The organism is Streptomyces sp. NPDC090077, from assembly GCF_044747545.1.
Lineage (GTDB): Bacteria > Actinomycetota > Actinomycetes > Streptomycetales > Streptomycetaceae > Streptomyces.
This window is the reverse complement of the sequence record NZ_JBIVEG010000011.1, coordinates 57672-113333: the sequence shown is the minus strand read 5'-3', so window position 1 is coordinate 113333 and position 55662 is coordinate 57672. Positions and strand designations below refer to the sequence as shown.

59 protein-coding genes and 1 riboswitch (2 of these 60 running past the window's edge) are annotated in these 55662 nt (G+C 72.1%); of the genes, 39 read left to right on the top strand and 20 right to left on the bottom strand.

Annotation, left to right across the window (positions count from 1 at the left end; all coding sequences use genetic code 11):
• The 17 genes from ACIPW5_RS20020 to ACIPW5_RS19940 all read left to right on the top strand — a co-directional run.
• Positions 1-90, top strand: partial view of a hypothetical protein gene (locus ACIPW5_RS20020; protein WP_401246462.1) — the 3' end only. The gene continues 507 nt to the left of window position 1, outside the view; 90 of the gene's 597 nt are visible here — the last part of the coding sequence; its start codon lies beyond the left edge, outside the window; it ends in the stop codon at positions 88-90.
• A gap of 299 nt (positions 91-389) precedes the next feature.
• Positions 390-827 (top strand): 30S ribosomal protein S16, encoded by a 438-nt coding sequence (gene rpsP, locus ACIPW5_RS20015; protein ID WP_125817063.1) that lies wholly within the window; start codon positions 390-392, stop codon positions 825-827.
• 2 nt (positions 828-829) lie between these two features.
• Positions 830-1069 carry an RNA-binding protein gene (locus ACIPW5_RS20010; protein ID WP_007266827.1) on the top strand — a complete coding sequence of 80 codons (240 nt, stop codon included), beginning with the start codon at positions 830-832 and terminating at the stop codon, positions 1067-1069.
• 80 nt (positions 1070-1149) lie between these two features.
• A complete protein-coding gene (rimM, locus tag ACIPW5_RS20005) occupies positions 1150-1755 on the top strand; it encodes a ribosome maturation factor RimM (RefSeq protein WP_401246459.1) in 606 nt (201 codons plus the stop codon).
• Positions 1755-2576, top strand: coding sequence for a tRNA (guanosine(37)-N1)-methyltransferase TrmD (gene trmD, locus ACIPW5_RS20000; RefSeq protein ID WP_401246457.1), 822 nt, complete (start codon positions 1755-1757; stop codon positions 2574-2576). Before rimM ends, trmD begins: the two co-directional genes overlap by 1 nt.
• A 132-nt stretch (positions 2577-2708) precedes the next feature.
• Positions 2709-3059, top strand: coding sequence for a 50S ribosomal protein L19 (rplS, locus tag ACIPW5_RS19995; RefSeq protein WP_030227407.1), 351 nt, complete (start codon positions 2709-2711; stop codon positions 3057-3059).
• Positions 3060-3103: 44 nt separating this feature from the next.
• Positions 3104-3889 carry a signal peptidase I gene (lepB, locus tag ACIPW5_RS19990; protein WP_401246455.1) on the top strand — a complete coding sequence of 262 codons (786 nt, stop codon included), beginning with the start codon at positions 3104-3106 and terminating at the stop codon, positions 3887-3889.
• A 139-nt stretch (positions 3890-4028) separates the two neighbouring features.
• Entirely contained in the window at positions 4029-4823 is a 795-nt protein-coding gene (lepB, locus tag ACIPW5_RS19985; protein WP_401246452.1) for a signal peptidase I, read from the top strand.
• A 114-nt stretch (positions 4824-4937) separates the two neighbouring features.
• On the top strand, positions 4938-5834 hold the full coding sequence (gene lepB / locus ACIPW5_RS19980) for a signal peptidase I (RefSeq protein ID WP_401246449.1): 897 nt from the start codon (positions 4938-4940) through the stop codon (positions 5832-5834).
• A 44-nt stretch (positions 5835-5878) separates the two neighbouring features.
• Entirely contained in the window at positions 5879-6640 is a 762-nt protein-coding gene (gene lepB, locus ACIPW5_RS19975; RefSeq protein ID WP_401246446.1) for a signal peptidase I, read from the top strand.
• Entirely contained in the window at positions 6630-7130 is a 501-nt protein-coding gene (locus ACIPW5_RS19970; RefSeq protein ID WP_401246443.1) for an NUDIX hydrolase, read from the top strand. Before lepB (ACIPW5_RS19975) ends, ACIPW5_RS19970 begins: the two co-directional genes overlap by 11 nt.
• A 55-nt stretch (positions 7131-7185) precedes the next feature.
• The gene (locus ACIPW5_RS19965) at positions 7186-7506 is read left to right on the top strand and encodes a DUF2469 domain-containing protein (protein ID WP_007266836.1); all 321 of its coding nucleotides are present in this window, start codon (positions 7186-7188) and stop codon (positions 7504-7506) included.
• Between the two features lie 151 nt (positions 7507-7657).
• Positions 7658-8029 carry a YraN family protein gene (locus tag ACIPW5_RS19960; protein ID WP_401246440.1) on the top strand — a complete coding sequence of 124 codons (372 nt, stop codon included), beginning with the start codon at positions 7658-7660 and terminating at the stop codon, positions 8027-8029.
• A complete protein-coding gene (locus ACIPW5_RS19955) occupies positions 8029-9651 on the top strand; it encodes a YifB family Mg chelatase-like AAA ATPase (protein WP_401246438.1) in 1623 nt (540 codons plus the stop codon). Before ACIPW5_RS19960 ends, ACIPW5_RS19955 begins: the two co-directional genes overlap by 1 nt.
• Positions 9648-10829 carry a DNA-processing protein DprA gene (dprA, locus tag ACIPW5_RS19950; RefSeq protein WP_401246435.1) on the top strand — a complete coding sequence of 394 codons (1182 nt, stop codon included), beginning with the start codon at positions 9648-9650 and terminating at the stop codon, positions 10827-10829. Before ACIPW5_RS19955 ends, dprA begins: the two co-directional genes overlap by 4 nt.
• Positions 10830-11038: 209 nt before the next feature.
• On the top strand, positions 11039-11875 hold the full coding sequence (gene whiG / locus ACIPW5_RS19945) for an RNA polymerase sigma factor WhiG (RefSeq protein WP_401246432.1): 837 nt from the start codon (positions 11039-11041) through the stop codon (positions 11873-11875).
• Between the two features lie 94 nt (positions 11876-11969).
• Entirely contained in the window at positions 11970-12527 is a 558-nt protein-coding gene (locus tag ACIPW5_RS19940) for a TetR/AcrR family transcriptional regulator (RefSeq protein WP_401246715.1), read from the top strand.
• Here the strand turns inward: ACIPW5_RS19940 and ACIPW5_RS19935 are convergent.
• On the bottom strand, positions 12517-13110 hold the full coding sequence (locus ACIPW5_RS19935; protein ID WP_401246429.1) for a M23 family metallopeptidase: 594 nt from the start codon (positions 13108-13110) through the stop codon (positions 12517-12519). The genes ACIPW5_RS19940 and ACIPW5_RS19935 overlap by 11 nt on opposite strands.
• 251 nt (positions 13111-13361) lie before the next feature.
• Between ACIPW5_RS19935 and rpsB the strand changes: the two genes are divergently transcribed.
• From rpsB to ACIPW5_RS19890, 9 genes are all read left to right on the top strand, one after another.
• The gene (gene rpsB, locus ACIPW5_RS19930; RefSeq protein WP_401246426.1) at positions 13362-14228 is read left to right on the top strand and encodes a 30S ribosomal protein S2; all 867 of its coding nucleotides are present in this window, start codon (positions 13362-13364) and stop codon (positions 14226-14228) included.
• A gap of 134 nt (positions 14229-14362) precedes the next feature.
• Positions 14363-15199: a translation elongation factor Ts gene (gene tsf / locus ACIPW5_RS19925; RefSeq protein WP_401246423.1), complete on the top strand. Its 837-nt coding sequence runs from the start codon at positions 14363-14365 to the stop codon at positions 15197-15199.
• Positions 15200-15362: 163 nt separating this feature from the next.
• Positions 15363-16142: a UMP kinase gene (gene pyrH / locus ACIPW5_RS19920; protein WP_249768016.1), complete on the top strand. Its 780-nt coding sequence runs from the start codon at positions 15363-15365 to the stop codon at positions 16140-16142.
• Positions 16143-16236: 94 nt separating this feature from the next.
• The gene (frr, locus tag ACIPW5_RS19915) at positions 16237-16794 is read left to right on the top strand and encodes a ribosome recycling factor (protein ID WP_401246419.1); all 558 of its coding nucleotides are present in this window, start codon (positions 16237-16239) and stop codon (positions 16792-16794) included.
• The gene (locus ACIPW5_RS19910) at positions 16794-17870 is read left to right on the top strand and encodes a phosphatidate cytidylyltransferase (RefSeq protein WP_401246417.1); all 1077 of its coding nucleotides are present in this window, start codon (positions 16794-16796) and stop codon (positions 17868-17870) included. Before frr ends, ACIPW5_RS19910 begins: the two co-directional genes overlap by 1 nt.
• 136 nt (positions 17871-18006) lie before the next feature.
• Positions 18007-19122, top strand: coding sequence for a 23S rRNA (adenine(2503)-C(2))-methyltransferase RlmN (gene rlmN, locus ACIPW5_RS19905; RefSeq protein ID WP_401246414.1), 1116 nt, complete (start codon positions 18007-18009; stop codon positions 19120-19122).
• Positions 19123-19181: 59 nt separating this feature from the next.
• A riboswitch (TPP riboswitch) is annotated at positions 19182-19291 on the top strand.
• An 84-nt stretch (positions 19292-19375) separates the two neighbouring features.
• Positions 19376-20476, top strand: a complete 1101-nt coding sequence (locus tag ACIPW5_RS19900; RefSeq protein WP_401246411.1) for a thiamine ABC transporter substrate binding subunit — start codon at positions 19376-19378, stop codon at positions 20474-20476.
• Between the two features lie 50 nt (positions 20477-20526).
• Positions 20527-22143, top strand: coding sequence for an ABC transporter permease (locus tag ACIPW5_RS19895; RefSeq protein WP_401246408.1), 1617 nt, complete (start codon positions 20527-20529; stop codon positions 22141-22143).
• The gene (locus ACIPW5_RS19890) at positions 22143-23171 is read left to right on the top strand and encodes an ABC transporter ATP-binding protein (RefSeq protein WP_401246405.1); all 1029 of its coding nucleotides are present in this window, start codon (positions 22143-22145) and stop codon (positions 23169-23171) included. The genes ACIPW5_RS19895 and ACIPW5_RS19890 overlap by 1 nt, the downstream gene beginning before the upstream one ends.
• Here the strand turns inward: ACIPW5_RS19890 and ACIPW5_RS19885 are convergent.
• From ACIPW5_RS19885 to ACIPW5_RS19840, 10 genes are all read right to left on the bottom strand, one after another.
• Entirely contained in the window at positions 23168-24418 is a 1251-nt protein-coding gene (locus tag ACIPW5_RS19885) for a cytochrome P450 (protein WP_401246402.1), read from the bottom strand. The two genes, ACIPW5_RS19890 and ACIPW5_RS19885, sit on opposite strands and share 4 nt — an antisense overlap.
• Positions 24419-24433: 15 nt before the next feature.
• A complete protein-coding gene (locus tag ACIPW5_RS19880; protein WP_401246399.1) occupies positions 24434-25828 on the bottom strand; it encodes an NAD(P)/FAD-dependent oxidoreductase in 1395 nt (464 codons plus the stop codon).
• A complete protein-coding gene (locus ACIPW5_RS19875; protein ID WP_401246396.1) occupies positions 25818-26048 on the bottom strand; it encodes a ferredoxin in 231 nt (76 codons plus the stop codon). Before ACIPW5_RS19875 ends, ACIPW5_RS19880 begins: the two co-directional genes overlap by 11 nt.
• 113 nt (positions 26049-26161) lie before the next feature.
• Positions 26162-26779, bottom strand: coding sequence for a hypothetical protein (locus ACIPW5_RS19870; protein WP_401246394.1), 618 nt, complete (start codon positions 26777-26779; stop codon positions 26162-26164).
• A gap of 93 nt (positions 26780-26872) precedes the next feature.
• The gene (locus ACIPW5_RS19865; RefSeq protein ID WP_401246391.1) at positions 26873-27778 is read right to left on the bottom strand and encodes a hypothetical protein; all 906 of its coding nucleotides are present in this window, start codon (positions 27776-27778) and stop codon (positions 26873-26875) included.
• Positions 27779-27894: 116 nt separating this feature from the next.
• Positions 27895-28986, bottom strand: a complete 1092-nt coding sequence (locus ACIPW5_RS19860; RefSeq protein WP_401246388.1) for an LOG family protein — start codon at positions 28984-28986, stop codon at positions 27895-27897.
• Positions 28987-29012: 26 nt separating this feature from the next.
• Positions 29013-30095 (bottom strand): hypothetical protein, encoded by a 1083-nt coding sequence (locus ACIPW5_RS19855; RefSeq protein ID WP_401246385.1) that lies wholly within the window; start codon positions 30093-30095, stop codon positions 29013-29015.
• Positions 30077-30853 carry an ABC transporter ATP-binding protein gene (locus tag ACIPW5_RS19850; RefSeq protein ID WP_401246382.1) on the bottom strand — a complete coding sequence of 259 codons (777 nt, stop codon included), beginning with the start codon at positions 30851-30853 and terminating at the stop codon, positions 30077-30079. The genes ACIPW5_RS19855 and ACIPW5_RS19850 overlap by 19 nt, the downstream gene beginning before the upstream one ends.
• A gap of 163 nt (positions 30854-31016) precedes the next feature.
• A complete protein-coding gene (locus tag ACIPW5_RS19845) occupies positions 31017-32378 on the bottom strand; it encodes an aspartate aminotransferase family protein (RefSeq protein WP_007266858.1) in 1362 nt (453 codons plus the stop codon).
• Positions 32379-32381: 3 nt separating this feature from the next.
• Positions 32382-32885: an Lrp/AsnC family transcriptional regulator gene (locus ACIPW5_RS19840; protein WP_266605461.1), complete on the bottom strand. Its 504-nt coding sequence runs from the start codon at positions 32883-32885 to the stop codon at positions 32382-32384.
• 170 nt (positions 32886-33055) lie between these two features.
• Here ACIPW5_RS19840 and ACIPW5_RS19835 point away from each other — a divergent pair, with 170 nt between their 5' ends.
• From ACIPW5_RS19835 to ACIPW5_RS19825, 3 genes are all read left to right on the top strand, one after another.
• A complete protein-coding gene (locus ACIPW5_RS19835) occupies positions 33056-34495 on the top strand; it encodes a gamma-aminobutyraldehyde dehydrogenase (protein ID WP_401246377.1) in 1440 nt (479 codons plus the stop codon).
• Between the two features lie 112 nt (positions 34496-34607).
• Entirely contained in the window at positions 34608-35783 is a 1176-nt protein-coding gene (locus tag ACIPW5_RS19830) for a spermidine/putrescine ABC transporter substrate-binding protein (RefSeq protein ID WP_401246374.1), read from the top strand.
• Positions 35784-35861: 78 nt separating this feature from the next.
• Positions 35862-36380, top strand: a complete 519-nt coding sequence (locus ACIPW5_RS19825; RefSeq protein ID WP_401246372.1) for a hypothetical protein — start codon at positions 35862-35864, stop codon at positions 36378-36380.
• Here the strand turns inward: ACIPW5_RS19825 and ACIPW5_RS19820 are convergent.
• The 5 genes from ACIPW5_RS19820 to ACIPW5_RS19800 form a co-directional block, all read right to left on the bottom strand.
• Entirely contained in the window at positions 36347-37543 is a 1197-nt protein-coding gene (locus ACIPW5_RS19820; RefSeq protein WP_401246369.1) for a serine hydrolase domain-containing protein, read from the bottom strand. The genes ACIPW5_RS19825 and ACIPW5_RS19820 overlap by 34 nt on opposite strands.
• Before the next feature lie 149 nt (positions 37544-37692).
• Positions 37693-38394 (bottom strand): response regulator, encoded by a 702-nt coding sequence (locus ACIPW5_RS19815; protein ID WP_401246366.1) that lies wholly within the window; start codon positions 38392-38394, stop codon positions 37693-37695.
• The gene (locus ACIPW5_RS19810) at positions 38391-39560 is read right to left on the bottom strand and encodes a sensor histidine kinase (protein WP_401246713.1); all 1170 of its coding nucleotides are present in this window, start codon (positions 39558-39560) and stop codon (positions 38391-38393) included. Before ACIPW5_RS19810 ends, ACIPW5_RS19815 begins: the two co-directional genes overlap by 4 nt.
• Positions 39560-40258 (bottom strand): glycerophosphodiester phosphodiesterase, encoded by a 699-nt coding sequence (locus ACIPW5_RS19805; protein ID WP_401246363.1) that lies wholly within the window; start codon positions 40256-40258, stop codon positions 39560-39562. Before ACIPW5_RS19805 ends, ACIPW5_RS19810 begins: the two co-directional genes overlap by 1 nt.
• 28 nt (positions 40259-40286) lie before the next feature.
• Entirely contained in the window at positions 40287-41312 is a 1026-nt protein-coding gene (locus tag ACIPW5_RS19800) for an adenosine deaminase (protein WP_401246360.1), read from the bottom strand.
• 110 nt (positions 41313-41422) lie between these two features.
• Here ACIPW5_RS19800 and ACIPW5_RS19795 point away from each other — a divergent pair, with 110 nt between their 5' ends.
• Entirely contained in the window at positions 41423-42154 is a 732-nt protein-coding gene (locus ACIPW5_RS19795) for a DUF4190 domain-containing protein (RefSeq protein ID WP_401246357.1), read from the top strand.
• Positions 42155-42179: 25 nt separating this feature from the next.
• Here ACIPW5_RS19795 and ACIPW5_RS19790 read toward each other — a convergent pair whose 3' ends face one another.
• Positions 42180-42593 (bottom strand): NUDIX domain-containing protein, encoded by a 414-nt coding sequence (locus ACIPW5_RS19790; RefSeq protein ID WP_401246354.1) that lies wholly within the window; start codon positions 42591-42593, stop codon positions 42180-42182.
• Positions 42590-43144 carry an NADAR family protein gene (locus ACIPW5_RS19785; protein WP_401246352.1) on the bottom strand — a complete coding sequence of 185 codons (555 nt, stop codon included), beginning with the start codon at positions 43142-43144 and terminating at the stop codon, positions 42590-42592. The genes ACIPW5_RS19790 and ACIPW5_RS19785 overlap by 4 nt, the downstream gene beginning before the upstream one ends.
• Before the next feature lie 180 nt (positions 43145-43324).
• Between ACIPW5_RS19785 and ACIPW5_RS19780 the strand changes: the two genes are divergently transcribed.
• From ACIPW5_RS19780 to ACIPW5_RS19745, 8 genes are all read left to right on the top strand, one after another.
• The gene (locus ACIPW5_RS19780) at positions 43325-44839 is read left to right on the top strand and encodes a gamma-aminobutyraldehyde dehydrogenase (protein ID WP_401246349.1); all 1515 of its coding nucleotides are present in this window, start codon (positions 43325-43327) and stop codon (positions 44837-44839) included.
• Between the two features lie 46 nt (positions 44840-44885).
• On the top strand, positions 44886-46133 hold the full coding sequence (locus tag ACIPW5_RS19775; protein ID WP_401246346.1) for a spermidine/putrescine ABC transporter substrate-binding protein: 1248 nt from the start codon (positions 44886-44888) through the stop codon (positions 46131-46133).
• Positions 46134-46207: 74 nt separating this feature from the next.
• The gene (locus ACIPW5_RS19770; RefSeq protein ID WP_401246343.1) at positions 46208-47356 is read left to right on the top strand and encodes an ABC transporter ATP-binding protein; all 1149 of its coding nucleotides are present in this window, start codon (positions 46208-46210) and stop codon (positions 47354-47356) included.
• Positions 47353-48282 (top strand): ABC transporter permease, encoded by a 930-nt coding sequence (locus ACIPW5_RS19765; protein ID WP_401246340.1) that lies wholly within the window; start codon positions 47353-47355, stop codon positions 48280-48282. Before ACIPW5_RS19770 ends, ACIPW5_RS19765 begins: the two co-directional genes overlap by 4 nt.
• The gene (locus ACIPW5_RS19760) at positions 48282-49076 is read left to right on the top strand and encodes an ABC transporter permease (protein WP_401246337.1); all 795 of its coding nucleotides are present in this window, start codon (positions 48282-48284) and stop codon (positions 49074-49076) included. Before ACIPW5_RS19765 ends, ACIPW5_RS19760 begins: the two co-directional genes overlap by 1 nt.
• Before the next feature lie 22 nt (positions 49077-49098).
• Positions 49099-50517: an NAD(P)/FAD-dependent oxidoreductase gene (locus ACIPW5_RS19755; protein WP_401246335.1), complete on the top strand. Its 1419-nt coding sequence runs from the start codon at positions 49099-49101 to the stop codon at positions 50515-50517.
• Positions 50518-50673: 156 nt separating this feature from the next.
• Complete coding sequence (locus ACIPW5_RS19750) at positions 50674-51150, top strand: hypothetical protein (protein WP_401246332.1); 477 nt, start codon at positions 50674-50676, stop codon at positions 51148-51150.
• Between the two features lie 64 nt (positions 51151-51214).
• The gene (locus ACIPW5_RS19745; RefSeq protein ID WP_401246329.1) at positions 51215-53020 is read left to right on the top strand and encodes a chitinase; all 1806 of its coding nucleotides are present in this window, start codon (positions 51215-51217) and stop codon (positions 53018-53020) included.
• Here ACIPW5_RS19745 and ACIPW5_RS19740 read toward each other — a convergent pair.
• Positions 53005-53532, bottom strand: a complete 528-nt coding sequence (locus tag ACIPW5_RS19740; protein ID WP_401246326.1) for a phosphatase PAP2 family protein — start codon at positions 53530-53532, stop codon at positions 53005-53007. The genes ACIPW5_RS19745 and ACIPW5_RS19740 overlap by 16 nt on opposite strands.
• 413 nt (positions 53533-53945) lie before the next feature.
• Positions 53946-55280 carry a 4-aminobutyrate--2-oxoglutarate transaminase gene (gene gabT / locus ACIPW5_RS19735; protein WP_401246323.1) on the bottom strand — a complete coding sequence of 445 codons (1335 nt, stop codon included), beginning with the start codon at positions 55278-55280 and terminating at the stop codon, positions 53946-53948.
• A 217-nt stretch (positions 55281-55497) separates the two neighbouring features.
• Between gabT and ACIPW5_RS19730 the strand changes: the two genes are divergently transcribed.
• Positions 55498-55662: the 5' end (the start) of an ATP/GTP-binding protein gene (locus tag ACIPW5_RS19730; RefSeq protein ID WP_401246320.1), read on the top strand. 2181 nt of this gene lie beyond the right edge of the window; only the first 165 of its 2346 coding nucleotides appear in the window; its start codon is at positions 55498-55500; its stop codon lies off the right edge, out of view.

The window sequence follows — 55662 nt, the reverse complement described above, 5'->3', positions numbered from 1 at the left end:
CCCTCCGTGCTGGCGCAGGCCCCGATCGTCTGCGGCGGCTGCATGAAGCCCTTCCGGATCCCCGAGGTCGCCACCGCGGCCGCCTCCTGACCGCGACCGCCCGGTGCGCGGTGCGCGGGCGTGGTCCGACGGGGCCGGTGCGGGCCGCCGGGGCGTGGCCGGTCCCGCCCGTGCGGCGGCCCGCGCCGCGAGCCGGGGTGCGGGCCGCCGGGGGCGGTCCCTCCCGCTCGGAAGCGCCGCAGGCGTGTGGCACAATGGGCAGCTGTACTCGACAGCCGCATAGGACCCCTCTCTCCTCCGGCTGACGCGTCCATCGGGCACCCGAGTACCGCAACCCCACGTGGCATCTCAAGTGCCCAACCACGTCAAGTTCAGGAGACACCACTCCAGTGGCAGTCAAGATCAAGCTCAAGCGCCTCGGTAAGATCCGCTCCCCGCACTACCGCATCGTCGTCGCCGACGCTCGCACCCGCCGGGACGGTCGCGCGATCGAGGAGATCGGCATCTACCAGCCGACCTACAACCCCTCGCGCATCGAGGTCAACGCCGAGCGCGCGCAGTACTGGCTGTCCGTGGGCGCCCAGCCCACCGAGGCCGTTCTCGCCATCCTCAAGCTGACCGGTGACTGGCAGGCGCACAAGGGCCTCCCGGCCCCCGCGCCGCTGCTGCAGCCGGCGACGAAGGAAGACAAGCGTCGCTCCTTCGACGAGTTCGCCAAGGCCCTCGAGGGCATCGGCGAGGGCAAGGGCGAGGCCATCACGCAGAAGAAGAAGGCCGACAAGAAGGCGGACGAGGCCGAGGCCGCCGCCGAGTCGACCGAGGCCTGAGCATGCTCGAGGAGGCTCTTGAGCACCTCGTAAAGGGCATTGTGGACAACCCCGACGACGTGCAGGTCGCCTCGCGCAACCTGCGCCGCGGGCAGGTGCTGGAGGTCCGGGTGCACCCCGACGACCTCGGCAAGGTGATCGGCCGCAACGGCCGCACCGCTCGTGCCCTGCGTACCGTCGTGGGCGCCATCGGCGGCCGGGGGATCCGCGTCGACCTCGTCGACGTGGACCAGGTCCGCTGAGCAGTTGAACACCGGCACGGGCCGGGGAGGGCATACGTGCCCGCCCCGGCCCGTCGTCGTCTGAACAGGAGACTTACAAGGTGGAGCTGGTAGTCGCGCGGGTCGGCCGCGCCCACGGGATCAAGGGTGAGGTCACCGTCGAGGTGCGGACCGACGAGCCGGAGCTGCGGCTCTCGCCCGGCGCCGTGCTGCGCACCGACCCGGCGTCGGCAGGTCCGCTGACCATCGAGACGGGCCGGGTGCACAGCAGCCGGCTGCTGCTCCGCTTCGAGGGCGTCAAGGACCGCACCGCCGCCGAGGCGCTGCGCAACACCCTCCTGATCGCGGACGTCGATCCGGCGGAGCTGCCCGAGGAGGAGGACGAGTACTACGACCACCAGCTCATGGACCTGGACGTGGTGCTGGAGGACGGCACCGAGATCGGCCGGATCACCGAGATCTCGCACCTGCCCTCGCAGGACCTCTTCATCGTCGAGCGCCCGGACGGCACCGAGGTCATGATCCCCTTCGTCGAGGAGATCGTCGCCGAGATCGACCTGGAGGAGCAGCGGTGCGTCATCACCCCGCCGCCCGGGCTGATCGACGACCGCGCCGAGGTCGCCTCCGCGCGTGACGCCGAGGCCGCGGAGGCCGCCGGCGCCGGCGCCGACGCCGCCGACGCCGAGAAGTCCGGGGACGACGCCTGATGCGGCTCGACGTCGTCACGATCTTCCCCGAGTACCTGGAGCCGCTGAACGTCTCCCTCGTCGGCAAGGCGCGGGCGCGCGGCCAGCTCGACGTGCACGTGCACGACCTGCGGGAGTGGACGTACGACCGGCACAACACCGTCGACGACACCCCGTACGGCGGCGGCCCCGGCATGGTCATGAAGACCGACCCCTGGGGCGAGGCCCTGGACTCGGCGCTGGCCGACGGCTACGAGTCCGGCGCCCACGGCCCGGTCATGGTCGTGCCCACGCCCAGCGGCCGGCCCTTCACCCAGGAACTGGCCGTCGAGCTCTCCGAGCGGCCCTGGCTGATCTTCACCCCGGCCCGCTACGAGGGCATCGACCGCCGCGTCATGGACGAGTACGCGACGCGGATGCCGGTCTACGAGGTCTCCATCGGGGACTACGTGCTCGCGGGCGGGGAGGCGGCCGTGCTGGTCGTCACCGAGGCCGTGGCCCGGCTGCTGCCCGGAGTGCTCGGCAACGCCGAATCGCACCGCGACGACTCCTTCGCCCCCGGCGAGATGGCCAACCTGCTCGAAGGCCCCGTCTACACCAAGCCCCCGCAGTGGCGCGGCCGGGGCATCCCCGAGGTGCTGCTCAGCGGCCACCACGGGAAGATCGCCCGCTGGCGCCGGGACGAGGCCTTCCGCCGCACCGCGCAGAACCGGCCGGACCTGATCGAGCGCTGCGAGGCCTCCGCCTTCGACAAGAAGGACCGCGAGATCCTCAGCATCCTGGGCTGGAAGCCGTCCCCGGACGGCCGATTTTGGCGCAGGCCGGAGGCCGTGGAAGAATAGGCGGCTGCTGTGTGCTTCCGTACGCTCCTGCCACAGGGGGATCGCCGTACGGGGAGTGGCACGGCTCCCGAATTCTCTACGGAAACCCGCCCGGCGACCTGTGGCGTCGTGCGAAGAAAGCAGACGAACAACATGTCTCACCTGCTCGATGGCGTCAACGCCGCCTCCCTGCGCACGGACGTCCCGGCCTTCCGCCCGGGTGACACGATCAACGTGCACGTCCGCGTGATCGAGGGCAACCGCTCCCGTATCCAGCAGTTCAAGGGCGTTGTCATCCGTCGCCAGGGCTCTGGCGTCTCCGAGACCTTCACCGTTCGCAAGGTCTCCTTCAGCGTCGGCGTGGAGCGCACCTTCCCGGTCCACTCCCCGATCTTCGAGAAGATCGAGCTCGTCACCCGCGGTGACGTGCGTCGCGCCAAGCTGTACTTCCTCCGTGAGCTCCGCGGCAAGGCCGCGAAGATCAAGGAGAAGCGCGACCGCTGATCTCCTCTCCGGGTTCCGGGGACGGGCGGATAGGCTCGCACCCGATGGACACCGAAGCAGAGCTCACACAGCGCGGCCACTCCTCCCCCGAGCAGGGGGAGGGGCGGCCGCGTTCTGCTTTTTCCGGGTCCTCGTCGTCCGGCTCCCGGCCGTCCGGCTCCTGGCTGTCCGGCCCGTGGCGGTCCGGGTCCTGGAAGCGGGCCGGGCTGATCGGTGCGGTCTGCGCCGTCTTCCTGCTGATGCTGGCCAATTTCGTCGTCCAGCCCTTCCAGATCCCCAGCCGGTCCATGGAGCCGACGCTCCAGGTGGGGGACCGGGTGCTGGTGAACAAGCTGGCGTACCGTTTCGGCGCCGAGCCGCGGCGCGGGGACGTGGTGGTCTTCGACGGCGCCGGTTCCTTCGTGCGCGAGCCCGCGGACGGCAACCCCGTGGCCGACGCCGTGCACGGCGCCTTCGCGGCCCTCGGGCTCGCGGAGCCCTCCGACACCGACTTCGTGAAGCGGGTCGTGGGCGTCGGCGGGGACGACGTGGTGTGCTGCGACCAGGGCGGCCGGATCCAGGTCAACGGAGTCCCGGTGGACGAGCCCTACCTGTACGCCGGAGACTCGGCCTCGAAGGTGCCCTTCCGGATCGTCGTCCCGCTGGGGACCCTGTGGGTCATGGGCGATCACCGCTCCCAGTCCCGGGACTCCCGGGACCACCTGGGGGAGCCTGGCGGAGGGATGGTGCCGGTGGAGAAGGTGATCGGCCGGGCCGACTGGATCGGCTGGCCGGTGTCGCGCTGGGGTTCGGTGTCCGGTGCGCGCGCCGGGGACGGCTCCGATGGGTAGCCGAGGGCGCCCGCGGGGTGCGGGCCGCCCGGAGCCGGGACCCGGGTCCGCGCCCGCCCGGGAGCCCGCCGCAGCCGCCGCGCCGGAGCCGGCGACCGGGGACACCGGAGGGGCCGGGGGCGCGGAGCCCGTGGAGCCGGTGGAGCCCGTAGAGCCCGGGGGGCGGGCCGAGCGGCGCCGACTGGCGCGCAAGGTCCGCCGGCGCAGGCGCACCCGCCGGGTGGGCGAGCTGCCGCTGCTGGTGGCGGTCGCGCTGTGCATAGCCCTGGTGCTCAAGACCTTCCTGGTACAGGCCTTCTTCATCCCGTCCGGGTCCATGGAGCAGACGATCCGGATCGGGGACCGGGTACTGGTCGACAAGCTGACCCCGTGGTTCGGCTCGAAGGTCGAGCGGGGCCAGGTCGTCGTGTTCAAGGACCCGGGCGGCTGGCTCAAGGGCGAGGCCGCGCGGTCCGAACCCGACCCGGCGGGCGTGCGGCAGGTCAAGCAGGCCCTGACCTTCATCGGCCTGCTGCCCTCGGCGGACGAACAGGACCTGATCAAGCGCGTGATCGGCGTCGGCGGGGACACGGTGAAGTGCTGTGACGCCCGGGGGCGGGTGACCGTCAACGGAGCGCCGCTCGATGAGCCTTACGTGTCACCCGGCAACGCCCCCTCCGAGATCCGGTTCGAGGTGCGCGTACCGGCCGGACGGATCTTCGTGATGGGCGACCACCGCGCCAATTCGGCCGATTCCCGTTACCACCTCGACGAGGCCTTCGAGGGCACCATCGACGAGAAGGGCGTGGTCGGGCAGGCTGTGGTGATCGCCTGGCCGTACGACCACTGGCGCGGACTCGACCAGCCGGCGACCTTCCTGTCGGTTCCGGATCCCGTACGGGGCGGTCGGCGGCGCGGGCCCCGTCGGCGTCGTCCTGGCACGCCGTTCGCATAGTGTGGCCCTGGTCTCCCGCGCCTTAGGGAACTCCCGCTCGTTAGGGGAGGGGAGGGCCCGTTCCCGATCCGGTGCGGGCAGCGGTTTTCCGAGTGAGGAGTGGATGTGGGGGACGTGGCGGTAGGCGCACGATCCGGACGCGATGAGGGCGAGGAGCGGCCGGACGACGCCGTCGGGCACGAGACCGAGGAGGAGGGCGCCGAGGCCGAGAAGCCGCGTTCCTTCTGGAAGGAGCTCCCGCTCCTGATCGGTATCGCCCTGCTGCTGGCCCTGCTGATCAAGACCTTCCTGGTTCAGGCGTTCTCGATCCCGTCCGACTCGATGCAGAACACCCTGCAGCGCGGTGACCGGGTGCTGGTGGACAAGCTGACCCCGTGGTTCGGATCGGAGCCCGAGCGCGGCGAGGTCGTGGTCTTCCACGACCCGGCGAACTGGCTGGCGGGGGAGCCCACCCCGGAGCCCAACATCGCGCAGACGATCCTGAGCAAGATCGGCCTGATGCCGTCGGCCGACGAGAAGGACCTGATCAAGCGGACCATCGCCATCGGCGGGGACACCGTGGAGTGCAAGAAGGGCGGCCCGGTCGTCGTCAACGGCAAGGCGCTGGACGAGCCGTACATCTTCCCCGGCAACAGCGCGTGCGACGACTTCCCCTTCGGCCCGATCACCGTGCCCAAGGGCAAGATCTGGGTGATGGGCGACCACCGGCAGAACTCCCAGGACTCCCGCTACCACCAGCAGGACTCCACCCAGGGCTTCGTCCCGGTCAAGGACGTCGTCGGGCGGGCCGTGGTGGTGGCGTGGCCGATCACCCGCTGGTCCACGCTCCCCGTCCCGGACACCTTCGACCAGCCGGGCATCGGCAAGCAGCCGCCGGCGCCGCTGCACTCGCCGCAGGCGAGCGGCGCGGGCACGGCGGGCGTCACCCCGGCCGCGCTGGGCCTCGTCGGGGCCGTTCCCCTGGTCATGTGGCGCAGGCGGAGGCTGACCAAGGGGCGTACCGCCCGGTAGGGTGCCGCCCAGGTCGACGATCTCCGAGGCATGGGGGCGCTGCAATGGGCGGAACGCAGACAATACGCACGCGCAAGGACGGCCGCGGCGGCCTCGGCACCACGTTGTCGGGGATCGCCGTGGCCGTCGGCTTCGTGCTCTTCCTGGGCGGCTTCGTCTGGGGTGCCGTGGTCTACCAGCCGTACACGGTGCCGACGGACTCGATGGTGCCGACGGTGCAGCCGGGTGACCGGGTGCTGGCGCAGCGGATCGACGGCGGTGAGGTGCGGCGCGGTGACGTGGTCGTCTTCACCGACACCGTGTGGAGCAACGCGCCCATGGTCAAGCGGGTCGTGGCGGTCGGCGGGGACACCGTGTCCTGCTGCGGTCAGGGCGGCCGGCTGACCGTCAACGGCGAGCCGCTGGACGAGCCGTACCTGGACCGGGAGGGCGACAGTGCGGCGGCGGCCGCGGGCACGAAGCAGTTCGAGGTGAAGGTCCCCGAGGGCAACCTCTTCCTGATGGGCGACCGGCGCGGCGCCTCGCTGGACTCCCGGTCGCACCTGGAGGACGCCGGCCAGGGGACGGTGCCCCGCTCGGCGGTCTCGGCCCGGGTCGACGCCCTCGCGTGGCCGTCCGTGAAGATGCTGGACCGGCCGCAGGTCTTCGCCGCCCTGCCCGGCGGGATCTCCGCTCCCGGGCCGCTGCGGCTCCAGGTGACGGCGATCGTGGCCGGCGCGGCCCTGGTGGTGCTGGGCGGTGCCTACGGGCCGGTCGCGCGGCTCCTGGGGCGCGGGCGCGGGAGGGCGGGCACCGGTGGCCGCTGAACCGCCGCGGGCCCCGCGCCGGGTCTCGCGGGTGATCCTGCTCGACCCCGACGACCGGATCCTGCTGCTGCACGGCTTCGAACCGGACGACCCCGACGACGACTGGTGGTTCACGCCCGGCGGGGGCCTGGAGGGCGACGAGAGCCGGGAGCAGGCCGCGCTGCGGGAACTCGCCGAGGAGACCGGGATCACAGAGGTGGAGCTGGGGCCGGTCCTGTGGCACCGGTACTGCGCCTTTCCCTTCGCCGGCAGGCGCTGGGAGCAGGACGAGTGGTACTTCCTGGCCCGAACCGCCCAGACCGACACCGAGATGGGCGGCCTCACCGAGCTGGAGCGGCGCAGCGTCACGGGGGCCAGGTGGTGGACCTCCGAGGAACTGCTCGCGGCCCGTGAGACGGTGTACCCGACCAGACTGGCCGAGCTGCTCCGGACGCTGCTCGACGACGGTCCTCCGGACGCTCCGGTGGTCCTCGCCCCGGAAATCGTTTAGGGGCGTACGGCCCTGGCGCACAATAGGGGGACGCACGGCTGAAGGGGAACATGCCATGAGCGCCGAGGACCTCGAGAAGTACGAGACCGAGATGGAGCTGAAGCTCTATCGGGAGTACCGCGACGTCGTCGGGCTGTTCAAGTACGTGATCGAGACCGAACGACGTTTCTACCTCACCAACGACTACGAGATGCAGGTGCACTCGGTCCAGGGAGAGGTCTTCTTCGAGGTCTCCATGGCCGACGCGTGGGTCTGGGACATGTACCGGCCGGCCCGCTTCGTCAAGCAGGTCCGCGTGCTGACCTTCAAGGACGTGAACATCGAGGAGCTCAACAAGAGCGACCTCGAACTGCCCGGCGCCGACCTCCCGGGCTGACCGGCACCCCGCTCCACGGGCCCGCCACCCGCCGCTCACCGGACCGGTTCACCCGCAGGGGTGAGCCGGTTGTCCACAACGCCCCGGTTGTCCACCAAGATCCACTCGTGGCGCCGCGACGCGGGACCGTCGGTGTCGGAGGTGGTGCCGGATGGACGCGAAGGGCGTGGCACGACAGGCATTGGGCCGGTACGGCGAGGAGCTCGCCGCGCGGAGGCTGACCGAGTCGGGGATGGCGGTGATCGCCAGGAACTGGCGGTGCCGCACGGGGGAGATCGACATCGTCGCCCGCGACGGGGACGCCCTCGTCGTGTGCGAGGTCAAGACGCGCCGCGAGGGCGACTTCGAACACCCCATGGCCGCCCTCCGGGCCGGCAAGGCCGAGCGGCTGCGCCGGCTCGCCGGGCGGTGGCTCGCCGACCACGGGGGACCGCCGCCGGGCGGCGTGCGGATCGACCTCGTCGGAGTCCTGCTGCCCCGGCGCGGAGCGCCCGTGGTGGAGCACGTCAGGGGGGTGGCCTGATGGGGTTCGCGCGGGCCTGCTCGGTGGCCCTGGTGGGCGTCGAGGGCGTACTGGTGGAGGTGCAGGCCGACCTTGAGCCGGGGGTGGCGGCCTTCACCCTGGTGGGGCTGCCGGACAAGACCCTGGTCGAGAGCCGCGACCGGGTACGGGCCGCGGTGGCGAACTCGGGCGCCCCCTGGCCGCAGAAGAAGCTCACCGTCGGACTCAGTCCGGCGTCCGTGCCGAAGTCCGGCGCCCATTTCGACCTGGCCGTCGCCGCGGCCGTGCTGGGCGCCGCCGAGGTCGTCGACCCCCGGCGGATCGCCGACCTCGTGCTCATCGGGGAGCTGGGCCTCGACGGCCGGGTGCGCCCGGTGCGGGGCATCCTGCCCGCCGTGCTCGCCGCCGCGGACGCCGGGTACCGGCAGGTGGTGGTGCCGCAGCAGTGCGCCGCCGAGGCGACCCTGGTCCCGGACGTCTCGGTGCTGGGCGTCCGCAGCCTGCGGCAGCTGATCGCGGTGCTGACCGGCGGGGAGGTACCCGAGGAGGACCCCCCGGCGCAGGACGGGCGCCCCGATCCGATGCTCGCCGGGCTGGTCCTGCCCGGTGCCGGGCTCGGCACGGGCCTCTCGGGCCGCGGCGACGCCGCCGACTTCCCCGACCTCGCCGACGTCGCGGGGCAGCACGGCGCCCGCCGGGCCCTGGAGGTGGCGGCCTCGGGGGGCCACCACCTCTTCCTCAGCGGGCCCCCGGGCGCGGGCAAGACGATGCTCGCCGAGCGGCTGCCCTGGCTGCTGCCGCCGCTCACCCGACAGGACTCCCTGGAGGTGACGGCCGTCCACTCGGTCGCGGGAATCCTGCCGCCCGGCGAACCGCTGGTCGCCCGGGCCCCGTACTGCGCCCCGCACCACTCCGCGACCATGCAGTCGCTGGTCGGCGGCGGGGCCGGGATCCCCAGGCCCGGAGCGGTCTCCCTGGCCCACAAGGGCGTGCTCTTCCTGGACGAGGCCGCGGAGTTCAGCGGCAAGGTGCTGGACGCCCTGCGGCAGCCCCTCGAAGCCGGGCACGTGGTCATCGCCAGGGCCGCCGGGGTGGTACGGCTGCCCGCCCGCTTCCTGATGGTCCTCGCGGCCAACCCCTGTCCCTGCGGCCGCCACAGCCTGACCGGGCCCGGCTGCGAATGCCCCGCCTCGGTGATCCGGCGTTACCAGGCCAGGCTGTCCGGGCCGTTGCTCGACCGGGTCGACCTGCGGGTCGAGGTGGAGCCGGTCACCCGCTCCGACCTGCTCGGCCGGGGCGGCCGCGGGGAGGCCACCGCCGCCGTCGCCGACCGGGTCCGCGAGGCCCGCGACCGGGCCGCCGCCCGGCTCGCCGACACCCCCTGGCGGCTCAACTCCGAGGTGCCCGGGCACGAGCTGCGCACCCGCTGGCCCGCCGGACCCGGTGCCCTGGCCCTGGCCGAGCGGGACATGGAGCGCGGGCTGCTCACCGCCCGGGGGCTCGACCGGGTGCTGCGGGTCGCCTGGACCGTCGCCGACCTGCGGGGCCGCGACCGCCCCGACGCGCTGGACGCGGCCGTCGCGCTGGAGCTGCGCACCGGGATCGCCCGGGGATCCGTACGGGCCGTGGGGGCGGGGCCGTGAGCGCGCCGGAGCCGCCCGGCCCCGAGGCCCTGGCCCGGGCCGCGTTGACCCGGGTGCTGGAGCCGGGCGACCAGCACGGCGGGCGTTGGATCCGGGAGCTCGGGGCCGCCGCCGTGCTGGAGCTCCTGACCGGCCCCGGCCCGGAGCCCGGCCCGCTGACCGGGGTGGGGCCCGAGCGGCTCGCCGGGTACCGGGGGCGGGCCGCCGCCGCGGACCCCCTGCGGGACCTGGAGGACGCCGCCCGCCAGGGCATCCGCTTCGTGTGCCCCGGCTCGGCGGAGTGGCCGACCCAGCTGGACGACCTCGGCGACGCCCGGCCCGTCGGGCTCTGGCTGCGCGGCCGCCCGCACCTGCGGACCTGGGCCCTGCGCTCGGTCGCCGTGGTCGGGGCCCGGGCGTGCACCCCGTACGGGGCCCACATGGCACAGACCCTGGCCGCCGGGCTCGCCGAGCGCGGCTGGGTGGTGGTCTCGGGGGCGGCGTACGGGATCGACGGCGCCGCCCACCGCGGGGCCCTCGCCTCGGGCGGAGCCACCGCGGCGGTCCTGGCCTGCGGGGTGGACACCGCCTACCCGCGCGGCCACGCCGGACTCCTGGGCGGGATCACCCGCCAGGGGCTGGTCCTCGGCGAACTGCCGCCCGGCAGCCACCCCACCCCGAGCCGGTTCGTGCTGCGCAACCGGGTCATCGCCGCCCTCACCCGGGGCACGGTGGTCGTGGAGGCCGCCCACCGCAGCGGCTCCCTCGTCACCGCCCGCCGCGCCCAGCAGCTGGGCCGCCTCACCATGGGCGTACCCGGCCCGGCCACCAGCGGGCTCTCGGCCGGGGTGCACGAGCTGCTGCGCGGCGAGGCGGTGCTCGTCACCGACGCCGACGAGATCGTCGAACTCGTCGGCGACATGGGCGAACTGGCCCCCGCCCGGCGCGGCCCGGTGCACGCCCGGGACCTGCTGGCCCCCGGCGCCGCGCGGGTCCTGGAAGCGCTCCCCGCGGGCCGCCCGGCGGGCCTCGCCGAGATCGCCCTCGCCGCGGCTGCCGGCACCGATGAAGTCATCGGCAGACTGTACGAACTTCACTCTCTGGGGTTCGTCGAACGGCAGGGCGACGGCTGGCGGTTGACCCCGCGGACGTCGCGAGAGGGGGTGCAATCCGAGGCCGACCGGCGAGGCGGTCGTTGACCTGGGGCGTTCCGGTGAAAGAGTGACGGCGATGACAGACGCGGTCCTCCCGGTGGCAGTCGCCGGGACCGTGCGCGAGGCGCCGGTCCCGGGCCGCCCGCGCGAGGGCGGACGCCCCTGGGCCTCCGCGGCATCCCGTACTCTTCGCGCACCGCGACACTTCCGTCACGCTACGCTCCCAAGGAATCCCGCTCCGGCAAAGGCGAAGCATGCCCCAGCACACCTCAGGGTCCGACCGCGCTGCGGTGCCCCCCGCTGCCCGTGGCAGCGTGCGGTCCACCGCGCCCTCGTCCCTGGAGGTGCTCTGGCGCTCATACAAGGACTCGGGCGACGAGCGGCTGCGGGAGCAGCTGATCCTGCACTACTCGCCCCTGGTGAAATACGTGGCGGGCCGGGTCAGCGTGGGCCTGCCGCCCAACGTGGAGCAGGCCGACTTCGTCTCCTCCGGGGTCTTCGGACTGATCGACGCGATCGAGAAGTTCGACATCGAACGCTCCATCAAGTTCGAGACGTACGCCATCACCAGGATCCGCGGCGCGATGATCGACGAGCTGCGCGCGCTGGACTGGATCCCGCGCTCGGTGCGGCAGAAGGCGCGGGCCGTCGAGCGCGCCTACGCGACCCTGGAGGCCCAGCTGCGGCGCACCCCCACCGAGGGTGAGGTCGCGGGGGAGATGGGCATCGCTGTGGAGGAACTCCACACGGTCTTCAGCCAGTTGTCCCTGGCCAACGTGGTCGCCCTCGAAGAGCTGCTGCACGTGGGCGGGGAGGGCGGGGACCGCCTCTCCCTGATGGACACCCTGGAGGACACCGCCGCCGACAACCCGGTCGAGGTCGCCGAGGACCGGGAGCTGCGCCGGCTGCTCGCGCGGGCCATCAACACCCTCCCGGAGCGGGAGAAGACCGTGGTCACGCTCTACTACTACGAGGGCCTGACCCTCGCCGAGATCGGCAACGTGCTGGGTGTCACCGAGAGCCGGGTCAGCCAGATCCACACCAAATCCGTGCTCCAGCTGCGCGCCAAACTCGCTGACGTCGGCCGCTGAGGCCGGCCGGCCGGCGGTCGCCCCGCCGGTGGGGCCGACACCCCTTGCGGGACCTCCGTACAGTGGAGACGTGCCCAGGATTCGAGCGGCCTCCGTGGCCGAGCACCGGTCGATGCAGCGCGGCGCCCTGTTGGACGCCGCACGTTCCCTGTTGTCCGAAGGCGGGACGGAAGCCCTGACCTTCCCCGCCCTCGCGGAGCGGACCGGGCTCGCCCGGTCGTCCGTGTACGAGTACTTCCGGTCCCGCGCGGCCGTCGTCGAAGAGCTGTGCGCGGTGGACTTCCCCGTCTGGGCCGCCGAGATCGAGGCGGCGATGGAAGGGGCGCCCACGCCGGAGGCGAAGATCGAGGCCTACGTGCGCACCCAGCTGGGGCTGATCGGGGACCGGCGCCACCGCGCGGTGGTGGCGATCTCCGCCGGCGAGCTGGACGCGGGCGCGCGGGAGAAGATCCGCGCCGCGCACGGCGGCCTCGTCGCGATGATCGTCGAGGCCCTGGGCGCCCTCGGGCTGCCGGAGCCCCGGCTGTCCGCGATGCTGCTCCAGGGCGTCGTGGACGCCGCGGCCCGCCGGATCGAGCTCGGCGCCGCCGAGGACCCGGCCGTGATCACCGAGACCGCCGTCTCCATGGCCCTGCGGGGCGTCACCACCTGAGGGCCGCCGCCCCCGGGCCCGGTGCCCCGGCCCGGGAAGCGCCCGGCAGCAGCCGGGGCGTGGGGGCGGGGAGCAGCGCCAGCGGGTTCAGGTAGGCGTCCTCGCCCGCCAGCAGGCCCCAGTGCAGGCAGGGGCCGGGGCAGTGGGAGCCCTCCGTGAGCACCGCCACCACCTGCCCCGCCGCGACAGCCTCCCCTTGCGCCACCAGCGGCCGCACCGGCTCGTACGTCGTGCGCAGGCCGCCGGGGAGGGTGAGCGAGAGCACCCCGCGCCCCGCCACCCGCCCCGCGAAGTGCACCCGTCCGGGCCCCACGGCCCGGACCTCGGCCCCGGCCGGCGCCGACAGGTCCACCCCGCGGTGGCCGGCCGCGTACGGGGTCGGCGGCGGGTCCCACCAACGCGCCACGGACAACGGCGCGGGCAGGGGGCGCGCGCCCCGCACCCCGCCCGCCGCGCCCCCGCCGTGCACCGGTGCGACAACCGCCGGGGAGGCGCGGTCCGCGGCCTCCGGCCCGGCCGGGGGCGGTGGGGCGGGAAGCGGCAGGGGCAGCGCCAGCAGCAGGATGAGCAGCAGTTTCGTCATGCCCGGCAGGATCCCGCGGGCCCGGCCCGAGCGGCCCGCGCCTGTGGACGGCCGAAAGGGTGTGGACAACGGCGTCACCCGGCATACCGCCGGGTCCCGTACACTTCTTGTGGCGATCCGGGTCACCGGGTCGACTTCGCACGCCCCAGCGCCGACCGGTTCCGGTCAGGTGAAAGCGTCTCTCGGTCCCTCACAGGGGCAGGGCGCGGCGGGGCGTCAGGAACCAAAACCGAGAAACCAAGGAGATGGCCATGGCCGTCGTAACGATGCGGGAGCTGCTGGAGAGCGGCGTCCACTTCGGTCACCAGACCCGTCGCTGGAACCCGAAGATGAAGCGCTTCATCTTCACCGAGCGCAACGGCATCTACATCATCGACCTGCTCCAGTCGCTGTCGTACATCGACCGCGCCTACGAGTTCGTGAAGGAGACCGTCGCGCACGGTGGCTCCATCATGTTCGTCGGTACGAAGAAGCAGGCGCAGGAGGCCATCGCCGAGCAGGCGACCCGCGTCGGCATGCCGTACGTCAACCAGCGCTGGCTGGGTGGCATGCTCACCAACTTCTCCACCGTCTACAAGCGCCTGCAGCGTCTGAAGGAGCTTGAGGCGATCGACTTCGAGGACGTCGCCGCCTCGGGTCTCACCAAGAAGGAGCTCCTGGTCCTCTCCCGCGAGAAGGCCAAGCTGGAGAAGACCCTCGGTGGTATCCGCGAGATGTCGAAGGTTCCCAGCGCCGTCTGGATCGTCGACACCAAGAAGGAGCACATCGCCGTCGGTGAGGCGCGCAAGCTGCACATCCCGGTCGTCGCGATCCTCGACACCAACTGCGACCCCGACGAGGTCGACTACAAGATCCCGGGCAACGACGACGCGATCCGCTCCGTCACCCTGCTCACCCGCGTGATCGCCGACGCCGTCGCCGAGGGCCTCATCGCCCGCTCCGGCGCTGCGACCGGCGACTCGAAGCCGGGCGAGAAGGCCGCCGCCGAGCCGCTCGCCGAGTGGGAGCGCGACCTGCTCGAGGGCGAGAAGAAGGCCGACGCCGAGGCCCCCGCGGCCGAGGCCCCGGCCGCCGAGGCTGTCGTCGAGGCCCCGGCCGCCGACGCCGAGCAGGCCTGACCCACTGAGAGCGCCCGGCGTTCATCCGCCGGGCACTCGCAGCACGGACGATGACGGCGGGGGAGCCGCGCCACGAGCGCGCTCCTCCGCCGTTCACCCGTAGATCTACGACTTCGAGAGAGAATCACAGACTCATGGCGAACTACACCGCCGCTGACGTCAAGAAGCTCCGCGAGCTCACCGGCGCCGGCATGCTGGACTGCAAGAACGCGCTCGTCGAGGCCGACGGTGACGTCACCAAGGCCAACGAGATCCTGCGCGTCAAGGGCCTGAAGGGCGTCGCCAAGCGCGAGGGCCGTTCCGCCGAGAACGGTGCCGTCACCTCCCTGATCTCCGAGGACGCCGCCTCCGGCGTGCTCGTCGAGCTCAAGTGCGAGACGGACTTCGTGGCCAAGAGCCCGAAGTTCCTGGCCGTCGCCGACCAGCTCGCCGCCCACGTGGCCGCCACCAAGCCCGCCGACATCGAGGCGCTGCTGGCGTCCGAGATCGAGGCCGGCAAGACCGTCCAGGCGTTCGTGGACGAGGCCAACGCCAACCTCGGCGAGAAGATCGTCCTGGACCGCTTCGCGGCGTACGAGGGTGCCTTCGTGGCCTCCTACATGCACCGCACCATGCCCGACCTGCCCCCGCAGATCGGTGTCCTGGTCGAGCTGGACAAGGCCGACGCCGACCTGGCCAAGGGCATCGCCCAGCACATCGCCGCCTTCGCGCCGAAGTACCTCACCGCCGAGGACGTCCCGGCCGAGATCGTCGAGTCCGAGCGCCGCGTCGCCGAGGAGACCACCCGCGCCGAGGGCAAGCCCGAGGCCGCGATCGCCAAGATCGTCGAGGGTCGCGTCAACGGCTTCTTCAAGGACGCCACGCTGCTCGGCCAGCCCTACGCGCTGGACAACAAGAAGTCCGTCCAGAAGGTTCTGGACGAGGCCGGTGTCACCCTGAAGCGCTTCACCCGCATCAAGGTCGGCATCTGAGTCCGTCCGTACGCGACGGACGCCGGACCCCGTATAGGGTCTGAAGCAGTCGTCCGCGCTTGCGCAGGACGACCGCAGATCTGACGAGGAGGCCATTGCCGCAGAGGGAACCGCGAGGACCCACCGGCAATGGCCTTCTTCGTATGTGCACGAGGAGATCTCCATGAATCAGGGCGTGGACCCCCACACCGCATCCGACGACAAGAGCGACCACGAGAAGAAGGGTCGCCGCTTCATGCTGAAGCTCTCCGGCGAAGCCTTCTCCGGCGGCGGCGGACTGGGTGTCGACCCCGACGTCGTGCACGCCATCGCCCGCGAGATCGCGGCCGTGGTCCGCGACGGCGCCGAGATCGCGATCGTCATCGGCGGCGGCAACTTCTTCCGCGGCGCGGAGCTTCAGCAGCGCGGCATGGACCGGGCACGGTCCGACTACATGGGCATGCTCGGCACCGTCATGAACTGCCTCGCCCTCCAGGACTTCCTGGAGAAGGAGGGCATCGACAGCCGGGTGCAGACCGCCATCACCATGGGGCAGGTCGCGGAGCCGTACATCCCGCTCCGCGCCGTGCGCCACCTGGAGAAGGGCCGCGTCGTCATCTTCGGCGCCGGCATGGGCATGCCCTACTTCTCCACCGACACCACGGCCGCCCAGCGTGCCCTGGAGATCGACGCCGAAGCCCTGCTCATGGGCAAGAACGGTGTCGACGGGGTCTACGACTCCGACCCGAAGACCAACCCGGACGCGGTGAAGTTCGACGCGCTGGAGTACAGCGAGGTGCTGTCCCGGGACCTCAAGGTCGCCGACGCCACGGCCATCACGCTGTGCCGCGACAACCAGCTGCCGATCCTGGTGTTCGAGCTGCTCGCCGAAGGCAATATCGCCCGCGCCGTCAAGGGTGAGAAGATCGGCACGCTCGTGAGCGACCAGGGCACCCGGGCCTGAGCCCACCGAGCCGGGCCCCCCGGGGCCCGGTCCGGGCGGCCCGGACCGCCCGCGCCCGCCTGAACCATCCATATCTGACATGCAGGAGCACGTGGTGATCGAAGAAATCCTCCTCGAGGCCGAGGAGAAGATGGAGAAGGCCGTCGTCGTCGCCAAGGAAGACTTCGCCGCGATCCGCACCGGTCGTGCGCACCCGGCGATGTTCAACAAGATCGTGGCGGACTACTACGGTGCCATCACGCCCATCAACCAGCTCGCCTCCTTCGCCGTGCCCGAGCCGCGCATGGCGATCGTGACGCCGTTCGACGCCTCCGCGCTGCGCAACATCGAGCAGGCGATCCGCGACTCGGACCTCGGTGTCAACCCGAGCAACGACGGCCGCATCATCCGGGTGACCTTCCCGGAGCTGACGCAGGACCGCCGCAAGGAGTTCATCAAGGTCGCCAAGACCAAGGCCGAGGACTCCAAGGTCTCCATCCGCTCCGTGCGCCGCAAGGCCAAGGACGCCCTCGACAAGCTGGTCAAGGACAAGGAGGCCGGCGAGGACGAGGTGCGCCGCGCCGAGAAGGAGCTCGACGACACCACCGCGAAGTACGTCGCGCAGGTGGACGAGCTGCTCAAGCACAAGGAATCCGAGCTCCTCGAGGTCTGATGAACGACTCTCCCTGGGCCGCTGAGCCGGTTCCGGCGGGTCCCGCATACGATGCGCGGGTGGGCCCGCAGACTGCGCCCATGCCCATCGTGCCCGATGCCGCCGGCCGTGCCTTCGACGACCGGGAAGTACGCGATCGGGGGGCCGCCTTCGCCGGCGGCCCCCCGTTCCGCGCCGAGACGCCGTTGCAGGAGCCCATGCCCAGCCCCCCGCCTCCGCCTCCGCAGGCCCCGCAGGACGCCTCGCCCCCGCCGCAGAAGAAGCGCGCGGGGCGGGATCTGCGTGCCGCCATAGGGGTCGGCGTCGGCCTCGGCGCGGTGATCTTCGCCTCGCTGCTCATCGTCAAGGCCGTCTTCGTCGGCGTCATCGTCGTCGCGGTCGTGGTCGGCCTGTGGGAGCTCACCTCCCGGCTCCAGGAGAAGAAGGGCATCAAGGCCCCGCTGGTCCCGCTCGCGGTCGGCGGCGCGGCGATGATCATCGCCGGGTACGTCCGCGGGGCCGAGGGCGCCTGGGTGGCCATGGCGCTCACCGCCCTGGCCGTCCTCGTGTGGCGGATGACGGAGCCCCCCGAGGACTACCTCAAGGACGTCACGGCCGGCGTCTTCGCGGCGTTCTACGTGCCCTTCCTGGCCACGTTCGTCGCGATGCTGCTGACCCCCGACGACGGTCCGCAGCGGGTGATGACCTTCCTGCTCCTGACGGTGGTCAGCGACACCGGGGCCTACGCCGTGGGCTGGCGCTTCGGCAAGACCAAGCTCGCCCCGCGCATCAGCCCCGGCAAGACCCGCGAGGGGCTCTTCGGGGCGGTGGCCTTCGCGATGGTGGCCGGCGCCCTGTGCATGGAGTTCCTGATCGACGGCGGTGCCTGGTGGCAGGGCCTGCTGCTGGGCCTCGCGGTGGCCGTCAGCGCCACCCTCGGCGACCTCGGCGAGTCGATGATCAAGCGTGACCTGGGCATCAAGGACATGGGCACGCTGCTCCCGGGCCACGGCGGCATCATGGACCGGCTGGACTCGCTGCTGCCGACCGCTCCGGTGGTCTGGCTGCTGCTGGCGGCGTTCGTCGGCACCGGCTGACGGGCCGGGGCCGGGTTATCCTGGAGGGCGCGCCGTGTTCCACGCGGCGCGCCCTTTCCGTCCGGCGGCCGAGTCGCCGCGGACCGGCCCTGCACGCGCGGGGTGACCCCCACCCCGTCGTACCGAGGAGTACCGCATGGCCCCCCGTCCCGTTCCGGGCGAGCTCACCTTCGTCGCGCCCCGCGGAGCGAAGAAGCCGCCCCGCCACCTCGCCGACCTCACCCCGGCCGAGCGGCGCGAGGCGGTGGCCGCGATCGGCGAGAAGCCGTTCCGGGCCAAGCAGCTCTCCCAGCACTACTTCGCCCGCTACGCGCACGACCCGGCCGAGTGGACCGACATCCCGGCCGGCTCCCGCGAGAAGCTCCAGCAGGAGCTGCTGCCGGAGCTGATGAACGTCGTGCGGCACATCAGCTGCGACAACGACACCACCCGCAAGACCCTGTGGAAGCTGCACGACGGCACGCTCGTCGAGTCCGTGCTGATGCGCTACCCCGACCGGGTCACCATGTGCATCTCCTCGCAGGCCGGCTGCGGCATGAACTGCCCGTTCTGCGCCACCGGCCAGGCGGGCCTGGACCGCAACCTCTCCACCGCCGAGATCGTGCACCAGATCGTCGACGGCATGCGCGCCCTGCGCGACGGCGAGGTCCCCGGCGGCCCGGCCCGGCTGTCCAACATCGTCTTCATGGGCATGGGCGAGCCGCTCGCGAACTACAAGCGCGTCGTCGGCGCCATTCGCCGCCTCACCGACCCGGAGCCCGACGGCCTGGGCCTGTCGCAGCGCGGCATCACCGTCTCCACCGTCGGCCTGGTCCCCGCGATGCTGCGGTTCGCCGACGAGGGCTTCAAGTGCCGCCTCGCGGTCTCCCTGCACGCCCCGGACGACGAGCTGCGCGACACCCTCGTCCCGGTGAACACCCGCTGGAAGGTCCGCGAGGTCCTCGACGCGGCCTGGGAGTACGCGGAGAAGTCCGGCCGCCGGATCTCCATCGAGTACGCCCTGATCCGCGACATCAACGACCAGGCCTGGCGCGGCGACCTGCTCGGCCGCCTGCTCAAGGGCAAGCGCGTGCACGTCAACCTGATCCCGCTGAACCCGACGCCGGGCTCGAAGTGGACCGCCTCGCGCCCCGAGGACGAGAAGGCCTTCGTCGAGGCGATCGCCCGCCACGGCGTGCCGGTGACCGTCCGTGACACCCGCGGTCAGGAGATCGATGGCGCGTGCGGCCAGCTCGCTGCATCGGAACGCTAGATTCCGGTCACTGGCCGGGGTGAATCGGCCACGGGGTACCCTGTGGCCGAACCAATTGCATATTCCGACAGGGGAGCGCCACAGCGCTGAGAGTGCGGTATCCGTCATCCGCAGACCCTCTGAACCTCGCCCCGGTCATTCGGGGTAGGAAGTTCGGTCACCACTCAAGCTGTTGCGCCCTGCCCGGCGTCCGCTCGCACAGAGCGCCGGGCAGGGCCGCGTCTTCTCCTGGTCATCCCAGGAGGAATCACCAGTGAGCACCACCAAGAAGATCGCGGGCGCCGCGCTCGCGGCCGCGCTCGGCGTCACCACGCTCAGCGCCTGTGGCGGCGGCGACGCCAAGGACTCGTCCGCGGGCGCGACCGACGCCCCGAAGTCCAAGACGGTCACGCTCGTCTCCCACGACTCCTTCAACGTGACCGACACGGTCCTCAAGGAGTTCGAGCAGCAGAGCGGCTACACCGTGAAGGTGCTGAAGTCCGGCGACGCCGGCTCCGCCCTCAACCAGGAGATCCTCACCAAGGGCTCCCCGCGCGGCGACGTCTTCTTCGGCGTCGACAACACCCTGCTCTCGCGCGCCCTCGACAACGGGGTCTTCACCCCCTACGAGGCCAAGGGCCTGGACACGGTGAAGCCCGAGTTCGTGCTCGACAAGCAGCACCGGGTCACCCCGGTCGACTCCGGCGACATCTGCGTCAACTACGACAAGGCGTACTTCGCCGACAAGAAGATCGCCCCGCCGCAGACGCTGGACGACCTGGTCAAGCCGGAGTACAAGAACCTGCTGGTCACCGAGAACGCCGCGACCTCCTCGCCCGGCCTCGGCTTCCTCCTCGCCTCCGTCGGCAAGTACGGCGAGGAGGGCTGGAAGGACTACTGGAGCAAGCTCAAGGCCAACGGCGTCGAGGTCGTCGACGGCTGGGAGCAGGCCTACAACGAGCGCTTCTCCGGCTCCGCCGGCGGCAAGAAGGCCAAGGGCGACCGCCCGCTGGTCGTCTCCTACGCCTCCAGCCCGCCGGTCGAGGTCCTCTACGGCGAGCCGCAGCCGGCCGAGGCGCCCACGGGCGTGGCCACCGGCACCTGCTTCCGCCAGATCGAGTTCGCGGGCCTGCTCAAGGGCGCGAAGAACGAGGAGGGCGGCAAGGCCCTGGTCGACTTCCTGGTCTCCAAGAAGTTCCAGGAGGACATGCCGCTCCAGATGTTCGTGAACCCGGTCGTCAAGGACGCGAAGCTGCCCGACCTGTTCACGAAGCACGGCGTCGTGGTCGAGAAGCCGGAGAACGTCACTCCGGAGGCCATCGCCAAGAACCGTGAGCAGTGGGTCAAGACGTGGTCCTCGCTCGTCGTGAAGTAGAGCGCCTCCCCGCGGAGGGCGGGCGCGCCACGGCCGTCAGACTCGCTCTGATGGCCGTGCCGCTCGCCTTCTTCGGACTGTTCTTCGCCTATCCCGTCGCCGCGATCGTCGGCCGCGGGCTCAGGACGGACGAGGGCTGGCAGTTCGGCCGGTTCGGAGAGGTCCTCGCCCGGCCCGACATCGCCGGCGTGCTGTGGTTCACCACCTGGCAGGCGCTCGCGTCGACCGCCCTCACCCTGCTCCTCGCACTGCCGGGCGCGTACGTCTTCGCGCGCCTGGAGTTCCCGGGCAAGCAGCTGCTGCGCGCGCTGGTCACCGTCCCCTTCGTGCTGCCGACCGTGGTCGTCGGCAGCGCCTTCCTGGCGCTGGTCGGGCGGGGCGGGCTGCTCGACGAGCTGTGGGGCGTCCGGCTCGACACCACCGTGTGGGCGATCCTGCTCGCCCACGTCTTCTTCAACTACGCCGTCGTGGTGCGGACGGTCGGCGGCCTGTGGGCGCAGCTGGACCCGCGCCAGGAGGAGGCCGCCCGGGTGCTGGGCGCCGGGCGGTTCGCGGCGTGGCGGCGGGTGACGCTGCCCGCGCTCGGGCCGGCGGTGGCCGCGGCCTCGCTGATGGTGTTCCTGTTCACGTTCAGCTCCTTCGGCGTCGTGCAGATCCTCGGCGGGCCCGCGTACGCCACCCTGGAGGTGGAGGTCTACCGGCAGACGGCGCAGCTGCTGGACCTGCCGACCGCCGCCGTGCTGACGATGGTGCAGTTCGCGGCGATCGCCGGCGTCCTCGCCGTGCACGCCCGGACCGTGCGGCGCAGGGAGACCGCGCTGCGGCTGGTGGACCCGGCCCGCACCGCGCGGCCGCCGCACGGCTGGGGGCAGCGGACCCTGCTGGGCGGGGTGCTGCTGTCCGTGGCCCTGCTGATCGTGGCGCCGCTGGCGGTGCTGGTGGAGCGGTCCTTCGACGCGCCGGGCGGGTACGGCCTCGGCTTCTACCGGGCGCTGCAGGACGCGGGCGCCGGGGGCGGAACGTTTCTGGTGCCGCCGCTGGAGGCGATCTGGAACTCCCTCCAGTACGCGCTCGCCGCCACCGCCATCGCCCTGCTGGTCGGGGGGCTCGCGGCGGCCGCCCTCACCCGGCGCGGGGGCCGCTTCGTACGGGGCTTCGACGCGCTGCTGATGCTGCCGCTCGGGGTGTCCGCCGTGACGGTGGGCTTCGGGTTCCTGATCACCCTGGACGAGCCGCCGCTGGACCTGCGGACCTCGTGGATCCTGGTGCCGCTGGCGCAGGCGCTGGTCGGGGTGCCCTTCGTCGTACGGACCATGCTGCCGGTGCTGCGGGCCGTCGACGGCCGGCTGCGCGAGGCGGCGGCCGTGCTCGGGGCCTCGCCGCTGCGGGCCTGGCGGGAGGTGGACCTGCCGCTGGTGCGGCGGGCGCTGCTGATCGCGGCGGGCTTCGCCTTCGCGGTCTCGCTCGGCGAGTTCGGCGCGACCGTCTTCATCGCCCGGCCGGACCGCCCGACGCTGCCGGTGGCCGTGGCACGGCTGCTGGGGCGGGCCGGGGAGATGAACTACGGGCAGGCCATGGCCCTGAGCACGATTCTGATGCTGGTGTGCGCGGTGTCCCTGCTGGTGCTGGAGCGACTGCGACCCGACAAGACCTCGGGAGAGTTCTGATGACCCTGCTCCGGCTCGAAGGGGTGACGGTCCGCTTCGGCGACCGGGCGGTCGTGGACGCGGTCGACCTGGAGGTCGCCGAGCACGAGACCGTGTGCGTGCTCGGCCCCAGCGGCAGCGGCAAGTCCACCCTGCTGCGGGTGGTGGCCGGGCTCCAGCCGGTGTCCGGGGGACGGGTGCTGCTCGGCGGGGCCGACCAGACCGGGGTGCCGGTGCACCGGCGGGGGGTGGGCCTGATGTTCCAGGACCACCAGCTGTTCCCGCACCGGGACGTCGCCGGGAACGTCTCCTTCGGGCTGCGCGTGCGCGGCTCCGCCAAGGGCTCCGACGGGGCCCGGGTCGCGGAGCTGCTGGAGCTGGTCGGGCTCCCGGGGGCCCAGGGCCGGGCCGTCTCCTCGCTGTCCGGCGGGGAGCAGCAGCGGGTGGCCCTCGCCCGGGCCCTGGCCCCCTCGCCGCGGCTGCTGATGCTGGACGAGCCGCTGGGCCAGCTGGACCGGGGGCTGCGCGAGCGGCTGGTGGTCGAGCTCCGGGGGCTGTTCGCCCGGCTGGGCACCACCGTCCTGGCCGTCACCCACGACCAGGGCGAGGCCTTCGCGCTGGCCGACCGGGTGGTGGTGATGCGGGACGGGCGGATCGCGCAGGCCGGGACCCCGCTGGAGGTGTGGCAGCGGCCCGCGTCGGAGTTCGTGGCCCGCTTCCTCGGCTTCGAGAACGTGGTCCCGGGCACGGTGGCGGGTACCGCCGCCGCCACCGCGTGGGGCAGGGTGCCGGTCCCGGCCGGCACGCCCGAGGGGGAGCGGCGGCTGCTGGTCCGGCCGGCCGGGGTGGTGCTGAGCGAGGCCGGGCTGGGCTGCGTGGTGGAGTCCCGCACCTTCCGCGGCACGCACGTGGCCCTGCGGCTGAAGCCCGCGTCGGGGCCCGTGCTGGACGCCGAATGCGAGCTGGCCACCGCGCCGGCCGTGGGGGACCGGGTCGCGGTGGCGTTCAGCCCGTCGGAGGTCGTCGTCCTGCCGGAAGAGACGGCCTAGTCCCGGATGCCGTCGCAGGCGATCGGCAGGTGGCGCGGGCCGCGCAGGACCGCGTTCTGCCGGTAGGGCGGCGGGTCCTCCAGCAGCCGGGGGTTCTCCAGCCTGCGGGCCAGCTCGCTCAGGGCCAGCGCCCCCTCCAGCCGGGCCAGTGGAGCGCCGAAGCAGCTGTGGATGCCGCTGCCGAGGCCCAGGTGCTGGACGTCCGCGCGGTCCGGGTCGAACCGGTCGGGGTCCTCGAACCGCTTCGGGTCCCGGTTCCCCGAGGCCAGGATCAGCCAGAGCGAGGAGCCCTTGGGGATGGTCACCCCCGCGACGTCGATGTCGGACAGCGTGGTGCGCTGCGGCAGCAGCTGCACCGGCGGCTCGTAGCGCAGCAGCTCCTCCACGATCGGCACGCCCAGGTTCGGATCGGCGCGCAGCCGGGCCAGGTGCTCCGGGTGGCGCAGCAGGGTGAGCATGCCGTTCGTGATCAGGTTGACGGTGGTCTCGTGCCCCGCGATCAGCAGCAGGGCCGCGGTGCTGAGCACCTCCATCGTGGTCATGCTGCCGTCCGGCCCCTGCGCGGTCGCCAGCTCCGAGAGCATGTCCCCGGTGGGGTTCTTGCGCCGCTCCTCGATCAGCCCGGCCAGGTACATGCCGAGCTCCATCCGGGCGCCCTTCGTCTTCTCGGCCCGCTCGGCGGGATCGGCGTCCGGATCCGGGTCCAGGCTCGCGGCGAGGGTGTCGGCCCAGACGTGGAAGCGTGCCTCGTCCTCGGGGGGTACGCCGAGCAGCCGGCAGATCACGGTGACCGGGAACGGGTACGAGAACTGCTCGACCAGGTCGATCCGCGCGGGGTCGCCCTCCTTGACGATCGTGTCGATCAGCCCGTTGACGATGCCGCCCAGCTCACCGCGCATCTGCTCGACGCGGCGCGGCGAGTGCGGCGGCCCGAACGGGCGGTTCGTCATCCGGCGCAGCCGGTCGTGGTCGGGCGGGTCCAGCTTCAGGAAGGAGGGCGGCAGGACGCCCTCCCCGTCGTCCTCGCCCGCCTCGCCCAGCGGGTCGCCGGCGGCCGAGCTCAGGTTGCGGGCGTCGGAGCTGATCCGCGGATCGTGCAGCAGGCCCTTGATCTCGTGGTACGTGCTGAGGACGTACGGGCCGGTCCCGTCGTGGAACACCGGTGTCTCGCGGAGCTCCGCGTACAGGGGGTAGGGGTTGGCACGGCTGGAGTAGTCGAGGATCTGCCGCAGGATGCCTTCAGTCATGAGAGGTCCTCGTGCTCAGTTGTGCGCCGGCGTGAACGTCATCCGCCGGTCGGCCGGTGAGTAGCCGCTCAGGGTGATGGTCGGGCCGTGCGTGGGGACCGACGGGTCGGGGAAGTCCGCGTCCAGCGGCCTGTTCCCCTCGGGCCTGCGGTCCACCGTCGAGTAGGGCGGCGGGAACGGCGCGGTCTGCTCGATCTGCTGCTCGTAGAAGTCCAGCCAGCGGCACTGGTCGAAGGTGACGGCGCCGATGACGCGGCCCTGGTAGCCGTACACGCCGACGAAGCGGCGCTCGGCGCGCGAGCCCTGGGTGATGACGATCTCGGTCCCCATCGAGGGGACCCCGACCGATTTGATGTTCACCCCGAACTGGGAGGACCAGAAGGCCGGGACCCAGACGTGCGGGCGGCGCTGCGAGCTTTCGCTGAGCATGTTGTGCGCGGCCGTCTCGGCCTGCGCGACGGCGTTGCCCCAGTGCTCCAGGGACAGGAACTGGTAGCCGAAGAGGGCGTGCGGGGAGCGGGCCACGTCGCCGGCCACGTAGATGTCGTCGGTGACGATGCCCCAGATGTCGAAGGCCCGGCAGCCGGCGTCGCAGGCGATGCCGCGCGGGCCCGCGCCGAGTCCGGAGCCGGCCAGCCACTCGGTGTTGCGCTGGGCGCCGAGCGAGACGACGACCACCTCGGCCTCCAGCCGGGTGCCGTCGGAGAGCTGTGCGGAGCGGACCCTGCCGGACGAGTCGCCCTCCAGGCTGGTCACCATGATCCCGGTGCGCAGGTCCACCCCGTTCTCCCGGTGCATGTCGGCCGCGACGGCGCCGACCACCCCGCCGAGCGCGCCGACCAGGGGCCCGTCTCCGCGTTCCGCCACGGTGACGGCCAGGCCGCGCTCCCGGCAGGCGGAGGCGATCTCGGAGCCGGTGAACCCGGCGCCGATGACGAGCACCCGGCCCGGTTTGGCGGCGAGCGCGCGTTCCAGGGCCGCGCCGTCGTCCCGGGTGCGCAGGACGAAGACCCCGTCGAGGGCTCCCTCCTCGGGCTTGGGCCACGGCCGGGCGCGGACGCCGGTGGCGATCAGCAGCCGGTCGTACTCCACCTCGTCCCCGTCGGCGAGGCGGACCCGGCGGGCCGCCATGTCCAGACCGGCGGCGGGTACGCCGAGCCGCCACTTGGCGTCGATGTCCCGGCGGCGGGGGAGGGCCGTGCGGTCCGCGGTCGCCTTGCCGAGCAGGACCTGCTTGGACAGCGGGGGCCGGTCGTACGGTTCGTGGGGTTCGTCGCCGATCATCGTCAGGGATCCCGTGAACCCCTTTTCGCGCAGGGTCTCGGCGGCCCTCAGGCCGGCCAGGGAGGCCCCCACGACGACGATGCGTCCTTCGCGCTTGAGCCGCTCAAGGGCTGCGTCACCGCTCACCACGCGCCTCCGTGGTCGACAGGGACCCGTTCACCGCGTCCAGCAGGATGGCCCGGACGGGGCAGGCGTGGACGGCGCGGACGACGTCCTCGCGGTGCTCCTCGTCGGGCTCCGGGTCGTAGAGCAGGGACTCGTCGCCGTGCATGGCGAAGACGTCCGGTGCGAGGAACGCGCACTGCGCGTACCCCTGGCACCGGTTGAGGTCCACGACAAGCCTCATGGGGCATCAGCCTTTCCGTGACCTGTTGACCCCCACCGCCCCCGACACCCTCCCGGTCTCCAGCATGCGCGCGCGACCCGTATGGCGCCTGCCGGGAGGGGGAGGGCCCGGAATCAGGCCGTCTGACGCAGGTTGGTGCGCAGGACGTGGACGCTGACGACCATCACCCAGAACGGGAAGACCAGCTCCGCCCAGGGCACGCCCGAGCCGAGGAGGAGCAGCACCAGTCCGGTGGCGAGGCCGAGCGCGACCAGCGGGCGCGGGAAGACGCCGAGCCGGCGCCCGATGGTCGAGGTCACGAAGACGAAGACGGCCGCCATGCGCATCGCGTAGGTCGTGAGGACGGTGTACGCGAAGGGGCGGCCGAACCCGGACGGCGCGGGGGCCTCCTGGAGCACCGTGCCGGCGGCCGCGGCGGCGACGAAGAGACTGGCGACGAAGAGGTAGCCGCTGCCGAGGAACACCGTCGAGACGAACCGGTCCTCCCCGTCGCCGGAGTGGGAGCGCAGGGCCCCCATGAACCACAGGAAGAAGATCCCGGCGAAGGGGACGATCTCCAGGGCCAGCCGGACGGCCCAGCGGTCGGCCTCGGCGACCGGGGCGTCGGAGGGGTTCCCGGAGGGGATGGCGAGCCTCATCAGCACGATCGCCAGCGCGAGCAGTACGGCGAAGACGAGCCCGGCCGTCCCTGCGGCCCGGGGCGTGCGCATCCGCGTGGTGGTGGACTCCATGCCTTCAGCAGGCGGCACCCGCCGGGCCCCCGCCACCGGGGGGACCCCACGGGAGTGAATCCGCGGCCCGGTCCGCCGGGCCGCGGAGCCGGGTCAGTGCACCGGTGCCGGCACGGGCTCCTCGGCGGGCTCCTCGGCCCCGTCGTGGTTGCCGTACCAGGCGACGGCGACGGCGCCGGCGACCGCCAGGACGAAGCCGGTCACCGCGAGCCAGGCCAGGCCCGGGCGGGAGGCGTCGCCGAGCCACAGGACGCCGATCGCGCCCGGGAGCACGGTCTCGCCGACGACCAGGGCGGCGGTGGCGCCGTTGACCGAGCCGATCTGGAGGGCGACCGTGTGCAGGTACATGCCGCCGAAGCCCGCGATGAGGATGGCGTACAGCGCCGGGTCGGTGGCGAGGGCGAAGGGGTCGAAGGGGTCCACTCCGTTGAGGATGCGCACGCCGACGCCCAGCGCGCCGAAGGCCAGACCCGACAGCAGGCCCGCGAGGATCGCGGCCCGGGCGCCGAGGAAGCGCACGGCCACCGTGCCGCCGACGATGATGACCAGGGTCACGGCCAGCAGCCACCAGTGGGTGGCCATGGGGGCGTGGTGGTCGCCCTCGTGGCCGGCGGCGGTCGCCAGCAGCACCAGCGCCGCGCAGACGACGCCGATCGAGGTCCATTCCTTGCGGGTCAGCCGGATGCCCAGCATCTTCACGCTGAGCACGGCGGTGATCACCAGGTTGGCGCTGATCACCGTCTGGGAGAGGAACAGGGGCAGCATGCGGGCCGCCAGCGCGCCCAGTCCGAAGCCCACGAAGTCCAGGATGGTGCCGACGATGAACTCCCAGGTCATCGCGGCCTTGGCGGTGGAGGCCAGGTTCGGTCCGCCGTGGGCGGTCACACCGGCGGCGGCCGGGGACATCCGGGCGGCGCGGCGTGAACCCACGGCTTGCAGGACAGAGCCCGTGCCGTAGCAGATGGACGCCGCGACAGCGGTCAGCAGGCCTATGAGCACAGAAGGCTCCGTTCAACGTCTGGCAGGTAAGGCGGTACCTCTGCCAGACGTCATAACGGGCCGGGAAGTTGCCTCCGCAAGGGAGTTCGTTGACCGGTTCTTTGCCCTGCCGGGGCTCAGGCCATGGCGGCGAGCGCGTCCGGGACCTCTTCCACCGAGTCCACCAGCGCGATCCGCGCCTCCATCGCCCGGCCCGAGGCCAGCGCCCGCAGCAGCGGCCAGACGGGCAGCCGCTCGGTCCAGTGGGCGCGGCCGACCAGGACCATCGGGGTCGGCTCGGACCGCGACTCGTAGTAGTTCGGCGTCGCGTTGTCGAAGACCTCCTGCACGGTGCCCGCCGCGCCCGGCAGGAAGACCACGCCCGCGTTGGACCGGGCGAGCAGCCCGTCCTCGCGGGTGGCGTTCGCGAAGTACTTGGCGATCTGCCCGGCGAAGGCGTTCGGCGGCTCGTGGCCGTAGAACCAGGTGGGGATGCCGACCGAGTCCCCGCCGCTGGGCCAGCGCTCCCGCACGGTGAAGGCCGCGCGCGCCCAGTCGGAGACCGACGGGGTGAAGGAGGGCACCTTCGCCAGCAGCTCCAGCGCCTCGGGCAGCGCCTCGTCCGGAGCGGGCGCCAGGTAGGCGCCGAGGTTGGCGGCCTCCATCGCGCCGGGGCCGCCGCCGGTGGCGACGGTCAGTCCGGACCGGGCCAGGGTCCGGCCCAGTTCCGCCGCGCCGCGGTAGTCCGTACCGCCCCGGGCCATGGCGTGGCCGCCCATCACGCCGATGACGCGGGCACCCGAGAGGTGTTCGTCGAGGGCGTCGGAGACGGCGTCGTCGTGAATGGAGCGGAGCATCGAGGAGAAGACGTCGCCGTCGGACTTGGTCTCCTGGAACCAGGCGTAGGCCTCGGCGTCCGGGGTGGTCTCGTAGCCTTCGGCCAGACCGGTGAAGAGCTCCTCGGCCGTGTACAGCAGACCCCGGTACGGATTGAACGGCAGGTCCGGTATCGGCGGGAAGACGAGCGCCCCGTCCGCGCGGACCTTCGCCGAGGCGTCGGGTTCCATCGCGCAGCCCAGGAAGACGGCCGCGGAGGTGTCGGCGGACAGCAGGGCGAAGGTCCGCTCCAGGAGGTTGACCGACTGGATCCGGTAGCCGCTCAGGGAGCCCCGGGCCACGACCCGGTCGAACTCGGCGAGCGTCTCGATCTCGATGTCTGCGTTGACCATTCGGCCCACCCTAAGGGCTGGCCGTCTCAGCGGGTCAGTGCCAGCGACGTCAGCTGCGCCACACCCCAGCCGAGCCCCGCGGCGGCCGCGAGCAGCACGCCCGCCCGTACGGCGGCGGCCGTACGCAGCACCGTGCCCGGCGTGCCGAGGCCGGCCAGCGCCTCCCGGGAGGCGGAGCGGGCCTGCCGGGACTCGACGGCCGTGGTGAGCAGGGTCCCGGCCGCGCACAGGGCCACCAGGGCGGCGGCGGGGCCGGTCAGCGGGCCGAGCGGGGCGAGGGAGCCGCCCCGGCCGTGCGGGGCGAGGGCGGTCAGCGCGGCGGCGCCGACGGCGGCCAGCACCCCGAGCGGCCGGCCCAGCCGGGGTGCCTCCTCCTGGAGGCCGCGCCCGGCCAGCAGCCGCAGCAGCCCCGGCCGGACGGCCTGCACCAGGGTCCCGCAGGCGTAGGCCAGTCCGGGACCGGCGAGGGCCAGTCCGACCGCGATCAGCGCGCAGCCGGCCGGTACGCCGGCTCCGCCGGGCCGCGCGTACGCCAGGGCGGCGAGCCCGCAGGCGGCCAGTGCGACGCCCCAGGGCACGCCGGTCTGCGGGGCCAGTCCGGCGTGCGGCGGGCGGGGCCGCAGGGCGAGGGCGGTGGCGGCGGCGGCCGTCAGCGGGACCAGGGCCAGCAGGGTGAGGGCGGCGGCCACCGGCAGGGGCCGGTCCGCGTGCAGCAGGCGGGCGCCGGCGCCGTCGAAGGGCAGCCCGGAGAGCTCGCCCCGCAGGTGGAGGAAGGCGGCCAGCGCGAGGGAGCTGCCGAGGGCGCACGCGACGGCGGTGGAGACGGCGGCGACCAGGGTGAGCCGTACGGGTCCGAGCCCGGCGGCGTCGAGTCCGTCCCGGGGCCGGGTCGCGGGGTCGGTGCGGGCGACGGCCACCGCGAACTGGGCGGTGGCCGCGAGCGGGACCAGCGCCCACAGCAGCCGGGGGAACGATCCGGCGGGCCGGGCGGTCGCGTCCGCGAGAACGTACAGCAGGAGGAACCCGGTGCCGGAGGCGGCGGCGGCGACCAGCAGCCGGCGCAGCTGGAGCAGGGGGCGGGAGCCGCGGACTAGGCGGAGAGCGAGCACGCGGTCTGGTCCTCCGTGGTGAGGGCGGAGGCGGCGGCCGCGGCGCCGGCCGGCCGGCCGTCGAGCAGGGCCAGGGCGCGGTCGGCGCCGGCCGCGGTCTCCTCGTCGTGGGTGGCCAGCAGGACGGTGATGCCGTGGGAGCGGGCGGCGCTGGTCAGGGTGCGCAGCAGCAGGGCGCGTTCGGCGCGGTGCAGTGCGGCGGCCGGCTCGTCGGCGAAGAGCACCGCGGGCTGCGCGACCAGGGCGCGGGCCAGGGCGACCCGCTGGGCCTCGGCGCGGTTGAGGGCGCCGGGGCGCTTCTTGGCGAAGCGGTCGAGGTCGAGGCGCTCCAGCCATTCGAGTGAGGTCCGGCGGGCGGTGCGGTGCGGGGTGCCGCCGATCAGCAGGGGGAGGGCGGCGTTCTCCCAGACCTTGAGCTCGGGGAGCAGCTGCGGTTCGGGGCCGATCCAGGCGAACCGGTCGCGGCGCAGGCGCTCGCGTGCGGCGGCGCCCAGGGTGTGGACCGGGACGCTGTTGAACCAGACCTCGCCCTGTTCGGGCAGGAGCTGCCCGGCCAGACAGCGCAGCAGGGTGCTCTTGCCGCAGCCGCGCGGGCCGGTCACGGCGAGGATCTCGGCCTGGCGGACTCCGGCGGAGACGCCGATCAGGCCGGTGGAGCCTCCGTGGGAGTAGTGCAGGGACCGGGCCCAGAGCAGGTCGTCCTGCGGCGGGGCCTGGTCGGGCCGGGCCTTGTCCGGGGGAGCCACCATGGCGTACACCTCCGTCCGGGGGAACGAAGCGGAGCCCTTTCGGTCACTGGCGCCGCAAGGAGATGTAAAGAGATGAACGTCGTGAAAGCTGACAGCACACGGCCCGGACCCCCGCGTTCTACTCGAACGGAGGATCCGGGCCGTGTGGTCGGGCCGGTGGAACCGGGACCGGTTAGAGCTTGGTCCACGCCTCGGTGAGCACCGAGCGCAGGATGCCTTCGATCTCGTCGAAGGTGCCCTGGTCGGCGATCAGCGGCGGGGCCAGCTGGATGACCGGGTCCCCACGGTCGTCGGCCCGGCAGTACAGGCCGTTGTCGAAGAGAGCCTTGGAGAGGAAGCCGTAGAGCACGCGCTCGGTCTCCTCGTCCGTGAAGGACTCCTTGGTGACCTTGTCCTTGACGAGCTCGATGCCGTAGAAGAAGCCGTTGCCGCGGACGTCGCCGACGATCGGGAGGTCGTGCAGCTTCTTCAGGGTGTTGAAGAAGTTGCCCTCCTGGTCCAGCACGTGCTGGTTCAGGCCTTCCTTGTCGAAGATGTCGAGGTTGGCGATGGCCACCGCGGAGGACACGGGGTGTCCGCCGAAGGTGTAGCCGTGCAGGAAGGTGTTGTCGCCCTTGTAGAAGGGCTCCGCGATGCGGTCCGAGACGATGCAGGCACCGATCGGGGAGTAGCCCGAGGTCATGCCCTTGGCGCAGGTGATCATGTCCGGCACGTAGCCGAACTTGTCACAGGCGAACATCGTGCCCAGGCGGCCGAACGCGCAGATGGTCTCGTCGGAGACGAGCAGCACGTCGTAGGTGTCGCAGATCTCGCGGACCCGCTGGAAGTACCCGGGCGGGGGCGGGAAGCAGCCGCCGGCGTTCTGCACGGGCTCCAGGAAGACGGCCGCGACGGTGTCGGGGCCCTCGAAGAGGATCTGCTGCTCGATCTGGTCGGCGGCCCAGCGGCCGAAGGCCTCGGGGTCGTCGCCGTGGATCGGGGCGCGGTAGATGTTGGTGTTCGGCACCTTGTGCGCGCCGGGGACCAGCGGCTCGAAGGGGGCCTTCAGCGCCGGCAGGCCGGTGATGGACAGCGCGCCCTGCGGGGTGCCGTGGTAGGCCACCGCACGCGAGATGACCTTGTACTTGGTGTGCTTGCCCTGCAGCTTGAAGTACTGCTTGGCGAGCTTCCAGGCGGTCTCGACGGCCTCGCCGCCACCGGTGGTGAAGAAGACCTTGTTCAGGTCGCCCGGGGCGTAGTCGGCGAGGCGCTCGGCGAGCTCGACGGCCTTGGGGTGCGCGTACGACCACACGGGGAAGAACGCGAGCTCCTGGGCCTGCTTGTACGCGACCTCGGCCAGCTCCTTGCGGCCGTGACCGGCGTTGACCACGAACAGTCCGGCGAGACCGTCCAGGTAGCGCTTGCCCTTGTCGTCGAAGATGTAGGTGCCCTCACCCCGCACGATGGTGGGGACGGGCGCGTTCTCGTACGACGACATGCGGGTGAAGTGCATCCACAGGTGGTCGTAGGCGGTTTTGGAGAGGTCCTGGCTCACGGGCTATCGAGTTCCCCACATGTAGGTCTGCTTCTTCAGCTTCAGATAAACGAAGCTTTCGGTTGATCGCACGCCGGGGAGCGTGCGGATCTTCTTGTTGATCGTTTCGAGCAGGTGGTCGTCGTCCTCGCAGACGATCTCCACCATCAGGTCGAACGACCCCGCGGTCATCACGACGTACTCGCACTCGGCCATGGCGGTCAGTGCGTCGGCCACCGGGTCGAGGTCTCCCTCGACGTTGATGCCGACCATCGCCTGGCGCCGCAGGCCCACGGTGAGCGGGTCGGTGACGGCGACGATCTGCATGACGCCCTGGTCGAGCAGCTTCTGCACGCGCTGGCGCACCGCCGCTTCGGAGAGGCCCACGGCCTTGCCGATCGATGCATACGGACGGCGACCGTCCTCCTGCAGTTGCTCGATGATCGCCAGGGACACAGCATCGACCGAAGGGGACGGTTGTCTGTTCCTGGAATCTGCGCTTCGACTGACCACGAGCTCACTGTGCACGAGGAGTCGTCTGTTCCGCAACCCGTAATCGATGAAATCCGTTGCCAAGCGTCTTCGATTGCACGGATTTCGTAGTTGGCCGGGTCTGGCTCTGTCGAAAGCGTCGCCGGAGGAGCTAGGCTTAACAGGTCGTCTCAATCATTGGACATGTGATCAGGAGAGTGGCTGTAGTGACCACCGAACTGCGTCGTCTGCGCAACTACATCGGCGGGGAGTTCAAGGACGCCGCCGACGGGCGGACCACCGACGTGGTCAACCCCGCGACCGGCGAGGTGTACGCCACCGCCCCGCTCTCGGGCCAGGCCGACGTCGACGCCGCCATGGCCGCCGCCGCGGCGGCCTTCCCGGGCTGGCGTGACACCACGCCGTCGGAGCGTCAGAAGGCGCTGCTGAAGATCGCGGACGCCTTCGAGGCGCGCGCGGACGAGCTGGTCGCCGCCGAGTCGGAGAACACCGGCAAGCCGCTGGGCCTGACGGCCAGCGAGGAGCTCCCGCCGATGGTGGACCAGATCCGCTTCTTCGCGGGCGCCGCGCGCCTGCTGGAGGGCCGCTCGGCCGGCGAGTACATGGACGGGATGACCTCGATCATCCGCCGTGAGCCGGTCGGCGTCTGCGCCCAGGTGGCGCCGTGGAACTACCCGATGATGATGGCCGTGTGGAAGTTCGCCCCGGCGATCGCCGCGGGCAACACCGTCGTCCTCAAGCCCTCGGACACCACCCCGGCCTCGACCGTCCTGATGGCCGAGATCATCGACTCGGTGCTCCCCAAGGGCGTCTTCAACGTCGTCTGCGGCGACCGCGAGACCGGCAAGGCCATGGTCGAGCACTCCACCCCGGCGATGGCCTCCATCACCGGTTCGGTGCGCGCCGGCATGCAGGTCGCCGAGAGCGCCTCCAAGGACGTCAAGCGCGTCCACCTGGAGCTCGGCGGCAAGGCCCCCGTCGTGGTCTTCGAGGACGCCGACCTGGCCAAGGCCGTCGAGGACATCGCGGTCGCGGGCTACTTCAACGCCGGCCAGGACTGTACGGCCGCCACCCGCGTGCTCGTGCACGAGTCGATCCACGACGAGTTCGTGGCCGCGCTGGCCAAGGCCGCCGCGGAGACCAAGACCGGTCAGCCGGACGACGAGGACGTGCTGTACGGCCCGCTGAACAACCCGAACCAGCTGGCGCAGGTGGCGGGCTTCGTCGACCGCCTCCCCGCCCATGCCAAGGTCGAGGCGGGCGGCCACCGCGTCGGCGAGAAGGGCTACTTCTACGCCCCGACCGTCGTCTCCGGTCTGAAGCAGGACGACGAGATCATCCAGAACGAGGTCTTCGGCCCGGTCATCACCGTCCAGTCCTTCACCGACGAGGCCCAGGCCCTGGAGTTCGCGAACGGCGTCGATTTCGCCCTCGCGTCCTCCGTGTGGACCAAGGACCACGCCCGCGCGATGCGCATGTCCAAGAACCTCGACTTCGGCTGCGTGTGGATCAACACCCACATCCCGCTCGTCGCCGAGATGCCGCACGGCGGCTTCAAGAAGTCCGGCTACGGCAAGGACCTCTCCGCCTACGGCTTCGAGGACTACACCCGCATCAAGCACGTGATGACCTCGCTCGACGCCTGATCCGCGGCCGCCGCCGCGTCGGCGGCGCACTGATCACCCAAGGGTCCTGACGGGGCGGGCAGTAGACATCTTGTCTATTGCCCGCCCCTTCGCGTTGCCCGAGGCTCTGACCATGTCTGCACTCGTCTCCCGTCGCGCGGCGCTGCGCGGCCTCGGTGCCGCCGGTCTGCTCGCCGCCCTCGCCGGCTGCGGCGTGCCCGCCGCCTACGTCCCGGAGGACCGGCGCGAGGCCCGGGACCTCTCGGACCGCGACCGCTCCCTCTCCTTCTCCAACTGGCCGCTCTACATCGACACCGACGACGAGGACGAGGAGAGCCGTCCGACCCTGGAGGCGTTCACCCGCAGGACCGGCATCCGGGTCCGCTACACCGAGGAGATCAACGACAACGACGAGTTCTTCGGCAAGGTCAGCCCGGCCCTGATGAACCACCAGGCGACCGGCCACGACCTGGTCGTGGTCAGCGACTGGATGGCCGCCCGCTTCGTCCACCTGGGCTGGGCCCAGAAGATGGACCGCTCGGCGCAGTCCAACGTCGCCAAGTACCTGGACCCGCAGCTGCGTTCGCCCGCCTTCGACGAGGGGCGGCTGCACACCGTCCCCTGGCAGTCCGGGATCACCGGCATCGCCTACAACCGCAGGGCGCTGGGCCGGGAGATCAAGTCCGTCAAGGACCTCTGGCACCCGGACCTGGCGGGCAAGGTGACCCTCTTCTCGGGCCTCGACGAGTCCTTCGCCCTCCTGATGCAGGGCAACGGCACCGACGTCACCCGCTGGACCGAGTCCGACTTCCACCGGATGGCCGACCAGGTCGAGGACCTGGTGCGCAAGAAGCACATCCGCCGCTTCACCGGCAACGACTACACCTCCGATCTGGGCAAGGGGGACGTCCTGGCCTGCCAGGCCTACTCGGGCGACGCCATCCAGCTCCGGGCCGACAACCCCGACATCGAGTTCGTGGTCCCCGAGGAGGGCGCCGAGCTGTGGGCCGAGAGCCTGCTCGTCCCCAACCTCGCGCGGCACAAGGCCAATGCCGAGGCCCTCGTCGACCACTACTACGACCCCGCGGTGGCGGCGGAGCTGGCGGCCTCGGTCAACTACGTCTGCCCGGTGCCCGCCGCCCGCGAGGTGCTGGCCGCCTCGTCGGACGAGGAGACCGCCCGGCTGGCGGAGAACCCGCTGGTCTTCCCCGACGACGCGATGCGCCGGCGCCTCGCGGTGGCCCGGGACATCTCCTCGGCCGAACGCCCTTCCCTCGCCAAGCGCTGGAACGCCATCGTCGGACTGTGATCATGGTCTCCCGATAGGAACTGAACATGTTCAGGAAATTGGCTGAACGTGTTCAGTTCTGTAGGTAGGCTCCTTTCCATGAGCGAGAGAAGCGCCCTCCAGCGGCGGATCCGTAACTGGCTTGTGCTGTTCCTGGTCTGCCTGGTCCTCAGTGGACTCACCGCATTCCCCCTGGTCACCGAGCTCCGCTGGGCCAACGAGCTGGTCTCCAACGACTGGCTGCGCCGGGTGGGGGACGGACTGGAGCGGGCCGACTCCGAGTACCCCTTCCTCCTCTACGGCACCGACTGGCTCGCCTTCGCCCACCTGGTGATCGCCGTGTTCTTCTACGGAGTCCACCGCGACCCGGTCCGCAACATCTGGATCGTCGAGGCCGGCATGGTCGCCTGCGTCGGCATCGTCCCCCTCGCCCTCCTCAGCGCGCCGGTCCGGGGGATCCCCGGCTGGTGGTCGGTCATCGACATGTCCTTCGGGGTCTTCGGCATCCTCCCCCTGATCGCTCTGCGCCGCCTGATCAAGCGCCTGGAGGCGTTGGAGGCACTGGAGGGCGCGGAGGGCGCCGGCTACCGCGCGAAGGCCGCCCCGATGATGCCGTAGGCCACCGGGTTCATGTCCCCCTTGGCGTTCGTGGAGTTCACCGAATAGACCAGCGTGCGGGACAGGTCGCGGGTGCCGCCGATGACCGTGCTGTAGCCGTGCCGCGAGCCCGTCTTGCCGTACAGCTTCGTACCGTCGGGAAGCGGGAACTCCTTCAGGCCGGCCGTCTGGACCGCGCGCTCCCCGGTCGTGCTCGCGGCGTCCGGGACGTCGGGCACCGTGAACATCTCCTCCAGCTGTGCCTTCGGGACGAGCTTGCCGCCGAACAGGGCCACCGTGAAGCGCTCCAGGTCCGCCGTGGTCGAGATCAGGTCCCCCGCGGCCCAGTTGGAGGAGGAGTTCCACTCCGACACGTCCACCAGCGAGCGGCTCCCGTCCGCTGCCGTGACCGCCTGGTAGCCGTGGTTGTACGGACCCGGTATGCGGTTCTGGGTCCGGGCCGGGAACGAGGTGTGGCGCAGGCCGAGCGGCCTGAGGATCCGGTCCCCGACGGCTTTCTCGTACGCCGTCCCCGTCACCTTCTCGATCAGCACGCCCAGCACCGTGTAGTGGATGTTGCTGTACCGCTGCTTCTCGCCCGGCCTGAACTCCGGCCCCTTCGCGACCGCGTTGGCGATCAGCGCGTGCGGGTCGACCACGTCGAAGCGGTGGGCGTACTCGGCCTCGAAGGTGTCCCCGGGGCCGTCGGCGGAACGCAGACCGCTCGTGTAGTTCAGCAGCTGCCGCACCTTCACCGGCTCGAAGCCGGGCAGCAGCCCCGGCAGGTAGTCCTGCACCGGCCGGTCCAGGTCCACCCTGCCCTCGGCCGCCAGCTGGAGCACCACCGCCGCCGTGAACGCCTTCGTCACCGACCCGGCCCGGAACCGGGCGTCCTCCACCGCCGCCCGCCCGCCGCGGACGTCCGCGACACCGGAAGAGCCCCGCCAGGTGCCGCTCGTACCGCCCACCCGTACCAGCGCCGCGGTCGCGTGCTCGTTCCGCGCCCCGACGCCCGCGAGCGCCTTCTCCAGCGCCGCCGCGTTCGGCGGCGTCGTGAAGACCGGGGCGGGCACCCCCGTCGAGACCCGCGCGGGAGCCGGCGCGGCCTGGGCGGCGGCCACCGGACCGGCGACGACCCCCAGGACCAGAGCGGCGGCGACGAGCGTGCGCGTACGTGCCTTCATGACGGTTCCCCCTGTGTGCGACCCGCGGGGCCCGCTGCCCCCCGATGACCTCAATGCTCCAGGTCAGAGGGGTGGTTGCGGATCACCAACAAGAGTGGTCTTCAGCGGTACGACAACTCACCGGCGCGAGGGAGCCGACACGCCGCCCCTCACTCTCCAGAGGGAGGAACCCACGAGGGACCCTCCGTACCCGCCGCGATCAGACCCGTCTCGTACGCGCAGATCACGGCCTGGATCCGGTCCCGCAGCCCCAGCTTCGCCAGCACGTTCCCCACGTGCGACTTCACCGTGTGCTCGCTCACCACCAGCGCTTCCGCGATCTCCGCGTTCGACAGCCCCCGCCCCAGGTGCAGCAGCGTCTCCCGCTCGCGGGCCGTCAGCACACCCAGCCGCTCCGCCGCACGCGGGTCCGGCACGGCCGGCCGGGCCGTCGCGGCCGTGTACTCCTCGATCACCCGCCGCGCCACCGACGGCGCCAGCAGCGACTCGCCCGCCGCCACCACCCGCACCGCGTGCACCAGGTCGTCCCGCCGCACGTCCTTCAGCAGGAACCCGCTCGCCCCCGCGTGCAGCGCCTCGTAGACGTACTCGTCCGAGTCGAAGGTCGTCAGCATCACCGTCCGGCACGCGCTCCGCGCCGAGATCGCCCGGCAGGCCTCTATCCCGTCCAGCACCGGCATCCGCACGTCCAGCAGCGCCACGTCCGGAGCGAGCCGCTCGACCGCCGACACCGCCGCCGCACCGTCCCCGACCTCCGCCACGACCTCGATGTCCTCCTGGACGTCCAGGATCATCGCGAACCCGCTGCGCACGAGCTCCTGGTCGTCGGCCACCACCACACGGATCGTCACTTCCCCACCTCCAGCGGCGAGGTTACAACCACCGTGAAACCGCGCCCGCCCGCGCCGGGCCCGGTCCACGCCGTCCCGCCGTGCGCCGCCGCCCGCTCGCGGATCCCGATCAGGCCGTGCCCGCCCGGAGCGCCGCCGGCCGGGCCCCGTCCGTCGTCCGTGACCCGCACCGCGAGCTCCTGGGCCCCGTACTCCAGGCGCACGTCCACCGCCGAGGCCCCCGCGTGCTTCACCACGTTGGTCAGCGCCTCCTGCACCACCCGGTGCACCGTCGCCTCCAGCGCCGCCGGCAGCTCGCGCACCTCGCCCGTCCGCTCGTACGACACCGCGAGCCCACTCGCCCGCACCCGGTCCACCAGCGCCGGCAGTGCCCCGATCCCCGGCTGGGGAGCACGCGGAGCGGCCTCCTCCGCTCGCAGCACGCCCAGGATCGTCCGCAGCTGCGCCATCGCGTCCCGGCCCGTCTCGGCGATCGCCTCGAAGGCCGCCTCCGCCCGCTCCGGAGCCCGCCGCACGGCCACCGGACCGGCCTCCGCCTGCACGATCATGATGCTGACGGCGTGCGAGAGGATGTCGTGCATCTCCCGCGCGATGCGCGCCCGTTCGCGCGCGGCCGCCTGCTCCGCCTCGATCCGGTTCGCCCGCTCCAGCTGCGCGGCCCGGTCCAGGGCCGCCTCCGTGTAGGCCTGCCGGACGGCCTGGAGCCGCCCGAGGGCGAACGCCGCCCCGAACACGAACAGCGCGAACAGCAGCTCCCTGGCCGTACCGGTGTTGAACGCGACGGACACGGCGATCACCGCGATCAGGGCCGTCCCGACGACCAGCCGCACCCGCGAGGCGCCCAGGAGCGCGATCGAGTAGACGCAGACCAGCGCGGCGTACGGCAGCGGCTGCCCGGGGCCGTCCAGGGCCAGCTGGTAGGCCGAACCGGCCGCGACCACCCCGAGGAGCGCCGTCACGGGCGCCCGGCTCCGCCACACCAGCGGCACGTTGCCCAGCGTCGTGACCAGGTACGCCGCCCAGGTGGCCGGCGGGTCCGCCGGGTCGCGGGGCACCACGAAGGGGATGGACGTCGCCACCTGCACCAGCAGCGTCAGCCCCACGTCCCGCCGGCGCGGATCGGCCCGCAGGACCCATCCGCGCAGGCGTCCGGGCATTCCCCGCATCACCGCCCGAGCGCGGCCCGTACGGAGGCCAGCGCGTCGAGCCTGTTGGTGGTGACGGAGTCCGCGCCGGCCCGGAGGACGGCGCGCATCGACCGCCGGGTGTCCGGGGTCCAGGCCGACACCAGCAGCCCGTCCCGGTGCAGGGCGTCCGTCAGCTCCCGGGTGACCAGCCCGAAGCGGTAGTTGAGCCAGCGCGGCTTCACCGCGTCGATCAGCACGCGGCGCGGCGGCGAGAGGGTGGTCCAGGTCAGCGCGATCTCCGCGCCCGGGTCGGCGGCCCGGACCGCGAGCATGGTGCCGGGCCCGGCACAGTAGTACGCGCGGTCGCGCGCCCCGCACTCGCGCACCAGGTCGACGACGGTCCGCACGGCCTCGTACGAGGCACCCGGCAGGTCGATCATCAGCCGGCCGGCCCCGGCCTCCATCAGCGCCTCGCGCAGGGTCGGGACCCGGCCGTCCGTCAGCTCCTTCAACTGCGGGGCGGTGACGTCGTCGAGCCGTACGGCGTGCCCCCACAGCCGCTCCAGCGTCTCGTCGTGGAGCAGGACCGGGACCCCGTCACGGGTCAGCCGTACGTCGATCTCCACCGCGTCCGCTCCGCGCGCGAACGCGGAGCGGACGGAGGCGAGGGTGTTCTCGCGGAAGCGGTAGGGATCGCCGCGGTGGCCGACTGCAGTCAGATTGCTCATGCGCCCCATTCTCGGGGGCGCCGGCGATCAAGGGGAGTCAGCGGGCGAGCCATTCGGCGGTGTACGCGTCGATCTCCGCCGTGAGCCGCGCCTTGCCCGCCTCATCCAGGAAGGAGGCCTCGACGGCGTTCTTGGCGAGCTGTGCGAGACCGCGCTCGTCGAGGTCGAGGAGGCGGGCGGCGACCGCGTACTCGTTGTTGAGGTCGGTGCCGAACATCGGCGGGTCGTCGCTGTTGATGGTGACGAGCACGCCCGCCGCGACCATCTCCTTGACGGGGTGCTGTTCGAGGTCGGTCACCGCGCGGGTGGCGATGTTGGAGGTCGGGCAGACCTCCAGCGCGATCCGGTGCTCCGCGAGGTACTTCAGCAGCTCCGGGTCCCGGGTGGAGCTGGTGCCGTGGCCGATGCGCTCGGCGCCCAGCTCCCGAACGGCGTCCCAGACGGTCTCCGGCCCGGTGGTCTCGCCGGCGTGCGGCACGCTGTGCAGGCCGGCGGCGCGCGCCCGGTCGAAGTACGGCTTGAACTGCGGGCGCGGCACGCCGATCTCGGGGCCGCCGAGGCCGAAGGAGACCAGGCCCTCGGGGCGCAGGTCGACCGCCAGGCGGGCGGTCTCCTCGGCGGCCTCCAGACCGGCCTCGCCGGGGATGTCGAAGCACCAGCGCAGGATGACGCCGAGCTCGGTCTCGGCGGCCTTGCGGGCGTCCTCGATGGCCTCCATGAAGGCCTTCTCGTCGATGCCGCGGCGGGTCGAGGAGTAGGGGGTGATGGTCAGTTCGGCGTAGCGGATGTTCTGCCGGGCCATGTCGCGGGCGACTTCGAAGGTCAGCGTCCGCACGTCGTCCGGGGTGCGGACGAGGTCGACGACCGACAGGTAGACCTCGATGAAGTGGGCGAAGTCGGTGAAGGTGAAGTAGTCGGCCAGCGCGTCGGGGTCGGTGGGGACCTTCGAGTCGGGGTGGCGGGAGGCCAGTTCGGCCACGATGCGGGGGGACGCCGAGCCGACGTGGTGGACGTGGAGTTCGGCCTTGGGCAGCCCCGCGATGAAGGGGTGCAGGTCGGGCATGGGGGCCTCCGGAGGGACACGGGTGCGGGCGGGTCGGCTTCATCGTAGGCAGGACCGGGCCGTGTCGGTGGCAGCGCTTAGCATGGCCGTACGAGAGAGGGGGGCGCCGCATGACCGACCACAGCCCTGAGCCGAGGGACCCGTGGGCGCCGCCCGAGCGGCCGGCGACGGACCTGGGGAAGCCGCAGGGGGACCGGCCGACCCCGCCGGTGCACGAGCAGCCGACGGTCGTGGGCCTGCCCGGGACGCCCGCCGCGCCCGCCCCGTCCGGGTACCCGCCCCCGCCCCAGCCCGCCGCGCCGGCCGCCCCGCCGTACCCGCAGCCCCCGGCCCCCGGTTCCGCGTACGGGTACCCGGCGCAGCCGGCTCCCGGCGGGTACGCCTACCCCGGCCCGCCGGTCCCCCCGGGCCAGGCCGGATACCCCGGATACCCCGGATACCCGGGTCAGCCCGGCTACCCGGCCCACCCCGGCTACCCGGGACAGCCGGGGTACCCGTACCCGTACCCCTACGCGGCGCCGCCCGCGAACAACGGCTTCGGGATCACCGCCCTCGTCCTCGGCATCCTCTCGGTGCTCGCCTGCGCCACGCTGTTCGGCGCCATCGCCCTCGGCATCGCCGCGGTCGTCTTCGGCGTGCTGGGCAGGGGCAAGGCCAACCGGGGCGAGGCCACCAACGGCGGCGTGGCCCTGGCCGGCGCGATCCTCGGCGGGGTCGGCACGGTCCTCGGCATAGGCATGACCCTGATCATCTTCCTCGTCCCCGAGATCGACGACTCGGACGGCGGCAGCGACTCCCCGTCCTCCGTCTCCCAGGTGGACACGGAGCGCGAGCGGGTCTGAGCGGCGCGCCCCCGGGCCGGCGCGGTCAGAGCGGGGCGGCCGACAGCAGGGTGGGGACCATCCAGGGCCCGTCCGGGGCGGCCCGGGGGACCGGCACCCAGGTCAGCCCCACCATCCGGGGGCACGCGCAGTCCAGGTCCCCGTCCACCCCCAGCACGGGCTCGCCGGGCGCGACCTCCACCCGGAAGCAGACGGTCCACCCGGAGGGGTAGGGCGCCTCGTACGCGTACTGCACTTCCAGGGGGGTCAGCCCCGTCTCCTCGGCCACCTCGCGCCGGACCGCCGCCTCCAGGTCCTCCCCGGGTTCCACCCCGCCGCCCGGCAGGGTCCAGTACTCGGCCCCGTCGTGGAGCCCGGACGGTCCCCGGTGGCGCTCGCGCACCATCAGCACGGCGCCGTCGCGCACGATGACCGCCGCCACCCGGCGCCGCCCGGTCACGCCTGCTCCTCGCGCAGCCGCTCCCGGGCCTCCATCAGGGCGAAGCCCAGCAGGTTCAGGCCGCGCCAGGCCTCCGGCCGCAGCGCCCGCTCGTCGTCCGCGGCGAGTCCAATGCCCCAGATCCGGTCCACCGGGCTCGCCTCGACCAGCACCCGCGGTCCCGTGCCCAGCAGGTAGGAGCGCAGCGCCGGGTCGGAGCCGAACTTGTGCACGCTGCCCGCCACGACCAGCGCGAACCGCTCCCGCCGCCAGACCTCCTCGTCGAACCGGCGCACCAGCCGCCCGGCCTTCTTGGCCGCCGCCGGACTACTCGCCCCCAGCGCGGCGCGCTCGGCCTCGGCGTCATCGAACAGGCGCGCCTTTCCGGCCATCATCCAGTGCTCCGCCGTGGCGTACCGGACGTCACCGACAGTGAAGGGCGAAGGCCACCACTGGCTGAGGCAGCTCGGTCCGAGACGGCCGTCCGGCTGCGGCCGGTGTCCCCAGAAGGGCAGGTACTTCACCCGCTCACCGCGGCTGACCTGCTCGATCAACTTGTCGATCATCTCCATGCACGCGAGTCTTGCAGCCACCACTGACACTTCGTACGGGATTTTGGAGATGCCTCGACACATGGTCGACCGATTCCGTCGCGTAATCAAAAGGCAACAACGGAATCACTTGGCGGGGGAGAACGCCTCTGCCAGGATCGGCACTCAATTCGAGCTGTAGCTACGGAGAGCGTGAGAGCGATGGGTAACCGCTTCCAGGTCAAGGACCGCTTCGCAGACGGCGCGCAGTACATCGACGGCCGGCTCCGGGCCGGCACCTCGGGCCGGTCGCACACCGTCGTCGACCCCGCCACCGGCGAGGAGGTGCTCACGTACGAGCTCGCCGGCCCGGCGGACGTGGACGAGGCCGTGGCGGCCGCCAAGCGTGCCTTCCCCGGCTGGTCGGCGGCCACCCCGGGCGAGCGCTCGGACGCCCTGCACCGGCTGGCCGCCGTACTGGCCGAACAGGCCGCGGACTTCGCGTACGCCGAGTCCCTCCAGTGCGGCAAGCCCCTCAAGCTGTCGACGGAGTTCGACGTGCCGGGCACCGTCGACAACACCGCCTTCTTCGCAGGCGCGGCCCGCCACCTCCAGGGCCAGGCGGCCGGCGAGTACTCGGGGGACCACACCTCCTACGTGCGCCGCGAGGCCATCGGCGTCGTCGGCTCCATCGCACCCTGGAACTACCCGCTCCAGATGGCCGCCTGGAAGATCCTCCCGGCCATCGCCGCCGGCAACACGATCGTCCTCAAGCCCGCCGAACTCACCCCGCTGACCTCCCTGATGTTCGCCCAGGCGGCCAAGGAGGCGGGCATCCCCGACGGCGTGGTCAACATCGTCACGGGCGCCGGCCGGGACGCCGGCGAGCACCTGGTCGGCCACCCCGACGTGGTGATGACCTCCTTCACCGGCTCCACCGCCGTCGGCAAGAGGGTCGCCGAGATCGCGACCGCCACCGTCAAGCGCCTCCACCTGGAGCTCGGCGGCAAGGCGCCCTTCGTCGTCTTCGACGACGCCGACGTGGAGGCCGCCGCCCACGGCGCGGTCGCCGCCTCGCTCATCAACACCGGCCAGGACTGCACCGCGGCCACCCGCGCCTACGTGCAGCGCCCGCTGCACGACGCGTTCACCGCCCGGGTCGCGGAGCTGATGGAGACCGTCCGCCTGGGCGACCCGTTCGCGCCCACCACCGACCTCGGCCCGCTCGTCTCGCACGCCCAGCGCGACCGGGTCGCCGCGTTCGTCGAGCGCGCCCGCGCGTACGCCACCGTCGTCACCGGCGGCGAGATCCCCGGCGGGGACCTGGCGGACGGCGCCTACTACCGGCCCACCCTGATCTCCGGCGCCGCGCAGGACAGCGAGGTCGTCCAGTCCGAGATCTTCGGTCCGGTCCTGGTCGTCCTGCCCTTCGACACCGACGACGAGGGCCTCGCCCTGGCCAACGACACCCCGTACGGGCTCGCGGCCTCCGCCTGGACCCGCGACCTCTACCGGGCGAACCGCGCCACCCGCGAGCTCAAGGCGGGCTGCGTCTGGATCAACGACCACATCCCGATCATCAGCGAGATGCCGCACGGCGGATACAAGGCGAGCGGCTTCGGGAAGGACATGAGCGCCTACTCGTTCGAGGAATACACGCAGGTCAAGCACGTGATGTTCGACAATACTGCGGTAGCCGCGAAGGACTGGCACCGCACGATCTTCGGGGACCGGTAAACACGCCGCCTGACCAGTGGCCATCCCTCCCGAAAGGGCAATGCGCATGGAGCAGTTCGAGCCCGACCGCCTCTCGGCGGCGCAGACCGCCGCGATGCGGCGCAGCCTCACCAGCGGACGCGGCGCCCTCACCCGCCGCTCGCTGCTGCGCGCCTCCGGAGTCGGGGCGCTCACCCTGGGCGGCCTCTCCGCCCTCACCGCCTGCGGCATCCCGCCCGCCAAGCGCGACGGCGCGGCGGTGGCGTCCGACGACCACTCGGACCGGGAGAAGGAGATCAACTTCTCCAACTGGACCGAGTACATGGACACCAGCGACGACGAGAAGACCCGTCCCACGCTGGAGGAGTTCACCAAGCGGACCGGGATCCAGGTCAAGTACACCGAGGACATCAACGACAACGTCGAGTTCTTCGGCAAGATCCGCCCGCAGCTCGCCGCCGGCCAGGACACCGGCCGCGACCTGATCGTCGTCACCGACTGGCTGGCCGCCCGCATCATCCGCCTCGGCTGGGCGCAGAAGCTCGACCCCTCCCACCTCCCGCACGCCTACGCCAACCTGATCCCGCAGTTCCGCAACCCCGACTGGGACCCGGGCCGCGCCCACAGCTACCCGTGGACCGGCATCGACACCGTCATCGCCTACAACTCCAAGGCCACCGACGGGAAGAAGGTCGACTCCGTCACGCAGCTCCTCGACGACCCCTCCCTCAAGGGCCGCGTCGGCTTCCTCACCGAGATGCGCGACACCGTCGGCATGACCCTGCTCGACCAGGGCAAGAACCCGGCCGACTTCACCACCGCGGACTACGACGCGGCGATCGGCCGGCTCCAGAAGGGCGTCGACACCAAGCAGATCCGCCGCTTCACCGGCAACGACTACACCGCCGACCTCGACAAGGGCGACCTCGCGGCCTGCCTCGCCTGGGCGGGCGACGTCATCCAGCTCCAGGCTGGCAACCCGGACATCAAGTACGCCATCCCGGCTGCCGGATACATCACCTCCAGCGACAACCTGCTCGTCCCCGTCAAGGCCCGGCACAAGGCCAACGCCGAGAAGCTCATCGACTACTACTACGAGCCCCCGGTCGCGGCCCAGCTGGCCGCGTTCATCAGCTACGTCTGCCCCGTCGAAGGCGTCAAGGAAGAGCTCGCCAAGATCGACCCGGCGCTCGCGGACAACCCGCTGATCGTCCCGGACAAGGAGATGGCCGCCAAGGCCCACGCCTTCCGCTCCCTCACCAGCGAGGAAGAGACGGCGTACGAGGAGAAGTTCGCCAAGCTCATCGGCGCCTGACCGGACCCGTCCGCCGGCACCCCCCCGCGCGCCCCGCACCCTTCCCACGCCACCACCACCGAAGGCCCAGGCCCATGACCGACAAGACCGCGAGCGGTGACGTCCGCCTCGCCGGGATCAGCAAGCACTACGGCTCCTTCACCGCGGTGCACCCGCTGGACCTGACCATCCCCCAGGGCTCCTTCTTCGCCCTGCTCGGCGCCTCGGGCTGCGGGAAGACCACCACCCTGCGCATGATCGCCGGCCTGGAGGAGCCCTCCACCGGCACGGTCAGCCTCGGCGACCGCGAGGTCACCCACCTCCCGCCGTACAAGCGCCCGGTGAACACCGTCTTCCAGAGCTACGCGCTGTTCCCGCACATGGACATCTTCGAGAACATCGCCTTCGGCCTGCGCCGCCGCGGCATCAAGTCGGTCAAGAAGCAGGTCGACGAGATGATCGACCTCGTCCAGCTCGGCGAGCACGCCCGCAAGAAGCCCCACCAGCTCTCCGGCGGCCAGCAGCAGCGCGTGGCCGTCGCCCGCGCCCTCATCAACCACCCCCAGGTCCTGCTGCTCGACGAGCCGCTCGGCGCCCTCGACCTCAAGCTGCGCCGCCAGATGCAGCTGGAGCTCAAGCGGATCCAGACCGAGGTGGGCATCACCTTCGTGCACGTCACCCACGACCAGGAGGAGGCCATGACCATGGCCGACACGGTCGCGGTGATGAACGGCGGCCGCGTCGAACAGCTGGGCGCCCCCGCCGAGCTCTACGAAAACCCGCGCACCACCTTCGTCGCCAACTTCCTCGGCACCTCGAACCTCATCGAGGCCTCCGTCGAGTCCACCGGGGCCGACGTGGCCGTCTCGGCCTCAGGCGCCACCCTCCGGCTGCCCGCCGCCCGATGTTCGACCACGCCCCGCGCGGGCGGAAAGCTCCTCGTCGGCGTACGCCCCGAGAAGATCTCCCTGGTCCCGGCGGCCGACGAGCACACCGTCGCGGCGGGACGCAACAAGATCACCGGCAAGATAGCCGCCTCCTCCTTCATCGGCGTCTCCACCCAGTTCGTCATCGACAGCCAGGTCTGCCCGGAGCTGGAGGTGTACGTCCAGAACGTCGAGCGCGACGCCCGCCTCGCCCCCGGCGCCGACGTGGTGCTGCACTGGAACCCGGAGCACACCTTCGGCCTGGACGCCGCCCAGGACATCGACGCGGGCGTCGAGACCGTCGAGGAGAGCGCGTGACCGCCACCGCCGCGCCCCCCGAGGCCGCCGCCCCCGCCGAACCCCCGGTCCACAAGGCCTCCCTGAAGAAGCGCCTGGTCCCGTACTGGCTGCTGCTCCCCGGCATCCTGTGGCTGCTCGTCTTCTTCGTGCTGCCGATGATCTACCAGGCCTCCACCTCGGTGCAGACCGGCTCCCTCGAAGAGGGCTTCCAGGTCACCTGGCACTTCCAGACCTACTGGGACGCCCTGACCGAGTACTACCCGCAGTTCCTGCGCTCCCTGCTCTACGCCGGCACCGCCACCGCGCTGTGCCTGCTGCTCGGCTACCCGCTGGCCTACCTCATCGCCTTCAAGGCCGGCCGCTGGCGCAACCTGCTGCTGGTCCTCGTCATCGCCCCCTTCTTCACCAGCTTCCTGATCCGCACGCTGGCCTGGAAGACGATCCTGGCCGACGGCGGCCCGGTCGTCGGCGCCCTCAACGCCGTCGGCTTCCTCGACGTCACCAGCTGGCTCGGCATGACCGAGGGGGACCGGGTCCTGGCCACACCGCTCGCGGTGGTCTGCGGCCTGACGTACAACTTCCTCCCCTTCATGATCCTGCCGCTCTACACCTCGCTGGAGCGCATCGACACCCGTCTCCACGAGGCCGCCGGCGACCTCTACGCCGCCCCCGCCACCGTGTTCCGCAAGGTGACCTTCCCGCTCTCCATGCCGGGCGTGGTCTCCGGGACCCTGCTCACCTTCATCCCGGCCAGCGGCGACTACGTCAACGCCGAACTGCTCGGCTCCACGGACACCCGGATGATCGGCAACGTCATCCAGTCGCAGTACCTGCGGATCCTCGACTACCCGACAGCGGCCGCGCTGTCCTTCATCCTCATGGCCATCGTGCTGATCATGGTCACCATCTACATCCGCCGAGCGGGGACGGAGGACCTGGTCTGATGCGTTGGCTCCGCCGCAATCTCGTGGTCATCGCGGGCCTCGCCACGCTCGCGTACATGATCCTGCCGAACGTCGTCGTGACGGTGTTCTCCTTCAACAACCCCGCCGGGCGCTTCAACTACGCCTGGCAGGAGTTCTCCCTCGACGCCTGGAAGGACCCCTGCGGGGTCGCCGACCTGTGCGGCTCCCTCGCCCTGTCCCTCCAGATCGCCCTGTGGGCCACCATCGGCGCCACGGTCCTCGGCACCGCCATAGCCTTCGCGCTGGTCCGGTACCGGTTCCGGGCGCGCGGCGCGGTGAACTCGCTGATCTTCCTGCCGATGGCCATGCCCGAGATCGTGATGGCGGCCTCGCTGCTCGCCCTCTTCCTGAACATGGGCATCCAGCTCGGCTTCTGGACGATCCTCATCGCCCACGTGATGTTCTGCCTCAGCTTCGTCGTAGCCGCCGTCAAGGCACGCGTCCTGTCCATGGACCCGCGCCTGGAGGAGGCCGCCCGCGACCTCTACGCCGGACCGGTGCAGACCTTCCTCAGGGTCACCCTGCCGATCGCGGCCCCCGGTATCGCGGCGGGCGCGCTGCTGTCCTTCGCGCTCTCCTTCGACGACTTCATCATCACCAACTTCAACTCGGGCAACACCGTCACCTTCCCCATGTTCGTGTGGGGATCGGCCCAGCGCGGTACGCCCGTCCAGATCAACGTCATCGGCACGGCGATGTTCGTCATCGCGGTGCTGGTGGTCCTCGCCGGCCAGTGGGCCGGCAACCGCCGCAAGAAGGCACAACCGAAGTAGACCCCGTAGGGAGTTGGAAGCCATGGCCCCAGTCGCCATGCGTAGTGTTGCGAAATCCCTTTCCGAGGCGAAGCCCGTCTCGTACTGGCTGGACGACCCCGGCCGCCCGGCGCCGCAGCCGGCCCTCACCTCCGACGAGCGCTGCGACCTGCTGGTCGTCGGAGGCGGCTACAGCGGCCTGTGGACCGCGCTCATCGCCAAGGAGCGAGACCCCGGCCGGGACGTCGTACTGATCGAGAGCAAGGAGGCGGGCTGGGCCGCCTCCGGCCGCAACGGCGGCTTCTGCGCGGCCTCCCTCACCCACGGCCTGGCCAACGGCATGGCCCGCTGGCCGGGCGAGCTGGCCAAGCTGGAGGAGATGGGCGCCCGCAACCTCGACGCCATCGAGGAGGCGGTCGACCGCTACGGCATCGACTGCGACTTCGAGCGCACCGGCGAGATCGACGTCGCCACCGAGCCGCACCAGGTCGAGGAGCTGCGCGAACTGCACGCCGAGGCCCAGGCGCTCGGCCTCGGCGACGGCTCCGCATGGCTGGAGGGCGAGGCCCTGCGCGCGGAGGTGAACTCGCCGACCTTCCTCGCGGGCCTGTGGGACCGCGACGGCGTCGCCATGCTCAACCCCGCCCGGCTGGCCTGGGGCCTCAAGCGGGCCTGCCTGGAGCAGGGCGTGCGCATCTACGAGAACACGCGCGGCCTGAAGATGGCGCAGACCGGCGCCGGGATGACGGTCGAGACCCCCTACGGCACGATCCTCGCCCGCCGCGTCGCCCTGGGCACCAACATCTTCCCCTCGCTGGTCCGCCGGATCCGCCCCCTCACCGTCCCCGTCTACGACTACGCGCTGATGACCGAGCCGCTGGACGAGGAGCAGCTCGCCTCGATCGGCTGGAAGAACCGCCAGGGGCTCGGCGACAGCGCCAACCAGTTCCACTACTTCCGCATCACCCGGGACCACCGGATCCTGTGGGGCGGCTACGACGCGATCTACCCCTACCGGGGCAAGCTCGACTCCGAGTACGACCACCGCCCCGAGACCTACCTCAAGCTCGCCGAGCACTTCTTCACCGCCTTCCCGCAGCTGGAGGGCGTGCGCTTCAGCCACGCCTGGGGCGGGGCCATCGACACCTGCTCCCGCTTCTCCGCCTTCTTCGGCACCGCGCACCGCGGCCGGGTGGCCTACGCCGCCGGGTACACCGGGCTCGGCGTGGGCGCCACCCGCTTCGGCGCCGAGGTGATGCTGGACCTGCTCGACGGGCTGTCCACCGAGCGCACCCGGCTGGAGATGGTGAGGTCCAAGCCCATGCCGTTCCCGCCCGAGCCGTTCGCCTGGACCGGGATCACCCTCACCAAGTGGTCGCTGGCCCGCGCCGACGCCCGGGGCGGCCACCGCAACCTGTGGCTCAGGACGCTGGACCGCCTGGGGCTCGGCTTCGACAGCTGACGCCCGCACGCCCGTACGCCCCGGCGCACGTCCGTACTCCGCCCCGTGACCCGCTTCACCTCCACGGGGTGGCGCAACCCGCGTCATAGCCCCGCCCGGCCCCGCTCTCTCCCGGTGAGGACCCCTCACCGCGACGAGACGAACGGAGGCCGGGCGATGACGCTCCCGGGAGCGAGGACCGCAGTGGAATGGCTGGCCGCGGCGGCACCGGATCCGGAGGCCTGCCGCTGGGAGTGGGAGCGCAACCCCCTCGGGGTCGCCCTGCTGCCCGCCGGCCGGCACTGGGACGTGCTGATCGTGCCGGGGGAGCTCGGGCGGGCCGCCCTCGGCGTACTGGAACGGCTGCCCGGCCTGCCCGGCCCGGTACTCGCCGACCCCGGCGACACCCGGGTGGGCTTCTTCGTGCCCCCGGGCACGGCCTCGGGCTGGATCGGCACCGGCGTGCGGGGCGCGGGACGCGGGAGCTGGATCACGGTCCCCCACCCGGGCCGGGCCACGGCCGGGGTGCGCTGGCTGGTGCTCCCGGACGGCCGGGGCACGCTCACCGACCCCGCGGCCCTGGAACTCGCGCTCCACGAGGCGGCGGCGAGGGCCCTGGCGGGGGAGGAGCGGGGACCGCGCGCGAAGCCTTGACAAGGGGATTGGTCTGGACCATGTTGGCCCGGATCCTCCATCCCCCCATGTTCCGGAGGCAGTCGTGCGCAGACCCCTGTCCCTCCTCACGGCCGCCGCCCTCGCGGCGGCCGCCTTCCTCACCGCGGGCCCGCCCGCCGCGGCCGCCGACGCCGACCTCGTCCGCAACGGCGGCTTCGAGTCCGGCCTCGACGGCTGGAGCTGCTCCGGCGGCAGCGGAACCACCGTCAGCACTCCGGTGCACGGCGGTGGTTCCGCCCTGCGGGCCACTCCGGCCGGCCAGGACAACGCCCGCTGCTCCCAGACGGTCACCGTCAAGCCCGACTCCGCGTACACCCTCTCGGCCTGGGTGCAGGGCGCGTACGTCTACCTCGGCGCCACCGGCACCGGCACCACCGACGTCTCGGCCTGGACCCAGAGCCCCGGCGCCTGGAAGCAGCTGACCACCGGCTTCCGCACCGGCCCCGCCACCACCTCCGTCACCGTCTGGACCCACGGCTGGTACGGCCAGCCCGCCCACCTCACCGACGACCTGACCCTGGTCGGCCCCGACCCCGGCGGCCCAGGACAGCCCCAGCCCCCGGCCGCCCCCACCGGCCTGACCGCCACGGCCACCTCGCCGTCCACGGTCTCCCTGTCCTGGACCGCGGTACCCGGCGCGACCTCGTACGCCGTCTACCGCGAAGGCGCCGCCGTCCAGCCCGCCGGCACCGCCTCGGCGACCGTCGTCGGCCTCACCGCCGCCACCCCGTACACCTTCCGCGTCGCCGCCCTGAACGCCGCCGGCGAATCCCCGAAGAGCACCCCGGTCACCGCCACCACCCCCGGCACCGGCGGCCCCGGAACCCCGGGCCTGCCCGCCCGCGCCCTCGTCGGCTACCTGCACGCGAGCTTCGCCAACGGCTCCGGCTACGTCCGGATGTCCGACGTGCCCGCCTCCTGGGACGTGGTCAACCTCGCCTTCGGCGAACCCACCTCGGTGACCTCCGGCGACATCCGCTTCCGGCTCTGCCCGGTCACCGAATGCCCCAACGCGGAGACCCCGGCCGAGTTCAAGGCGGCCATCAAGGCCCGGCAGGCCGCCGGCAAGAAGGTCCTCATCTCGATCGGCGGGCAGAACGGCCAGGTCCAGCTCGCCACCACCGCGGCGCGCGACGCCTTCGTCTCCTCCGTCGGGAAGATCATCGACGAGTACGGCCTCGACGGCCTCGACATCGACTTCGAGGGCCACTCCCTCTCCCTCGCCACGGGCGACACCGACTTCCGCGCCCCCACCACCCCCGTCATCGTCAACCTGATCTCGGCGCTCAAGACCCTCAAGGCCCGCTACGGCCCCGGCTTCGTCCTGACCATGGCCCCCGAGACCTTCTTCGTCCAGCTGGGCCACCAGTTCTACGGATCGGGCCCCTGGGGCGGCCAGGATCCGCGCGCCGGCGCCTACCTCCCCGTCATCCACGCGCTGCGCGACGACCTCACCCTGCTCCACGTCCAGGACTACAACTCCGGCCCGGTCATGGGCCTCGACGGCCAGTACCACTCCATGGGCGGCGCCGACTTCCACATCGCCATGACCGACATGCTGCTCACCGGCTTCCCCGTCGCGGGCGACGCCTCCCGGGTCTTCCCCGCCCTGCGCCCCGAGCAGGTCGCCATCGGCCTGCCCGCCACCACCCACGCGGGCAACGGCCACACCCCGCCGGCGGAGGTGAACAAGGCCCTGGACTGCCTGACGAAGAAGCAGAACTGCGGGAGCTACCAGACCCACGGCACCTGGCCCGCCCTGCGCGGCCTGATGACCTGGTCGGTCAACTGGGACCGCTTCGGCGGCTGGGAGTTCAGCCGGAACTTCGATTCCTACTTCGGCCGCTGACGGTCGCTCCGGCGGCCGCCGGCCGCCAGGCGGACCCCCAGCAGCAGGGGTACGCACAGCAGGACGCTGGCCAGCACGTCGAGCGGCCAGTGGAAACCGCGCAGCACCAGGCCCGCCGCCGTCGCCGCCGACAGCACCAGGGCGGCGGGCACCGGCCAGCGGCGCCGGGTGTACGGGGCGATCAGCAGGGCCGCGCCCAGGTACGCCGTCAGGGCCGTCGCCGTATGGCCCGAGGGGTAGTAGCCGGCCGCCCAGGGCTCCAGCGGGCCGGGGCGGGCGGTCCACTCCTTGAGGGGGACGATCAGCGCCGGCACCAGGGCCATCGCCAGACCGGCCGCGAGCGCCGCGCGGCGCCTCCCGCGCCGGGCCGCGTACGCCATGGCCAGCACGAGGACGGGGACGGCGACCGGCACGTTGCCCAGGTCCGCGAGGCGCTCGGTGACGGCGTCGGGCACGGTGCGCACGAGGGCGCGGCTGAGTGCGTGGTCCGGGACCAGGAGCGGCCCCGACACCAGGACCTGCCAGGTGATCAGGGCGAAGAGGCCGAGGCACAGGCACAGGGCCGTGGGGAGGATGGCCGGCCGTCCCGGAACAGGGGGGATGGTTCCGGGACGGCCGCCCGGATCGGGTCGCCGTGCGCCCCGGGGGGTTTGGGGCGGACGGCCGTCCGATCTGAGAGGAGTGTGCGCGAACGCATGACCAGTACGGCGCTGGGGAAGCCCGGTACCGGTGTCGCCCCCGGTAGCCCGGGAACGGTCTGTCTCACTCATCTGCAGAAACCGTACGCCAGCGAAAGGGGGACCGACAGCGGGAACGCGCTCCCGCCATCGGCCCCCCACAGCTTCTTCACAGCGCCCGACCGTTACCGCTGGTAGGGGGCGGGCACTGCGTTCAAGCGTTCCATTCCTTCGAACGGAACGTTCGGTCAGATGCCCGCGAACGCGGCCTCGATGACGTCCAGGCCCTCGTTCAGGAGGTCCTCGCCGATGACGATCGGCGGGAGGAAGCGGAGCACGTTGCCGTAGGTGCCGCAGGTGAGGACGATGACGCCCTCGGCGTGGCAGGCCTTGGCCAGCGCGCCGGCCGCCTCCGGGTTCGGGGTCTTGGACTCCGGGTCCTTGACCAGCTCGATGGCGATCATGGCGCCGCGGCCGCGGATGTCGCCGATGATGTCGTACTTCTCCTGCATCGCGGACAGGCGCGACTTCATGATGGACTCGATCTTCTTCGCCTTGGCGTTGAGGTCGAGCTCCTTCATCGTCTCGATGGAGCCCAGCGCACCGGCGCAGGCCACCGGGTTGCCGCCGTAGGTGCCGCCCAGGCCGCCCGCGTGCGGGGCGTCCATGATCTCGGCGCGGCCGGTCACCGCGGCCAGCGGCAGACCGCCGGCGATGCCCTTGGCGGTGGTGATCAGGTCCGGGACGATGCCCTCGTCCTCACACGCGAACCACTGGCCGGTGCGGCAGAAGCCGGACTGGATCTCGTCCGCGACGAAGACGATGCCGTTGTCGTTGGCGAACTTCACGATCGCCGGCAGGAAGCCCTTGGCCGGCTCGATGAAGCCGCCCTCGCCGAGGACCGGCTCGATGATGATCGCGGCGACGTTCTCGGCGCCGATCTGCTTGGTGATCTGGTCGATCGCCTGGGCGGCGGCCTCGGGGCCGCAGTTCTCGGCGCCGGTGGGCCAGCGGTAGCCGTAGGCGACCGGGACGCGGTAGACCTCGGGGGCGAACGGACCGAAGCCCTGCTTGTACGGCATGTTCTTCGCCGTCAGCGCCATGGTGAGGTTGGTGCGGCCGTGGTAGCCGTGGTCGAAGACGACGACGGCCTGGCGCTTGGTGTACGCGCGGGCGATCTTGACGGCGTTCTCGACGGCCTCGGCGCCCGAGTTGAACAGGGCCGACTTCTTGGCGTGGTCACCCGGGGTCAGCTCGGCCAGCGCCTCGCAGACCTCGACGTAGCCCTCGTACGGGGTGACCATGAAGCAGGTGTGGGTGAAGTCGGCGAGCTGCGCGGTGGCGCGGCGCACGACGGCCTCGGCGGAGCCGCCGACCGAGGTCACGGCGATGCCGGAGCCGAAGTCGATCATGCGGTTGCCGTCGACGTCCTCGAGGATGCCGCCGTCCAGGCGCTTCGTGAACACGGGGAGCACGGAGCCCACGCCGCCGGCCACCGTGCCGAGGCGGCGGGCCTGCAGCTCCTGCGACTTCGGGCCGGGGATCGCGGTGACGAGCTTGCGCTCCTGCGGGAGAGCAGTCATGGAGGGCTCCTGGGGGGTGTTTTCGGACGCACTTGTGTCTTTGTCCGCAGGCTAGGCCCGGGGGAGGGGCTAAGGCATGCTCCGTTCGGGAGTGGTGCCCGCGTGTCCTTGTCCGTGACGGCCATAGGAAGGAACCGGCGCGTGTCCCGCGGATCGCCTGACCGGGCACTAGATTGAGCGCCGCGGCGCGTTGGAACGGGCAGGGGGCAGGGGTTTCATGAACACCGAGGGCACGCACGACGGACAGTCGACCCGAGGGGGCCACGTCCCCCGGCCGGCGGCCCCGCCACCGCCCCTCGGCACCCCGCCGAAGCCGCAGCACGCGCCGGCGGCGGCGCCCTTCACGGAGTGGCTCCACACCGAGCGGCCGGCGGCCGATCCG

What these genes read in the sequence shown, in the direction of transcription:
- ACIPW5_RS19965 (WP_007266836.1), top strand. Translation starts at nt 7,186, where the DNA reads ATGAGCGCCGAGGACCTCGAGAAGTACGAGACCGAGATGGAGCTGAAG.
- trmD (WP_401246457.1), top strand. Translation starts at nt 1,755, where the DNA reads ATGCGGCTCGACGTCGTCACGATCTTCCCCGAGTACCTGGAGCCGCTG.
- whiG (WP_401246432.1), top strand. Translation starts at nt 11,039, where the DNA reads ATGCCCCAGCACACCTCAGGGTCCGACCGCGCTGCGGTGCCCCCCGCT.
- ACIPW5_RS19960 (WP_401246440.1), top strand. Translation starts at nt 7,658, where the DNA reads ATGGACGCGAAGGGCGTGGCACGACAGGCATTGGGCCGGTACGGCGAG.
- ACIPW5_RS19750 (WP_401246332.1), top strand. Translation starts at nt 50,674, where the DNA reads ATGACGCTCCCGGGAGCGAGGACCGCAGTGGAATGGCTGGCCGCGGCG.
- lepB (WP_401246446.1), top strand. Translation starts at nt 5,879, where the DNA reads ATGGGCGGAACGCAGACAATACGCACGCGCAAGGACGGCCGCGGCGGC.
- ACIPW5_RS20010 (WP_007266827.1), top strand. Translation starts at nt 830, where the DNA reads ATGCTCGAGGAGGCTCTTGAGCACCTCGTAAAGGGCATTGTGGACAAC.
- ACIPW5_RS19780 (WP_401246349.1), top strand. Translation starts at nt 43,325, where the DNA reads ATGGGTAACCGCTTCCAGGTCAAGGACCGCTTCGCAGACGGCGCGCAG.
- ACIPW5_RS19775 (WP_401246346.1), top strand. Translation starts at nt 44,886, where the DNA reads ATGGAGCAGTTCGAGCCCGACCGCCTCTCGGCGGCGCAGACCGCCGCG.
- ACIPW5_RS19820 (WP_401246369.1), bottom strand. Translation starts at nt 37,543, where the DNA reads ATGAAGGCACGTACGCGCACGCTCGTCGCCGCCGCTCTGGTCCTGGGG.
- ACIPW5_RS19805 (WP_401246363.1), bottom strand. Translation starts at nt 40,258, where the DNA reads ATGGGGCGCATGAGCAATCTGACTGCAGTCGGCCACCGCGGCGATCCC.
- ACIPW5_RS19785 (WP_401246352.1), bottom strand. Translation starts at nt 43,144, where the DNA reads ATGGAGATGATCGACAAGTTGATCGAGCAGGTCAGCCGCGGTGAGCGG.
- gabT (WP_401246323.1), bottom strand. Translation starts at nt 55,280, where the DNA reads ATGACTGCTCTCCCGCAGGAGCGCAAGCTCGTCACCGCGATCCCCGGC.
- ACIPW5_RS19795 (WP_401246357.1), top strand. Translation starts at nt 41,423, where the DNA reads ATGACCGACCACAGCCCTGAGCCGAGGGACCCGTGGGCGCCGCCCGAG.
- tsf (WP_401246423.1), top strand. Translation starts at nt 14,363, where the DNA reads ATGGCGAACTACACCGCCGCTGACGTCAAGAAGCTCCGCGAGCTCACC.
- ACIPW5_RS19875 (WP_401246396.1), bottom strand. Translation starts at nt 26,048, where the DNA reads ATGAGGCTTGTCGTGGACCTCAACCGGTGCCAGGGGTACGCGCAGTGC.
- ACIPW5_RS19860 (WP_401246388.1), bottom strand. Translation starts at nt 28,986, where the DNA reads ATGGTCAACGCAGACATCGAGATCGAGACGCTCGCCGAGTTCGACCGG.
- ACIPW5_RS19760 (WP_401246337.1), top strand. Translation starts at nt 48,282, where the DNA reads ATGCGTTGGCTCCGCCGCAATCTCGTGGTCATCGCGGGCCTCGCCACG.
- lepB (WP_401246455.1), top strand. Translation starts at nt 3,104, where the DNA reads ATGGACACCGAAGCAGAGCTCACACAGCGCGGCCACTCCTCCCCCGAG.
- ACIPW5_RS19895 (WP_401246408.1), top strand. Translation starts at nt 20,527, where the DNA reads ATGGCCGTGCCGCTCGCCTTCTTCGGACTGTTCTTCGCCTATCCCGTC.
- ACIPW5_RS19800 (WP_401246360.1), bottom strand. Translation starts at nt 41,312, where the DNA reads ATGCCCGACCTGCACCCCTTCATCGCGGGGCTGCCCAAGGCCGAACTC.
- ACIPW5_RS19755 (WP_401246335.1), top strand. Translation starts at nt 49,099, where the DNA reads ATGGCCCCAGTCGCCATGCGTAGTGTTGCGAAATCCCTTTCCGAGGCG.
- ACIPW5_RS19935 (WP_401246429.1), bottom strand. Translation starts at nt 13,110, where the DNA reads ATGACGAAACTGCTGCTCATCCTGCTGCTGGCGCTGCCCCTGCCGCTT.
- ACIPW5_RS19885 (WP_401246402.1), bottom strand. Translation starts at nt 24,418, where the DNA reads ATGACTGAAGGCATCCTGCGGCAGATCCTCGACTACTCCAGCCGTGCC.
- pyrH (WP_249768016.1), top strand. Translation starts at nt 15,363, where the DNA reads ATGAATCAGGGCGTGGACCCCCACACCGCATCCGACGACAAGAGCGAC.
- ACIPW5_RS19910 (WP_401246417.1), top strand. Translation starts at nt 16,794, where the DNA reads ATGAACGACTCTCCCTGGGCCGCTGAGCCGGTTCCGGCGGGTCCCGCA.
- ACIPW5_RS19890 (WP_401246405.1), top strand. Translation starts at nt 22,143, where the DNA reads ATGACCCTGCTCCGGCTCGAAGGGGTGACGGTCCGCTTCGGCGACCGG.
- rpsB (WP_401246426.1), top strand. Translation starts at nt 13,362, where the DNA reads ATGGCCGTCGTAACGATGCGGGAGCTGCTGGAGAGCGGCGTCCACTTC.
- ACIPW5_RS19870 (WP_401246394.1), bottom strand. Translation starts at nt 26,779, where the DNA reads ATGGAGTCCACCACCACGCGGATGCGCACGCCCCGGGCCGCAGGGACG.
- ACIPW5_RS19770 (WP_401246343.1), top strand. Translation starts at nt 46,208, where the DNA reads ATGACCGACAAGACCGCGAGCGGTGACGTCCGCCTCGCCGGGATCAGC.
- rplS (WP_030227407.1), top strand. Translation starts at nt 2,709, where the DNA reads ATGTCTCACCTGCTCGATGGCGTCAACGCCGCCTCCCTGCGCACGGAC.
- rlmN (WP_401246414.1), top strand. Translation starts at nt 18,007, where the DNA reads ATGGCCCCCCGTCCCGTTCCGGGCGAGCTCACCTTCGTCGCGCCCCGC.
- ACIPW5_RS19825 (WP_401246372.1), top strand. Translation starts at nt 35,862, where the DNA reads ATGAGCGAGAGAAGCGCCCTCCAGCGGCGGATCCGTAACTGGCTTGTG.
- ACIPW5_RS19830 (WP_401246374.1), top strand. Translation starts at nt 34,608, where the DNA reads ATGTCTGCACTCGTCTCCCGTCGCGCGGCGCTGCGCGGCCTCGGTGCC.
- ACIPW5_RS19955 (WP_401246438.1), top strand. Translation starts at nt 8,029, where the DNA reads ATGGGGTTCGCGCGGGCCTGCTCGGTGGCCCTGGTGGGCGTCGAGGGC.
- ACIPW5_RS19810 (WP_401246713.1), bottom strand. Translation starts at nt 39,560, where the DNA reads ATGCGGGGAATGCCCGGACGCCTGCGCGGATGGGTCCTGCGGGCCGAT.